The organism is Cohnella pontilimi (assembly GCF_005049045.1).
GTDB lineage: Bacteria > Bacillota > Bacilli > Paenibacillales > Paenibacillaceae > Cohnella > Cohnella pontilimi.
This window is the reverse complement of record NZ_SUPK01000007.1, coordinates 57672-115106: the sequence shown is the minus strand read 5'-3', so window position 1 is coordinate 115106 and position 57435 is coordinate 57672. Positions and strand designations below refer to the sequence as shown.

Below are 57435 nucleotides of genomic sequence, written 5' to 3'. Positions count from 1 at the left end.
GTTGAAATCCTCCAGTCGAATCGTCCGGCTGACGGATTCCTGACCGATCGAGAACGTGTCCTCCGAGATGAATTCGCCTTGAAACGTAATCTTTGCCCGCACCATCATGCTTTGATTGGGTTTGAAGCCTGCCGTGAAAACCTCCAAATCGATATCGTTGCGGTCGATATCCGGAGTGAGCCGAATGCGCCGAATGTGCGCCGGCTCTACCGGTTCCAGCCAGACGCTCTGCCAAATCCCGGTCGTTCTCGTATAGAAAATGCCGGCGGATTGCTCTTTCCAATACTGTTTGCCGCGTGGCAAGGTGACGTCGCGGCTGTAATCCGCCGCTTTGACGACGATGGAATTATCACCGCCAACGATAACCGCATCTGTAATGTCTGCGAGGAACGGAGTGTGTCCGCCTTCGTGAGCGGCCACCAGTCGTCCGTTCACCCATACTTTGGCTTCATAGTCAACCGCTCCGAAATGAAGGAGCAGCCGTTTGCCCCGATATTCGCCGGGAATGGACAACGTTTTGCGGTACCAGACGACGTCATGAAATCCGGGTTCCCCGATCCCGCTCAGCTTGCTCTCATAGCAAAACGGGACCTGGATCTTCCGGGTGAACGCGTGATCGGTGTACCATGCCGCCGATTCCCCCAGGTTGTCGTCGTCAAAATCGAATTCCCATTCCCCGTTCAAATTCATCCAATTCTCTCTTACAAACTGGGGACGCGGATATTCACTGCGCGATGTTTGCTGTGTCATGTTTTTTGCTCCTTTGCGGTTTCGTGATGATCCAAACGGCAAAGCCGGCGACGGTCATGAATACGACTGCCATCCCGAAACTTTTCGTTGTGTCGGCCAAATAGTTTTGCTGGCTATTCTTCAGCGCGAATATAATCACGTTGGTCATGACCAGGAACCAAAGTACGTTCCGGCCCATCGCCTCAATCGGCACGAACGGCGCCTGATACCTCTCCATCAATCGGGACAGCAGGTAATACGCATACAGCGCCAACGCCGGTCCGATGATCCACCAGATCGACGGCGGAAATCTTTCCGGAGCTCCTCCGCCCTCCGCAGACAGCCACTTCCACAAAAAAGCTCCCGTGGCAGCCGCCGCACCGGCCAATACCCGCCAATCCCACACGATGCGGTGCCGGGCGAACAGCATACCGATCAAATAATAAGGAAAATACTGCAATACCGGGAACGAAGCGAAATCCCTCGTGCCGATTAACGGCCCGAGCTGCGTCGTATGAACGGTATTATAGGGAAAGAATGTCGTCAGCAGGAGCAGTCCCGCGACCGCGAAACCTGCCCATTTTCGCTCAGCCAGCCATTTTAAAGGGAAGAAAAGAATCAATCCTAAGATGATCAAATAAGTGAAGGACGCCAGAAACTCCGACCAGCCGGGCATGTCGTCCAGCAGGAGGATGGGCCGGACGTTGCTCCACTGCAGCACCCTGCCGTCTATGAACAGGCGGAAAGCCGTACCGGAAATATAAAAGGCCAGCAGCGTCTTGACCGCCGCCATCGCCATCCGGGGAGCGGCTTTCCGCAAAGGCTTGGCGTAATAGGCCAATTGGGACACGTAGCCGAAGCTGAACACGAATCCGGAAAAGGTGATCAAATTGATGAAATCGATCCACCTTTGGCCGATCGGATAAATCTGTTGGTCGCTAAAAAATTGAAGCGTATGGCAATAGATCATTCCGAGGACCAGCAAGCCCTTAAAAAAATCGATCGCTCTCTCTCGCTGCACCGCGGTAACCCCTTCCTTCATCCTTTGATCCCGGAAAGGCTGATGCCTTTGACAATTTGACGTTCGAAGATCAGGAACAGGATGATGATCGGCAGCGAGGAGATCGTATTGATCACCATCGGTTTCACGTAATCTGTCGAATATTGGTTCATCAATGTCGGAATTCCCATAGGCAGTGTGAACAGCTTGTCATCCGTCACCGACAAGAACGGCCAAAGGAAGTTGTTCCAGGATCCGATAAAAGTCAAGATCAGCATGGAAGCGACGGCCGGCCGGGTCAGTGGAAGCATGATGTTCATGAAAATGCGCCAAGTCCCGCCTCCGTCGATCTGAACGCTTTCAATGAGATCGTTCGGTACGCCGTCAAAGAAGCTTTTGAGGATAATAACGGCAATCGGCGAAGCCAGCATCGGAAAAATCAATCCGCTGTACGTGTTGAGAATATGAAGATCCTTGGCGGTCTGGTAAAGCGGAATAATGACCGCTTCGCCGGGAATGAGCAACCCGGCCAAGATCACGAAGAACATGAACGTCTTGTAACGGAACGGCATTTTGGACATGGCAAAACCGGCCATAGCCGCCATGACAACCGTAAGAATGGTGATGACAACCGCTACGAAAAAGCTGTTCCAAACCCAATTCATCAGCTTGGTTTCGCGGATCACTTGCCCATAAACACCGAAGGAATAAGGAGGGGTGAACCAATCGACCAAGGTGACGATCTTCATGCCCTCCTGCTTGATCGAGACGACGAGCATCCAGACCAGCGGAACGAGAAATACGACAGCAGCGATCAACGAAACGATCCGATACAGCCATTTCATCGCAACTGCGCCTCCTTCCGGTTGTTCATCCAATACTGGAGAGCCGACAGCACGAGCAGAATGAAGAACAGCATGTATGACATCGTTGCTGCATAGCCCAGATTGTTTTTGCGGAAGCCGGTCTGCCAGATGTACTGAATAACCGACCTTGTCTGGTCAAGCGGTCCTCCGCCCGTGATGATGTAGATTTGAAGAAACACCTTGAACGACGCGATGATTTGGAGCATTGTAATGGTCTTGGTAATCGGATTCAGCAAAGGAAGCGTAATCTGCCAAAACGTCTGCGAATCCGTGGCCCCGTCCAGGCGGGCCGCTTCATATATGTCATCCGGGATGTCTTGCATGGCCGACAAATACAAGATGAAGTTAAATCCGACTGTCCACCAGAGTGTGATGGCGCCCACTGCAATCCATGCCAGATTCGTTTCCGTCAGCCAAAAAATTTCCTTGCCCTGCGGCAGTGCCTGAATCAAATGAAGCAGGCTGTTCAAAAATCCGGTATACGGTTGAAAAATGAAAAGTCCTAAAAAAGAAACGACCGCTACCGACAAAATGCTGGGAACGAAGAAAACGCTTCGGTAAAGCTTCTGCAGACGAGAATTTCGGTTGGCAATAAGAGCCAGCGCGATCGCTAAAACGATCATGGTAGGCGTCGTGAGCAGCACGAAAATCGTAGAATGCCAAATCGATGCCCAGAAGTCGTTGTCTTTGAACATGTTCTCGTAGTTCTGCCAGCCCACATATTTGATTTTCTTGATCAGCGTCCATTTGTAGAAGCTCATTTGCACGCCTTTGATCATCGGATAAATCGTAAAAAGCAAATAGACAACCAGGAAAGGAAGCAAAAAAAGAAGTGCCTGAACATCCGCCCGAAGCTTGGTCATTCTCATGAACATCACCTCTTCCCCAAGTACCAGGCAAGCTTGCGGCAGCGCCGCAAGCTTGTCGGGTTTGTGGTTCCGCATCGTTGAGTAGCAACGATTATTGGTCGAGCACTTTTTGGATTTCTGCAGACATCTTGGTCATAGCGTCGGCAGGCGTCATTTTATTTGCCCACACCTCATTCAGGTACTTGAAAAGCGCGAGGTCACGGATTTGCCAGTTCTTCGTAGAAGGCTTGTTGAACTTGACTGTGTCGGCAACAGATACATAGTCGCTGCGGTAAGGCAGGTCTTTAAATTCTTGTTTATCAAATACCGAAGGCTTCGATGGGATATGGCCCGCTTTCGCCCAAATTTGGCCGTTATCGGCAAGCCAGTTGGCGAAGGTGAGTGCGGCGATGCGTTTTTGCGGGTCGTCGTTCTTCGTCGTCGGCAGGATGATGGTGTGAGAGTCTCCCCAGGTTGCCGGTTGATCGTAAATTTGCGGAATCGGCATAGCGCCGAACTCGAGACCTTTCGTCGATTCCCAAATGCCTGTGGCCCATACACCGGTCATCATGACGGCGGCGGTGCCGCTTTGGAAGTTTTTATAAAAGTCCGGATCATTCTTCTTAATAACACCGTATTTGTGGTAGAGATCCTGAATGTATTGAGCCGCTTTCGCTCCTTTATCCGCATCAATCTGTGCTTTTTTCAGATCGTCCGAAATGACGTCGTTTCCGCCTTGTTGAGAGTACAGCGCCCACCACAGACGATAAGGGTCGTCGTTGGAATTGGAAAGCGCGAACGGCGTGACCTTCGGCAGCTTTTCCTTGATCGTCGTTAAGAATTTCACAAAGCCGTCGGCGCCGGGTTCGATGACCGGTTTGCCGTCGTCGCCCAATACGCCTGCGTCTTTCAGAAGCTTTTTGTTATAGTACATGATGAACGGATGGGTATCGATTGGCACCGCGTAATGCTTGCCGTCCACCACGGTTGCGTTCAGAAGGTTCTGGTTGATCGTGGACCAGTCTACGCCTGCCCCTTCGGCCACGTCGTCCAGCTCGGTCGCCACACCTTGCTCGATCAGGTCAGGGAGGCGGGAAGTATGGGAGATGCCAACGTCCGGACCATTTCCGTTACCTACAGCGGTAATGAGCTTGGTGTAGTACTCTCCCCATTCCAATTTCGTGTTTTTCACTTGGATGTTCGGATGAGTCTTGTTGAATTCGTCAATCATGGCCTGCATGTTGTCGCCGTCTCCTCCGGAGAACAGCGTCCAGAACGACAAGCTTACCTTTTCACCGGAACCGGAATCAGAAGCCGGAGCGGAAGCAGATTGCGACGGCGAATCGGACGGCGATGCCGGAGATGAAGAGCCGGCATCATTGTTACTGCCGCCTCCTCCGCATGCAGTGAGCACAAGGGCGAAGGAAAGCATGGTGGCAAGACTCAAGCTCAATAGCTTTTTCATGTTGGACCTCCCATTTTAATTATGGTAACGATTAAGAACGCACAGAAACAAAACACAATATTCAATTTGTTACATATATTTTGTTTCCGCAAGTCCAATATAGCGTGGGAAAAGCCAAAATGTCAACGGTTTCATTTCATAAATTTGTAATAATTAATAAAAGAAAAACCTTCAATTACAAAAATAATGTAATTAAAGGTCGGTTTATTAGTCATTTCCTATCGAATAATGTACTTTCATGACGAGATCTTGTTCATAATCCCCGAATTGCCGGCCGAACAAGTTCACTCCGCCCTTATGCACCGCATCCTCTTTCACGCCGATCCTAAGCCTCACGTTGGGCCGTTCCTTCAGCTTCAAATCCCGGATCGTCGTATTGGAGACCTTATCCATATCCAGCGTTGTACGCTCCCCGTCCACACGCCAAGTTTTGAGCAAACCATACTGCGTCGTCCAGTCCAGCCACCACGGCGGATTCAGTTTGCCCCGTCTGTCGCCGAAATCGCCAGGACTGGTCCACATGCCGATTTCCACTCCGTTCACCCACAAGGTAATGTCTGATGGCCAATTGTTGTCATAATTAGGGGCTTCGGAACACATTTCCATAGAGAATTCGATCGATTCGATTGTGGCATTATGCGGGATTTCAAGCGGAAGCAAATATTCGACGTAGCCTCTGCGGAACCAGATGATCTGCGCGCCGATATGCTTAGGGTGATAGAAGCTGGCCGGCTCGTCCTCGCGGATCAGCATTCCCTCCGCATTCGCCATTCCGCACGTAGGGTAGACCTCACAATCCATGTAATGGCCAATCGGCATTTCCATTTCATATACCCTCGCGGCGTCTTTCGGCATCTGCTTCTCGATGTTCATCGCCACATGGATATCATCGTAATTGCGGGTACATACCTTCATCGCCCCGCGCGTAGCCGGCAGCAGTTCGGTATGGATAAGCTTCGCCGCTTCCAGCACTTTCACGTTGTTCGCCACGGTGGAGACCGGCAGCTTCAAAGCGTCCGCAATCTCGACGACATTCATATTTTTGTTGCTGAGCAGGCGCAGCATATCTACGCGTGCCCGATTGGACAGCGCATGCGCGACAATCACGAGCTGATCCGGTTCGTTCAGACTAAGTTCAAGCATCGTTCCACTCCGTCGTCCGTCTGTCATAATCATTTCTTACGAGCATATTACAGTTAATTCCTGATTAAATCAATATATTTGTAATAAAACAAAATTGTTAATTATAAAAAAACCGCCAAGGGCGTGTGATAACCCTTGACGGCTTATTCGGTTCAAAACTTACGCTTTCTTCCTTACGACAAGAAACAGTGCAATCAACGACACGACAAGCGCGGCGGCCGATAGAACCAGCGTCCACGTTGATTTGGTGTCATCAGCATTTGCGGCCGTCGTCGTGTCGGTTGCAGCCCCATGACCATGATCTTCTGCGCCGGTTGCCACCGTTACCGTGGTGACAGATGCCGGCTTGTCGGCATCCGGAGCGCCGGTCCATTCGACCACACTGCCGTCGGCGTATGTTTGATACGCCTTCCAAGTCAGTTCCTTGGCGTCAGCTGCCACTTTCCCCTGGAACAAAAATTGGCCGAATTCCGTTGCGCTCAAACCTTTTCCCGCCGTTTTCCAAGTGACGGACACGATTTTGCCGTCGGCGTTTTTCTCCAGCTCATACGTCCAATCCGGCTTCGGTTCCAAGCGGGACACGTCGACGCCTGCCGGCACCTCGACTTTCACCTGTGTAGTCGCAACATCCTTCTCTGTCGGCACGCGCAGGGTAAACACCTGATACGAGTTTGCAGGAACCTCTTTCGGCTGCACCGTCACGTGAGCGCTTGCTGCTCCGGCAAATGCAAGAGTAAACAGCAATACGAGCGAAACCATCAAACTTTTTTTCATAGGTACCTTCGACCTTCCTTCCAATCCATCGTATGGTACCTAGTATAATCCCGAACCAAGCTGTCCGCATGACTCGAAAGAGTCAGATCGTAGAAAATGTGTGACCGTTCCATGGCATTACACGCTAAGTAGACGCAATATTCACTCATTCCCCCGGCTCCAGCAGTCCACGTTCATAAGCGTATCGGGTCAATTGGACGCGATTATCCAGATGGAGCTTCTGCAAAATACTTTTAATATGGTTTTTCACCGTATGTTCGGATAATCCGAGAGATGTTGCAACTTCCCGATTCGTCAGGCCTCCGGAAACTTCCCGAAGAATTTCCCGCTCCCGCGGTGTAAGCTGTTCCAGTGGAGTAGCATCGCCTGAAGCCGGCCCCTTCCGGCTCCGTCCGGCGAACTCCCGCAGGATCGACAACGCGAAATCCGGATTGAGAGGCGCTTCGTCAAGCGCTACCTGGCGCAAATAATCCGTCCACGCGGAAGGGTTCAAGTTTTTCAGCAAATAACCCTGCGCACCTTTTTTCAGTGCCTCGAACAAATAGGCGGGGTCGTCCGAGACGGTGACCATGACGATTTTGACCGAGGGGTAAGCGGCCTTGATCGCTTTTACCGCTTCGAAACCGCCCATCCCCGGCATCTGAATATCCATCAAGATCAGTTCAGGATATACGGAATCCGTGAGATTCAGCGCTTCTTCTCCACTGGCAGCCTCTCCCACGATGACAAAATCCGGGTCCGAAGATAAGATTTCCCGCATCCCTTCTCTGGCATGGATATGATCATCCGCGATCAGTACTCGAATCGGCTGCTTCATTCAAGCGACTCCCCCGGCTTCACGATTTCCACCACCGTGCGGTCTCCACGCATCTCTGCAATAAACGTCCAGCCCATCCGATTGGATCGGTCGCGCACCATGCGCAGTCCGAACCTTTCCTTCACAGTCAGCGGATCGCCCAGGAATCCGACTCCGTTATCCTCCACGGCGCACCGAAACCCGCCTTCTCCGTTCGTTTCCCCTACCACTTCAACACGTGTTGCCTTTGCATGTTTTCGCACATTAATCAGCGCTTCACGCAAACAAGCGTACAACTCCACTTTCTCTTTAGGAGAGAGATCATCTTCCGGAATCGCCCAGCGAAACTCCGCCTGTGCCTCTGTGATCCCGGCGGTTTCTTCGAGCAGCTCGCGCAGAGGGATGACCCATGCGGCGTCAGCAGGCGTCGGCCCCTTACGCAAATTGGCGATCGCCTGTCTCAGATCTTCATCGATCACCTTGACTGTCGACCGCAGCTCGGCAGTCAAAGAACGAACTTTTTCTTCGCCCTCCGGCGCCGTACGATCCAAACGGTCCAGCTTCACCGCCAGCAAAAACAAGGACTGCGCGATCCCGTCGTGCAGCTCCTTCGCCAGTTGTTCGCGCTGTTCCAATGCCGCACTCAGTTCGCGTTCGCGGCGCAAAGCCTCTAGTGACGCTTCAAGCCGTGAAAATAAACCCCTGACTAACGTCAGTGTGACGGTGAGCACGATAAACGGAGCGAGCAAGTTGCCAAGCTCCATCGACAAGTACGGCAGTAAAAACGCATGCCGAATATATTCCCACAGGCCGATCGTCATCGTCGGAATGAGCAGAATGAGCCATTTGATCCGCTGGTCCGTCACATTCGGCTTCATCTCGTCTCCCTGCTTTCCCTAACCCGCTTAATAGATACGGAACTGCATTTCCTTCACCGTTTCGTTATCGTGTGCATCCGTGACACGAACTTGGGCTTTCCACTTTCCCGCGAACGGAAGAAACGGACCTTGCGCCTGATAAGTAAATTTGCCGTAACCCGGAAACGCGTCGATTTCTTGATCCTGATAAGGCTTTAACGGTACCTCGATATATCCCACATCATCCCGTTTCAGCGGCAGGAGCCGCAGAGCCACCCGCTTCGGCTGGCCGGCCGATTCCGGCAGCCACACCTTTACCGTGAACGAATTGTCGCCAGGCGCGTTCGGTGAGATCCGCAGCGTATAATGCAGGTCTGTGCCCATTTCATGATAGTGAAGCGGTTCATTGGCCGGCAGAGGAGTCTGATACGTAAAGATGCCGACAATGAAAACGATAACCGTCATAAAACCTGCATCAACTTTGAGCAGCGCACCTTGCGGCAGTGAGCCCTTACGGAGCCTTCCGCGGATGATCAGGGCCGCAACGGCAACCAGAATCGAAACGCCGATTTTGATTAACAACCATGTCCCCCAGGACGTATAAAGCAAATAATCTAAGGACGGTAAAAACGCCAATACCGACAGCGCCCCCGTCACCCACAACACCAAAAACGAATACAAAGCCCATCGCGAGAAAACGAGCGCAAATCGTCCAGCCTCCGGCCGTTCCTTCCGCCACACGGCCAGCAGCAGCACCAGACCTCCGACCCAAAGCGATGCGGCGGCCAGATGAACGAAGTCCAGCCCGATCGTGTAAGCCTTCGGCGTATAAACCGCCGCATGGCCTGACCAAGCTTCAATGAACAAAAACATGGCTGCCCAAAAAAGGCGAGCTGCATCGCCCAAGCTGACCAGCAATGTGGCCGCGATCGCCAGCAGCACCTCCGCGACGTAAAGCCGGCCTATTGTCGTGTCCATCAAAATGCGAAGCCCATCCCTGTACAAATCTTCCTGAAGGAGATCCGTCATGCTCAGCACCACATAGGCCAATGTCGCGAGAAGCGTGCATTTTCCGGCGATGCCGAGCCAGTATTCGCGTACTTCACGGACTAGCGGAGAAGCGTTCCGGTTCAGCACGCTCCACATGACGAGGCCCGAAGTGATCAGCAGAGCCATATAGTACAGGATGCGGGCACCGTAGGCGCGATAGGCCGTCTGTGTAACGGATGAGCCATGGTTCGCAGAGTGTCCCACCTGCTCGTGCGGATCCAATTTACTTGCTCCGGGAAGCGGCGCCGGATTGCCTACCGTAAATACATAAGCGCCGAAAACCGGGTGTCCGTCCGCCGAAATGACACTGTAAGAAACCGTGTAATGCCCTTCGCCCAGCTTGGGCAGCGGAAGCCGCATGCCTTTGCCTTGCTCGATTCGCTCGGGTTTGTCTTCCGTTACCGCACGCAGCTTCTCATCCAGTACGGAGAGCTTCATTCCCCCCGGGTCCAGTCGCTCGTTAAAGACAAGCTCGACCGAAGCCGGACTTTCGGCCGATTGATCACCGGCCTCCGGGGCCGCTCTCACCAGCTCCGCATGCGCATCCGCCGCCGGCACGAAACCGCCGAACGTCAGCCATAGGGTCAAGACGGCGAATCCGAGCAGCCGTCCCAATCGCTTAAAGTATATAGAGTAAATTTGAAAAATCGTAATCATAGACAAGCATTCGGCCTCCCAGTCCTTGAGATGGGCAACTCCATCGTAGCCCAACGGGACGACCTATTCAACTGCACGGCTTGTCACCCACCTGTGGCGCTCGAATCATAATGCCGGCAGAGCGCAGTGCCGACGCCAATTGCTTGGCGCGGCCGGCGGCCTTCGAGCTGTCGCCGTGAACGCAAATCGTGCGGACGCGCAGCTCGCAGAACTCGCCGGAAACCGTGCGGACGCGGCCTTCTTTGACGATCGAGAGCGCTTGCGCCGCGGCTTGCTCCGACGCTTCGATCATCGCGTTCGGCGTGCCGCGGGAAGCCAGCCGTCCGTCCGGCATATACGCGCGGTCTGCGAAGCCTTCCGCCGCAAACGGCGCGCCCTGCCGCTCGGCCTCCCGGTGCAGGCGGCTGCCCGGCGGTCCGAACAGGATGAGACGCTTGTCGACGGTGGTGACCGCTCGAACGATCGCCGATGCCAGCTCCGCATCGCCTGCCGCCATATGATACAGCGCGCCGTGGGGCTTCACATGCTGCAGTCTGCCGCCCTCGGAATGTACGAATGCTTGCAGCGCACCCACCTGGTAAGTGATCCAATCGGCGGCCTCTTCCGGTGTGACGGCCATTTCTCTTCTGCCGAAGCCCATGCGGTCCGGCAGCCCCGGATGAGCGCCCACCGCGACGCCCAGCGCAACGCAGCGTTCCACCGTTCGCCGCATGATGTGAGGATCGCCGGCATGAAATCCGCAGGCGATATTGGCGGAAGATACGATCTCCAGCAGAGAATCGTCTTCTCCAAAAGAGTAAGCGCCGTATCCCTCTCCCAAATCGGCGTTCAAATCGATCTCCAAAGGTGGCTGGATCATGCCTCATCCGCTCCTATCTGCTTTTTCAAGGCCAAGGCGATACCGGCCTGCAGCACGCTGAAGTGCCGAGCCAGCCGGTCCTTGATGCGCCAGGCTTCCTGCAGGTCGACCAACCGGAATCTCAGGTCGTCGCCCGGCCGGCATTGGGCGAGCAGCGGCAAATCCGCGCCGATGATATGCGCGATTTTCGGATACCCGCCGGTCGGCTGGCATCCGGCCGCAAGCACGATCGGCTGTCCGTTCGGCGGTACCTGGACGGTGCCGGGAACGACGCCGTGGGACGACAGCTCCCCATCGCGGACTCGAACAAGCGCCGGACCGGACAAACGGAGACCCATCCGGTCGGAGGAAGCATCGACGCGATAAGTCTGTGCGAGCAATTCGTCCCGAGTCTCCGGGTCGAACTCCTCCCATTCGGCGCCTGGTATGATCCGCAGTGTCACTTCACCGAAGTCGGATGCCGTGGCGAACGTTTCTGCGCTCCAAGAGACGGAAGCCCACGACTGGCTTTGTACCCGGGCCGCATGCTCCAGCGCGTGCGCCAGCCTGGCCGCGTCCGCGGACGGACTTCCGGCGGCCAAACGGTCTCCCGCCGCCAATGCCCGCCCGTTCAAGCCGCCTATACCCGCCCTTGCGTCGGTGCTTCGGCTTCCGAGCACGACCGGTGCCTCAAAGCCGCCCGACACGGCCAAATAGCATCGGCAGCCTCTGTGCGAACGCCCGAACGAAATCGTCGAACCCGCACGCAGCCAGACCGGCCGGTCCATCGGAACCGGCTCGCCGTCCACGTGCGCTTCCAGATCGGCTCCGCAGATGGCGGCGAGCGTATCCCGCCGTACCTTCATCACCGCGCCGATCATCGTCATTTCCAGCACCGCCGCGCGTTCGTCGTTGCCGACCAGCCAATTAGCCGTGCGGACCGAAATCCGGTCCATCGCACCGCCAGCCGAGACGCCGTACATCCGCCAGCCAGGTCTGCCCAAATCCTGCAGCGTGGTCAGTAGGCCTGACTTCAGCAACTCCAAGCAAACAGACTTCTCCGCATCGGCGTATTCAATCCCTCCAAGAGCATCTTGACTAACGCTCTCTCTTTCTCCGTCAGCCGGGAAGAATGACACGCGATCGCCCGGCGCGAGCAGGAAAGGCTCTTCCCGCTCCGGCCGGAACAGCGGAGTGAACGTTCTGCCGATGAGCTGCCAGCCTCCGGGCGATTCCACCGAATAGACGCCGGTCTGATTCCCCGCAATTCCGACCGAGCCGGCAGGCACTTTGAGCCGCGGCGCGGGATGTCTCGGCTGGACCAGCCTCTCCGGCAACCCGGCTAAATAGGGAAAACCCGGCGCAAACCCGATCATCGCCACATCATACTTAGACGAGCAGTAAGCCCGAACAAATTCGTCCGGCGAGACGCCGCCTCTTTGCGCACAAGCCGCCAGATCCGGTCCCTCTTCGCCTCCGAACACAACAGGCAGACGAATGTGGCGGGGGACGCGCACTTTCGCGTGATCCCCCGCATTTTCGATCTCTTGCCGCAACCGCGCTTCTACAAGCCGAAACCCTTCCGCCATACCGCCGGAGCCGCCTTCTTGCTTCACTTTGCGGGTATCCAAATGGATGGCCAGCGTCCGAAAGGCAGGGACGAGCTCCTTCACCCAAGGCAGCGACAGGCCGTGAATATGCGCCGCCATTGCGGCAATTTCCCGGTGACCCGTCTCTCCCGTTTCCGGCCATGCCAACAGCAGCGCGCTGTCGCCAAGAGGATCCATGACGGCCATTCGCGTTTCCCCTTTCTCATCAGCCGTTGCAACGCCGTTTTGTGTACCTTTACAATGATACTATCGCCGATCCGGCCAAAACGAAAGAGGGAATCCACCGTGGAACAATACGAACTCGCAACGCTCTCCGTCATCGAAGGAATCGAAAATCGGACGATCGCCTTCGAAAAGGCGAAATTAACTGTCGTGTCCGATTATGGCACACGGCTTTGGTACATTGACGTAGACGGCATTGACGATGAGCCCCTGCTGGAGCGTTTTGCGGAGAGCGACGAAATCGGCGTCCGGCTGGAGGCCGTCTCTATCGGAGGAAAGCGGTTTGGGGGCCGCGGTTTTTTCCATCCCAACCCTAGACGCCGGAGCGCCGCGATTCGCGGAGACGGCGAGTTGGAAGGCTATCAGCCGCAAACAAAAAGAGGAGAATGATGTTCGTCATTCCCCTCCTGGTTGTGCTTACCGACAGCGCTATCGACTGATCCCTTGAATAAACACCTCGAACGTGAGTGCGATCTGGTCCGCAAACTCCGGTTCTCCTTGATCGATCGCCCAGCTCATCAACGTTCCGAAATAAGTTTGAACCGCCAGCTGCGCGATCGTTCCGGCGGGGATGTCCGAGCGGATTTCTCCTTTTTGCTGCGCAAATTCGAATAGTGGAGTCAAGCTGCTCCGCAGCTCTTCGCATCGGTCGCACTGCACTTCCCGCAGCTTCGCGCTTCCGAAAACACCTTGCAGCACGGCTCGCGTTATTGACTGGCTCATCGTAAAACGGCGGGCATATTCGAACAAAATGGCCTGAAGCCGGGGGATGACCGGACCCGGTTTGCCGTGAACGTGCTCGATTTCCCGCATCATGATCGCGCCGTGCAGCTCAAGGATCAAATCTTCTTTCGAATCGTAATAATTGAAGAACGTTCCTTTGGCTACTTCCGCACGGTCCGCAATCTGCTGAACGGTTGTCGTTTCGAATCCATGCAGTTCGAACAGCTCGATGGCCGCCTCGGTTATTTTTTGTCGGGTCAGGGCTTTCTTTTCCTCCCGTTTCATACGCCACCTCCTTGCTCTCCTATTTTAACACACCTCGTCCAGATGGCAATATAACTTGACCAACGGTCCAATTTGTATAACAGCTATTGAAGCAATAATGCCGGTATTTTCGTACAAAGTATTGTCGCATCAACAATTTGAAGTCCATCCTTCCCTTCAAAATATTTATGACCAACAGTCCAAAATTGTGTTGATTTCGTCTGATCGATCGGTTATAAATGACATGAAGGTTATGGCAGACGGAAGGGGTAACGAAATGGAAAAATGGGTCGCATGGACGTCCCGGCTTCGTTGGGTGATGCTCGGGGTGTGGATGCTGACGGCCGCCGCTTCCGTTGTGGCGCTGCCGAATTTACAGGATATCGTACGGAAAACCGAGCAGAAGTTTCTTCCGGCCGATTCGGAGTCCTTGCAGGCCGGGAATCTGCTGGAACAGATCAATCCTTCTTCCGGCTCCGCTTCCAATGCGGTCATCGTGCTGAGCCGGAACGGCGGACTTCAGCAAGCCGACCGGCAGTGGCTCGAGACGACGCTGAAGCAAATGGAACGGGATAAAGCCGAGCTCGGCATAACGGACGTGCTGTCCGCGGATACCCAGCCGAACATGAAAGGCCGTTTCCTCAGCAAAGACGGCAGCACGATGATCGCTCTCGTGAATTTGCCGAAAGCGGACTTCGAGGAGGCCACGAAAGAAACGCTGGAGAAGCTGAAGCTGCGATTGGAGCATGCTCCCGCGGGGGCGAAGGCCGAGATGACGGGAGGCGCTCCGATCTCGCAGGAGTTTCAACAATCCTCGCAAGACGGCCTGAAAAAAACGGAGCTGCTGACAGTCGGCCTGGTTCTGGTCATTTTATTGTTTGTGTTCCGTTCTCCTGTAGCCCCGCTCATTCCGCTCGTCACGATCGGCATCAGTCTCGTGATTTCGCGGGGATTGATCGCGTTGGCCGCGGATTACGGACTGCCGGTGTCGAATTTCACGGAATCGTTCCTTATCGCCGTTCTGTTCGGCGCGGGAACGGATTATTGCATCCTCCTCATTCAGCGGTTCCGGGAGGAGCTGGTGAAAGACGGCGACAAGCGCGAGGCGCTCACACGCACGATGAAGGGCGTCGGCCAAACGATCGTATTCTCCGCCAGCACCGTTTTCGCCGCGTTTTTCCTGATCGGCTTCGCGCGCTTCGGCCTCTATCAATCAGCGGCGGGTGTCGCGATCGGCGTCGTGGTCACTTTGATCGCGGGCATGACGCTGGCCCCGGCGCTCCTGCTTCTTCTCGGCCGCGCGGCCTACTGGCCGATGCGGCTCGATGCCGGCCAAGGGCATGGAGAATCCCGGCTTTGGAACGCGGCCGCACGTCTTGCTTCCAAACGGGCCGCGCTCGTGCTAATCGCCGTTGCCGTTCTGCTCGGCCCGCTCACGCTGTTGTTCCAAGGCAAGCGGTCATTTGACGACATTGCCGAAATCAACCCGAATCTGGACTCCGTTGCCGGTTTCCGGCAAGTCGAGAAAGCGTTCGGCGCCGGAGAAGTGTTCCCTGTCTCGATCGCCGTCACGTCTCCTCAATCCATGCGGTCTCCTGAAGCGCTGGCCGCCATGGAGCAGGCGAGCGCCGACGTGATGAAGGTGCCCGGCGTCCAGGAAGTCCGCAGCGCGGTTCGCCCGCTCGGACGGCAGCTCACGGAGCTGACCGTGCCGGATCAGCTCGGGAAAACGAGCGACGCGATCGGTCAATTGAAAGACGGCGTCGCCCAAGTCGGAACCGGTCTCGAGGATGCCGGACGCCAATTGGACAGCGGCCGATCCGACGTCGACCGGCTGACCGGCGCGTTGCGGCAGATGGCCTCGAGCACCCAGGATGCCGCGAAGGGCGCAGGCAAGCTTCGCGACGGAGCGGCTCAAAGCGCCGACGGAGCTTCCCGGATCGCGGACGGGCTGAAGGAGTCCAGCCAAGCGGCGGCTTCGATGAAGAGCGATTTGGAGAAGCTGCTCGCCGCACATCCGGAGCTGCGGAAAGACCCGAGCGTGCTTGCCCTTGCGGCGAAGCAGCAACAGCTGTCGGACGGCCTGCAAAAGTTGGCCGCCGGGGCGGCTCCGCTAAGCCAAGGACTGATCGGCATGGTGCCGGCGCTCCGCCAGCTGAGCGAAGGGCTTGACCGGCTGACGAACGGCCAGCTGGAAGCGGTGCAGGGCGTGTTCTCGCTGAATGACGGCCTGTCCAAATTGACGGATGGCCTGAAGCAAGGCGCAAGCGGCTTGCGCCAAGTGGACGACGGGCTGGGCAAGGTACAGGCGGCACAGCAAACGATCGCCGATGACGGCAAACGTCAAATCGGCGGCTGGGTCGTACCGGCCGAAGCGCTGAACAGCAACGAGCTGAAACAGGCGCTCGATTACTACATCTCTTCGGACGGAACCATCGCCAAATTCGACGTCATCCTGAAATCGAACCCGTATTCCGATGAAGCCATGGACACGGTGAAGCAAGTGACGGCGGCGATGCGGCAAAGCTTAGGCGCTTCGGCCATCGCGGATATCGAGGTATATGCGGCCGGAACCTCCGCAAAATACAACGAACTGCGCAGCATTTCCTTTGACGATTTCGTCCATACGGGTCTTCTCGTTTTGGCGGGCATAGCCGTCGTGCTGATGCTGCTTCTGCGGTCCGTGCTTGCGCCTTTGTATGTGCTGTTGTCGCTAGGATTCAATTATTTCATCACAATGGGCATTATGGAATTCCTGTTCGTCAAGCTGCTCGGCTTCCCCGGTTTGTCCTGGACGGTGTCGTTCTTCATCTTCCTGATCCTTGTCGCGCTGGGCGTCGATTACAGCATCTTCCTGATGGCGCGGTTCAGGGAGGAGTACCGTCCCGGCGGTGTGCGGGCGGCGATGACCAAAGCGATGAGGACAACCGGCAGCGTCATTATTTCCGCGGCCGTGATAATGGGCGGCACCTTCGGCGCCCTCGGCTTCTCGGGCGTGGGTACGCTCGTGCAAATCGGCGTCGGCACATTGATCGGCCTGCTGCTTTACGCGGTCATCTTCATGGCGCTGGTCGTTCCGTCGTTCAGCTTCCTGTTCGGCGAGGCCAATTGGTGGCCGTTCCGACGGAAGCAAACCCACGACGCGGTCCTGCGCTCAGCCGCTCCCGATTCCGGCGAGCCGGCTTGAGGAATAAACATATGAAAAGCCGCCGTATTCGCACGATAATGCGAATACGGCGGCCTTTGCGTTCACCGGCACCGAGTCTATGCCAGACGTGACTCTAAGTATCGCAAAACGGCTTCCAGCTCCAAATGCTGAATGTGCTCCAACACCGTTCTGGCTTGGTCGTCTCCGATCCGGTTCTCCACAATATGAACCGCGTCGGTAAACAAGTAGGGATTCCAGACTGTTTGGCCGGCTACGGCGCCAATGGCTTCCCTAACCGGACCCGCAGGCAGTCCGTCCGCCTCTCGCATTCGTTCCATACGCTCGGAGACCCGCCCTTGGAGGAGATGATAAACCGGGTGATCGCCGGCCCGCCGAAACCAATACTTCGCGTTGGAGTAATCACGCTCGCGCCGGTGCATGATGCCGTGCAGCAAAGCACCGGTCGGCGTTTCCAAATCCTGCACCAAATCATGCGCGGAATCCAAGCCGTCGTTCCACAGATGAACCGCCGCTTTCCATGCCTGTGCCGAAGGCAGTCCGTCCGGCCGCCCGTCCGCGAGCTCAAGAACGGATATCGCACGGATTTGTGTGTCCAAACCGGGGTGCCACACCCTCTCCGGCGTGAGCGGCGGCAAACTTTTGCGGCCTCTCAGCACAGCGGCAATTGCGCCAAAGCGGGACTCCAGCAGCAAAGTCGGTTTCCTCCTCGGAAACGGCCGTTATTTAAGAAACACTTCCGGCGTCGTCAGTTTATCGTAAAATTCCGCGAATTTGTCCCGGTTCTCGGAAGCGCGCCACGCCATCGCGGAACGCGGGTGTTCGTCCAGCATGCCGGTAACCATGTCGGGAATGAGGTAGCCCCATTCTTCTTTCTCGCGAAGCTTCAGCATATGCTTCTCGATCATGCCGAGCACGGGACGGACGTTGTAATCCGGCTTGCTGAGCCGGGCCAGCAAAAGCTCGGTCGGCGTGTTGCCCGCCGCGCGGCCCATGCCGTACACGGAGGCGTCGAGCAGCTCCACGCCCATTTGGGCGGCGGCCAGCGTATTCGCGAACGCCAGCTGCATGTTGTTGTGCGTATGCACGCCGAGGCGCTTGTCTTTCAGGTTGCGGCGGAATTTCTCCACCAGGTAACGAATATCGTCCGGATCGAGACTGCCGTAAGAATCGACCACATACACGAAATCCACCGGGCTGTCGCTGATCAAAGCCAGCGATTCGTTCAGCTCGTTATCCATCACGTTGGACAGCGCCATAATGTTGATGGTCGTCTCGTAGCCGCGCTTATGGAACAGCTTGACCAGCTCCACGGCCTTCTCCGTATCTCTGGCGTAGCAAGCGACGCGGATCAGGTCGAGCATCGATTCGCTGCGGGGCAGCACATCCGCTTCATCCACACGCCCGATATCGACGAGCGCCGACAGCTTCGTGCGTTTCTTCTCCGGAATGACGTTCCGCAGAAACTCGTCGTTCAAAAAACGCCACGGCCCTTCGGTACCGTCACTTTTCAGCAGCTTGGGGGAATTTTTGTAGCCGATCTCCATGTACTCCACACCGGAGTCGTTCAGCGATTCATACAAATCCTGTACGAACTCGATGCTGAAATCCCAATTATTGACGAGCCCGCCGTCGCGCACGGTACAATCGATGATTTGGCAATGGCTGCCGTGTTTGTATGGTGTCATATTCTGAGACTCCTTCGGGCCGCACTCGCAGCGCCGGATTAATATTTCCATAGTGTACAACAAACCGGGCGCGTTTTCTACCGTTATTCGCCTTGTTACAACAGCTGGAACACAATATCTTCTCCCAAGCAATCGATCGTCAGGCGGTTGCCTTGCAAAAACCAAACATCCTTCCGTTCCATGAAAAAAGTGAGCGAACCCGCTACAGTCGTCAATGCCGCGTCCGACGGCGTGTCTCGTGTAATCCCGAACGCAAACGGCGGATCTCCTTCCGTGATGTAACGGACGAACACCCGAATGTGTTCCCCATCCCCAAACGCCCATTCCTGACGAAAGCAATCCAACGCTGCCGGCGTAACCGTTAATTCCACCATCGTCACCTCTCCGACAAAAGTTTTTCAATCCACTGCGCGGATACTTGCCAAACTTCCTTCGGACCGCCGTCTACCGGATAAATCTTGCCGCTGACACGGCTGCCGGGTGAGCGCATATCATTCAGCTCGAACTTGTGAACCCGCTTGCTTACATGGATGCTGATCCGATAAAGGGTTCCGCTCGGTTCCGGGTCGCCAAAATAGGTGCGCGGAGCATTCCGCAACTCCGTCATGATGTTCGCGATCGCCGCTTGATCTTGAATGGCGGGCCGCACGATCATTCCTTCCGTACTGGACACTTCGATCGATGTGACTGGATCCAAGTTCGGGAACCCATGTGCCGCTTTGAATGCCAGCTCCCCACGATGCTCATTCAACCAGAGCTGGTAAAAAACAAGAGTCACGACGGCCCCCAATCCCATTACCAGCAACATCCACACTCCCGCGCGACGCATTCCCGCACACCACCTCAGTCCGCCAACCTCGCACTCGTGAAGTGCTAAAGTACACTTCTTTTTCTATTTTTTAGCCGAGAATCCTCTATCTCTTAAAAAATAAAGGTATGAGCGAAGGGGATATCGATAAAAGAGAAAACCGGGAGAAAGATTCTCCCGGTTCCCGGTTCGCATACTTAGTTGACTTTGGTGATGCGGCCCTCGGTTTTCGCCGTAATCGCATTGCTGCCGAATTTGGCCTTGACATAGTCGATCGTGGCATCCAGGTCGACAGGACCGCCAATGCGGTTCGTACCGATCTTGAGAACCGTGTATCCGTCGCCGCCGTTCGCCATAAAGTCGTTCACGACGATCGTGTAGGTATCCGTGTCTACCAGTTTGGTGCCGTCGGCCTTCTTGATTTCAATCACCCGTTGGCCGACCGTCTTGCTGTCGTCATAACTGTAGGTGAACCCGGATACTTGGCCGATTTTCGAGCCGCCGGAAGCCGGCCATTGCTGCTCGAGCAGTTCTTTCATTTGCGCGCCGGTGAGCGTCATCTTCGTAAGCACGTTGCCGAACGGTTGAATGCTGAACAGGTCGCCCCAAGTGACTTCTCCCGCCAGCAGATCGTTGCGGATGCCGCCGGAGTTCATGAAGGCGAAGTCCGTCTTCATCGTTTCGCGCATGCCGTCGGCAATCAGGTTGCCCAGTGCGCTCTCGCCCGCAGCGGTCGTCTTTCTAGTAATATCAGCGTCCGCTTTGCCTACCTGAACGTTCATGATCGGAGCGACTTTATCCACATACTGCTTCACCATAGCGGTGATGGCAGCGTCCGGAGTCACCCCCTCTTGCTTGACGTCCACGACTTCGCCTTTCTTCGCTACGATGTCATGGGTGGCGCGGTCGATGACCAAATCCACATCGGAAAATGCCGTACCATAGGAATAAGCTTCGATGACCAGTTTGCCGTTAATATCTTTGTTGACCATACCATGGTTGTGGCCGGCGAAAATAACATCCACTTCCGGATCCACTTGATTCGCCAAATCCACAACCTCGCCCGTCGGGTTATCACTGCTTCCCTCGAACGGATCATGGGCAAGAATGACGATGGAACGGATGCCTTTCTTTTTCAGTTCGGCAACCGCTTTGTTGACGGCATCCGCTTGATCCACGAATGTCAACCCTTGAATACCTGCGGCACTTACGATCTGTGGAGTGATGTTCGTGATCACGCCGATAAAGCCGATTTTCACGCCGCCCACTTCTTTGACCACATACGGATCCAGCAGCGTTTTGCCTTTTTCGTCTACCACGTTGGCAACCGTATAAGGGAATTTCGCCCCTTCAAAGTGAACGCCGGTTTTCGGATTTTTGCCGCCGTGAATGAGTCTCAGCGCTTCAGCGGCACCTTTGTCGAATTCGTGGTTGCCCACCGTTCCGACGTCAAATCCGAGACGGTTCAAAAATTCGATCGTCGGCTCTTCTTGCAGCAAGGCGGAAACCGGTCTGCTCGCGCCAACCGCGTCACCTGCGTGAATCAGCAGAGTGTTCGGGTTGGCGGCTTCGCGCTGCTTCAGATACGTTGCCAAATAATCGGCGCCGCCGAGCGTTGCGGTCACTTTACCCGAAGCATCTTTCACTTCTTTTTTATAATCCAGTTGTCCATGGAAATCGTTTATGCCGAGCAGTTGTACGAAAATATCGGTAATAAGCTTGTCGACAACCGTCGCCGCTTCCGCACGGGTCGCGGTGCCTTTCGGCAAGAACGAGCCGCCGTTTCCGGCCATGACTCCGCGGTCTACGACGACATTCACGCTTGCCGCCGCAAAGCCGCTGATTTTGCCGCTGTCGTTGAATTTCGCTTGCGTATCTACCGTGATGGCCGCGCCTGCTTTGATATCCAGCGCTTTCTTGGCCATGACGGCCATTTCCTCACGGGAAATGAACTTGTTCGGAGCAAACTCGGTGCTGCTTACCCCTTTGATGATGCCGTTCTCGTAAGCGGCCGCAATATAAGAAGCATAAGGGCTGGATGCCGGCACGTCTTTGAAGGTTACGGCGTTCTTGGCGGTCAATTGCAAGGCTTTCACGAGCATGGTGGCGAACTGCGCGCGCGTCACTTTGCCGTTCGGGTTGAAGGTGGTGTCCGTCGTGCCGCTCACCACCTGCTTTGCCGCGAGATCGTTCACGAAGTTGAACGCCCAATGGCTTGCAGGCACGTCATTGAACGATTTGGACAGATCGATGGAATAAATGCCGAAGCCTTTATCGTCCGTTTTGTTCAAGTAGCGGATATTCTTCGTTGTCTTCGCATACTCTTCCGCTTTCGGCGAGGAGGTGAAGGTCACGTTCACTTTACCGAAAATCGGCGCGATTGACCAGTTGTTATCGATCGACGGATTAATTTCCTTGTTCTCGGAAATGTAATCCATTAATACCTGACGGTTTTCGTCCGGAGAGTCGATCACATACTTGCTTCCTTTGACACCCGGGAAGTTGCCGCCGCCGCTTGCACGGTAGTTGTTCGTTACGACGATGAACTCCTGGTTCGGATCAACCGGCTTGCCGTTGTACTTCAAGTTGATGATGCGGCTGGACTTCGCATCGTTAACTGTGCCGTCCGGCTTGTACTTTGCCGGTTTCGTGACGTCCACTTGGTACGTGACGCCGTCGATGACGTCAAAGTTGTACACCTGGAACGATGCATTGAGCAGCGGCTGCTCTTCCGTCTTCGTCGGATCGATCTGATTGAATTTGCCGGCGCTCATTTCGAGCCATTCCTTCACGACGGAGCCTTTCACCAAAATAGCCTTCAGCGTATTGTCGTAAAGATAAAGGTCGCCCGCACTCTTGATGGCCAGCGGTCCTTTCTTAATTTCGGTAAATTCCTCCGGCCCGTTGCGGCCGGCTTTGAACGGAGCGCCAACCGACAAGATCGGCGTGTTTTTATATTGCGGCAGGTTTTTGTTGATGTAGTTTTGAACGTACCATTTTTGCGCGTTCGTCACGATTTGCACGGACGGATCATCCTGCACGAGCGCGAAATAGCTGTGGATCGGGGCGGTAGTCGTACCGATCGGGCTGTTCGCATATTGGATCGTGGCGTCGCGGTCGGCTTTGACGGCGTCTACGATGGCCGTATCTTCCGCGGCCAGAGGCTTTTTCGCTGCCTTGTCGTAGATTTCTTTGGTGGAAGATTGGGAAGCTGCGACTTTCCACTTGCCGTCAACCTTCTCAAGTGTCAGATCGATGATGCCGAGATTGCTGCCGCCATAACCGGCTTGCACCGCGGCCACACCGTTGATCGTGCCTTTCACGTTGTCGACGCCGGCGACCACTTTCCCGGCTGCATCTTTAAACAATGGATCCAGCGATTTCTCATCCGCGGTCGGGAACACTTTGTGCGTATGGGAGAACGTAATCGCATCGATGCCCGGCACCTTGCTGAGTGGAAGCACCGCATCTTCGTCCATCGTGCCGGTCGCACTGGCGTTAAATCCGGTGTGCGCAGCCGCGATGACGATATCCGCGCCTTCGTCACGCATCTTCGGCACGAATTTTTGGGCTGTCGCCGCGATGTCTTTGGCAATGGCCTTGCCTTCCAGCCAAGACTTGTCCCACATCGTAATTTGCGGGGTCACCAAACCGATGACGCCAATCTTCACCGTCTGCTCTTGACCGGCTTCATCCTTGAACTTTTTCTCGAAAATTTTATAAGGAGTAAACATGTTGACGTCATTGTCGGGATTATTATCATGATCGTCGACATAGACGTTGGCGTTCACATAAGGGAAGTTGGCGCCTTTGAGAGATTGGTTGAGGAAATCGAGGCCGTAGTTAAACTCATGGTTGCCCAGGGTGGCCACGTCATAGCCCATCAAATTCATCGCTTTATAAACGGGGTGAATCTCGTCGCCTTTCATCGGAGCGATTTTCGCTTTATACGTTCCAAGCGGAGTTCCTTGAATCAAATCTCCGTTGTCGATGAAAAACGTGTTTTTGGCTTCTTCGCGGGCTTGCTTCACCAGCGTGGCCGTTCTGGAAAGACCTACGGTGTCGGAAGGTGCGTCTTTATAATAATCGTAAGAGACGAGGTTGGTATGAATATCTGTTGTCTCCAAAACTCTCAGCTTGAGCGGCGACGTACCGCTGTCCGCCGCGGACGCGAAACCGCCGCTGAACGGCAAAGCCAGTAAACTCAGCGACAACGCGCTGATGATCAACTTGCTGAACCGATTTTTAACCCCTAGATTCCTCAATCGTTTCATCCTCCCCAAGATTGTCGCAATTCTTGCCGCGCTAGAACATCATAACGACGATATGTAATCCGAAAGCTTCTTTTCAATCAAAACGATGTAAAAAGCACCCGGACCCTGCCTAACCCCCCTCTGCTTTTTATAGAAAGTGTTATGGTATAAAAATATGACATATAACCAATTAACCAAGTTAGCAAATAAAAAAACAACCTTTCGTAGAAGGTTGTTTTTTGTTCAACAATATGGAAAGTTTTTTTGCTCCCCGTGTTTACTCGAAACGATACGTCCAGAATCGTTCCGTCCCGAACCGCTCGCGCAATTCTTTCTCTTTCGGTTTGTTCGTTCCCAGCCATTCGGCAACCTGGAACTGGGATTTGTGAGCCCCAATGGAAGCCATCTTCTGACGGAGGAAATCGCCGACGTCGTTCACAATATCCGCGTGACCGAGCGCCTGAACGGTATCTTTAGCGAATGCAACGCAGTGGACGACCGGACGATCTTCGGGCGGCAATCTCCGGATCGTGCGGACCACCGCCGCCCCCGTCGCGTCGTGGTCGGGGTGAACGGCGTATCCGGGATAAAAAGTGATGACAAGGTCGGGATGAAGCTCTTTCAGCAAACCGTCTATGCGTGCATCCAACGCATCCTGGTCTTCAAATTCGATCGTCTTGTCATGAAAGCCGAGCATTCTCAAATCTTGGATCCCGATCGCCCGGCAAGATTCCTCCAGCTCCAGCTTGCGAATCGCCGGAAGCGTGATCCGGTTGGCGAACGGGGGGAATCCCATGTTGCGGCCCATTTCTCCCAGCGTCAGGCAGGCGTAAGTCACTTTGGCCCCCTCGCGGATGGCTTTGGCCAATGTGCCGGCGATGCCGAACGCCTCGTCATCCGGGTGCGGCAGGATCACCAATATCCGTTTATTCATCGAAGTTCCCTCATCTCTCATTAGAAAGGCCTCCTGCTAAGGTGCAAGGCGACGACCAGCTTCCCTTGGCTGTCGTGACCCGCCATAATGAGGCGTTCGGAGTCGGTCTCTTCCCAATGGGTCAAACCTTCCGAGTATAACCAGCCGTTCAGCATTTTCAAACCGACACGGTAAGGTCCGTTGCCCGCGATCGAACCGTGCAAATAACGGATCGTCGCATTGGTTACGAACGTGGCGGCCGGATGTTTGGTATTGTCATGATGGGCGGCGTAAGCGCCGGTCGTCATTTCGAGATGAATATACAAATCCTGGCCCTTTAGGGCGTCGATTCTTTGCTGTACCTGTTCCGGATGGATGGGCTGCATATTTTCCTCCACGCGTCTTTTATGAACTCATTTTATCACAAAAATAAAAAAGCAGCCCGTGACCCGGGCCGAAGTTGCTGGTTAAAACATGCTCCAATCGAACTCGCGGGACAGCGATTCCAACAGATGAACGCCGGCCACGCTGTTTCCTTTCGGGTTCAACGAAGGTCCGACGACCCCGATTCCGAATCGGCCGGGCACCATCGTCAGGATGCCGCCGGAAACCCCGCTTTTCGCCGGCAGTCCCACCTGAATGGCAAACTCGCCGGAAGCGTTATACATGCCGCACGTGACCATGAATGTTTTGGCAATCTGCACGTATCGTCTAGGAATAATCTGCCTGCCGGTTGCCGGATCCGTTCCGCCGCATGCGAGAACGAGCGCCATCCGGGCCAAGTCCCGGCAGCTTATTTCCACGGCGCAATGGCGGAAGTATACTTCCAGTACTTCCTCCACGTCATCGGTGAGCACGCCGTTATCTTTGAGAAAATACGCCAGCGACCGGTTTCGGTGAGCGGTGGCGGATTCGGACCGGTAAACCTCCGTGTTGCCATCCAGCTTGTCGTTGCCCGAGAGATCGCGGAAAAAGCTTAAAATACGCTGATATTTCTCCTCCGAATCAGCGCCCCGAATTAAAGATGAGATGACGATTGCGCCCGCATTGATCAAAGGGTTAAACGGAATGCCCGGCTCCACAAGCTCGAGCTTCAGCATGGAATTAAAATTATCGCCGGACGGCTCCTTGCCGACTTTGGAAAATACGTCGTCCTCCCCGCGGTCCATCAGCGCCAAGATCAAGGTGAATACTTTAGAGATGCTTTGCATCGTAAAAAGAAAACTGCAGTCGCCGGCGGTAACCGAATGTCCGTGCTTATCTAAAATGGAGATTCCCAGCGCCTCTCTCGGGGCTGCGCCCAATTCCGGGATATAGGAAGCGACTTTTCCATGTGCGGCCAGCTTTCGGCTCTCTTCCAGATGCTCGTTAACGCAAGCCCGAATCGCATTCATTTCTTCCGTGAATGGCATCTGCCGCGCCTCCATGTGCCATGGCCCGTTCGTCAATTCCTTAGTTATTTGCGTATTGATTTTGATTGGGATTAGACACGTAATCGATCGTCCAATCGATCATACCGTCCATCATGTTCAGAATCAGCGTTACGACAGCCTCTTGCGACATCGTACCGGAAGACTGACCCGACTGTCCGGACTGTCCCGACTGTCCGGATTGGCAAGACGTTCCCGATTGACCGGATTGGCCCGAGTTCCCCGACTGGCCTGATTGACTTGAAATATACTGTTTCATTTTCTTTTCTAAATGGTTGGCCATCCCTTTTAACTTCAACAACTCATTGGCTATTTCAGCGGTGTGCGGGCTGCCGCTATATCCGCCTTGCGCAGCATTTCCTTGTGATGGCTGCGATTGGCTGCTGTTCATCTGGTTCATTAGGTTCATTAGGGTCATCAGGTTCTGCTGGTTCTGCTGGTTCTGCTGGTTCTGCTGGTTTAGTTGGTTCTGCTGGTTCTGCTGATTTTGTTGATACTGTTGGTTTTGTTGGTATTGTTGGTTCTGTTGGTTTTGTTGGTTCTCTTTATCCACAATCAGCTGTCGGATTTGCTGAAGCTGCAGCGTCACCAATTGTTGCTGTTGCGCCAGCTCCTCGATCTGTCCCTTCAATTCACGGTTGCCGTTACCAAGCATGCAAGACTGCGCTCCTCTAAATAAACTGTTATGCCTTACTTTAGCCTCGATGATGTCAACATATCCCTCCCGATAACGAAAAGACTCCACAGATTCAGGATCCGCGGAGTCTTGTCAGGTACACGATCGAATTCATTTAAAAAAATGCGATTCTCGAGGATTTCACGACGTTTGCGAAAGACCTGAATTGCTCGTTATATTGCAAAATGATTTGCTCCGCGCTCTGATCACCTTGGCTGAAGGTACTGTGGGCGTCTTCCGCCACGGTTACTTCATAGCCTAAGCGGTGGGCACGCTGGCTCGTAGCATCCACACAAAAATCCGTTTGCATTCCCGTCAACACAAGTTTCTTTATTCCGAGCGATTCTAATTCGTGTTGAAGATTCGTCTCGTTGAATGAATCAGGCGTTCGTTTTTGAATGATGAGGTCTCCCGGGGCAGGAGCGATTGCGGGGTGTATTTGCCAATCCGGAGTGTTCGTTTCCAACTGTTCACCGGCCTCTTCGTTGTGCTGGACATAGATAACGGGGACTTGGGAAGTTCTCGCTTGCACGATAAGGCGGTTCACGCGGTCAAGCAAGCCATCGCCATCGTAAATAGGGTATGCTTCCGAGAACATACCGACTTGAACGTCAATGACCAGCAAAGCGGTATCCGCTTTCATACTAGCCTTCACCCCTACATTGGAATTTACTGGCTTGTCCAGTGTATAGGAACATTTGTTCTGTGTCAATCACCATTAAAGGTGACGATTTCTTAACAGTGAAAAGTCATTATCTCCATTGTCAATCTTTTCGACGGGCGACATGGAGAACAGCGCCCCAGTGGCGGCGAACCGACTTTTCTGCACGGCTATTGAGACGAACTCGAATTTCGTTGAAGAGTTTGCCGCGTTTCCATTCCTCCATAAGGATGTGCCCGGAGAAGGTTTCGAGGAGTTTAATATACTCATCAACATGATAAATGCGCTCCCAATCGAAGTGCCGGATGTGTACAACCTCAAACAGGCTGCTTTTCTCAATCTCGTCACTTTGGTCGTGAAGTTCCCCTAGTCTCGGCCAATCGTTGTTTTCTACCGATTTACCTTCACCGATCTCATAGTAAACGGTTTGAATATCACGGAAGAATGGGTCTGCACCGTCTGGAAAAACGTGATCTGCGTTCCAAAATGCCAGGTGTCCTCCGGGACGAAGGACCTGCCATGCCTTGATATACCGAACTTCGGGATCAACCCATTTCCAAGCAGTCGCAGCGAATACCAGATCAAACCTAGTCTCCGCCTCCGGTTGCCAGTCTTCGAAGCTCCCGTTGATGATGTCAACGTCCCATCCGACAAGGTTCTGACGGGCAATTGCGGCAAGCTCAGCGCCAAGTTCTACGCACGTGATCTTAAATCCGAGTTTGGCTAACGGGAGAGTAGCCTTTCCTGTAGCACAACCCACTTCCAACAAACGATCACCTGGATTCAAATTAGTCACATGGATTAAATCATCGAACAATTCTGCCGGGTAATCCGGACGTGCCTGCTGATAAATATTCGCAGCATGTTCAAATGACTCACGCAATTTTGTATTATCATTCATCAAGTTCATGATCCCTCCTTAGTGCGATCAACTCCGTTTTGGATAAATTTGAGCTACCTGTAATAAAGTGATTCTACGTTGTTATTAGGGTATCCTACCAATCATCTCCAAGTGAATTGGCCAAACAAAAAAAGGGGTCTCCCCCCTTTAATCGAAGTCATATCTCTGCTCTTTCCACGGGTCGCCGTACATGTGATAGCCGTTCCGTTCCCAAAAGCCGGGCTTGTCGGCCGCGAGAAATTCGATTCCCCGGAGCCATTTAGCGCTTTTCCAGAAATACAGATGGGGAACGACCATCCGAACGGGGTATCCGTGCTCGGGGGACAGCAGTTCGCCGTTATGTTTAAGAGCCAAGAACGACGTGTCCCGTACGAAATCCTCAAGCGGAAGGTTCGTCGTCCAACCTTCCTCGGCGTGGAGCATGACGTAATTGGCTTCTGGTTTCAGCTTCACCCGCTCCATCAACGTCGAAACCGGCACACCTTCCCACACGTTGTCCAGCTTGGACCAGCTGGTCACGCAGTGGATATCATTGCGGAATTCGCGTCGCGGAAGCTTCATGAATTCTTCAAACGACAAAAGCACCTGCTCTTCTACCAAGCCGAATACCCGCAAATCCCATCTCGTCGTATCCCGGTAATAAGGCACGTCACCGTAATGAAGCACCGGAAACCCCGGGGTCACTTGCTGTCCGGGCGGTATGCGCTGCTGCTCGCCGGCTGTGCTCATCGAATCTTCACGCTCCTTGCTGGATGGCGGATTGTCGGCGGTGTTTACGACGGCTCTTGCCGAAGATGAGCGGCGCGACGCCGAGCGCGAGCGCGAGCAATACAAGTCCGGCAATTCCGGTCATGCCGTACGATTGGATCCATTCCGGGCCGCCCGCCGCCTGCTTATAGAGCCAGCCGCCCGCAATCGGTCCGAAGAAGCCGGCTAGACCGGTGCACGCCGAGAAAACCGCCACATACATCGGACGCTCCGACTTCGGAGAGTCCCCGATCAGGAAATTAAACACGAGCAGATTGTATCCGCCGAGTCCGACGCCCAGCAACACATGCGTCAGAATCAGGATCAACAGCGCGGGCAGCACCGCCATTCCCAGCCATACCGCACACGACGCCGCGATGAGCGGGAACGTCCATAGCAGTAACGTTCTGGCCGGATAACGGCCGTTCAGCACTCCCCAATAATAGTAGCTGATCATCATAACCAGATTCATCATCATCGTAATCAGCGTGACTTCGCTGTAACTCATCCCCAAAATGTTCAGCATCGCATACGAGAAAAGCGGCACCACGATGTTCTGTACCAACAGGAACAAGGAGATGAACAGGGTGGCGGACAGAAACGCTTTATCAGCGAACGGACGAAAGAGCATTTTGTGCGAAGAGCCGCTTTGCGAGCGCTCGAACGGCGGATTGGAATACCGGGTCAACGCCCAACCGTTCCAAATGACGCACAGTCCACTGATCACGAACAAAATCGTAAAACCCGTCGCGCCCGGCAGCCATTCCATAATTTGGCCTCCGGCGAACAACGTTATACATACGACCGCCCAGTGAACCGTGTTCCGGATCCCGAAGTATTTCCCTCTAACCGCGGCGGGCACGGCGTCTGCCATGACCGAAGTCCAGATCACACCGCATGCCTGCCCTGAAGCGAAAGACAACAAAAAGAAAGCAAGATACAATGGAACCCATAATGCATCCGAAAAAAACACCGGAATGAGTCCGGTTGCCACCCATAACGCTCTGTGCAGCACGCCGAACAACATCATATAGAGACGGCGGTTATGCCATTTTTGCATGGCAAACGCGATAAAAATTTGGATCAGCAGGGTAAACGACGGGATGGCCAGCACGAGGCCGACCTCATCTGCCGTAAAACCGAGATACAGCATAAATGCCATCTGAAGCGGTCCGCCCAGCAAGTTCCCGACAATGTTCGCCGGAATTCCTTCAAGAAGCGCGATCCGGAGTCCGCGGCGATATTCGGATTCGAATCTGCGGACTTCCAACGTCCGGCGAAAATTTTGCAACCAGGCCCTCATCCCGCATCCCCCATGAAATGGTCGTAGTTGTTATTGTGCGGTTGACGATTCGTTTTCCAGCCATTCCAGCAGTGTACGAACCATAACGCCGGTTCCGCCCTTTGGTTCCAGATCCCGGTCAGACCACATCCAGGCCGTACCGCCGATATCGATATGCACCCAAGGACGATCTTCGGCGAAGGCGCCGATGAACAGTCCGCCGGCAATCGCACCGCCCCACGTGCCGCCGTGGTTTTTCAAATCGGCGACCTCGCTGCGGAGCATACGCTTGTATTCCGGATGAGCCGGCAGCGGCCACAAATATTCGCCTGCCCGCTGCGATGCCTGTAAAATTTGCTGCAGCAGCGGCTCATCGTTGGTGATGACGCCCGACGTGACGTCACCCAGTGCGTGCATCACCGCGCCGGTCAAGGTCGCAACGTCGACAAGCCGGGTGGCCCCTTCGCGAATCGCGGTCGTCAGCCCGTCCGCCAGAATGATGCGGCCCTCCGCGTCGGTGTTCAGCACCTCCACCGTCCGGCCGCTGTACGTAGTAATCACATCGCCCGGTTTATAAGCGCTCCCCGACGGCATATTCTCGGCTGCGGGCACGACGGCCACCACATTCACGCGCAGCTTCCGCGAGGCAAGTCCCCTCATCGTGCCGAATACCGCGGCGGCTCCGCCCATGTCGGAGATGAACTCCTCCATGCCTTGCCAAGGCTTGACGTTAATGCCCCCCGTATCGAAGGTAACTCCTTTGCCGATCAGGCCGAGCCAATCATTCGATTCCGGGCGTCCGCGATATCGCAGCACAATCATGCGCGGAGGTTTGGCGCTTCCCATACCTACCGCAAGCAGTCCGCCCATGCCGGCTTCCGCCGCTTGTTTCTCATCGTAAATGCGGCATTCCAGACCGGTTGCGCGCGCCAACGCTTCCCCTTCGTCCGCGAAAGCTTCCGGCGTCAGCCGGTTGGCCGGCAGATTGGTCAATTCCCGCGCGTAACAGACGGCGTCCGCTGTACGGATGCCTTGAAGGAATCCTTCCTCCCATTCTTCCGAATAACCTTCCGATTCAAATTCGAAACGCACCGACGGTTTCGGCAGCCGGCGTCCTTCGGACGCGCTCGTGTTTCTTGTGTACATGCCGAGCAGCAGCCCTTCCGCGGCCGCCGCTCCGGCGTTCCGCGGACCACCCTGTTGCTCCGTCGACCCCATCGTTGCAGGGATACGGAAAGTGAACGATTCCGCCTTTAAGTGAAGCAGCGCTTTTCCCGCCGCCCCCGCCGCGATGCGAAACTCTTTGATGCTCCATGGCGACGCATGATAGCCCGTAAATACGACGTAGCGTGCAGGAAGCACGCCCATTGCAGGGAGTACGGCCGTTTCACCCGGTTTCGCGTCAAAAGCCCCGCGACGAGACCAGTCGCGGAGCGTTTCGTCCAAAGCCGAATGGAGCAGCGGTTTCCCTTCATGAAATGCCGAATGATCGATGAACACAACGAGCGCTTCAGCGGTAAAATCCGACCGTTCTCCGGCACTGGATTCCGCCTCCGCCGATGAAAACTGAATCTGCCATCCCGACCACAGCATGAATGATCTCCACCTCAAAGCGACAGTTTTATCCCGATTCTACCCTTTCACGTCGGTGTAAGGCAAATAAATCAGGAACTCCGTCCCTTCGTTCAAATGGCTGTCCACATGAATGATGCCGCCGTGATTTCTGATAATGCGGTAGCTGACGGATAACCCAAGCCCGGTGCCCGCTTCCTTCGTCGTAAAGAACGGATCGAACAGCCGGCCTAACGTGGTACGGTCCATACCTTTGCCGTTGTCCCGAATTGTGATCAGCGCATATTTTCCTTCCCGCCGGGCCGACACATCGATCCGCCCCCGGCGCCCGTCGCCGACTTCATAGATGGCATCCATCGCATTTTTGATGATGTTCAGCAGCACTTGCTTGATTTGCTTCACGTCGATGGCCACCGTCAGGCCGGGGTCGAAAATCTCGCAATGCAGCTCGCACCCCTTCATGTGCGCTTCGCTTTCGGACAACAGAATCATTTCCTTCAGCAGATGCGCCACAGGCACATTTTGTTTCATCGGTGCGGACGGTTTGGACGAATTCAGAAACTCGAATATGATATCGTTCGCACGGTCGATTTCGGATAAGATGATGTTCGCGTATTCCTGCTTCCCGATTTCCTTCAAATAAGGATGGAGCAGCTGGATAAACCCGCGAATCGAGGTCAGGGGGTTCCGAATTTCATGCGCGATAGCCGCGGCAATCTGACCCAGCATCGCCAGCTTGTCGTTCTGAAAAGCCGTCTGTTCGATTTGCTTATATTCGGAAATGTCCTTCACGCTGACCAGATAATCGCCGTCCAGCTCTTCGATTTGGGAAATGCCCACGAGCAAAAACCGGCCCTGCGCGTCTTGATATTCGCCGTGAAACCGGCGATACAGCTTCATCTCTTTGTACATTTGCAAAATAAATTTGCGGGTGCGCCGGTCCAGGTGCGGATGGAAAAACAACCGGCGCAGCGTGCAGCCGATCAGCGAATGCCTTGGCGCTTGAAGAAACCTCGACATTTGTACATTCAGAAACCTCAAATTCCCGGCCGTGTCGAACAACCCGATGCCGCTGTCCATAAGTTGGATCACGGTTTCGAACTTGCCCGGCGGCGCTTCTTCCCCGATCGGGACAGCATGGAACGACGATGACCGGAACGGCTCATCGGACGGTTGCTCTCTCGACGCAGCTCCTTCCTGCATGCGGAGCGAAAGCAGCAATTCGGTTAAAAACAAAAGAGACCGATGCACCAATGTCATCCGGTCGTCGGGATCGGCATAGGAGAGCAAGAAACCGACGCTCTCTTCATGATGCTTCAGGATATCGTCGGTGCTGGCGCCGAGGAGTTCATTCCGGAGCTCCTCCGTGTCAGCGCGAGTGTCCGAACCGTATTGGCGGACGAATTCGGCCAATGCCGGGAAATATAGCGTTCTCCAACTTTCCATGAAGCCAAATCCTCCTGTGGCAATCTTTACATCCGGTAGAGAATCATGTCCATCATTTCAATTCTTTGGATAATTGTCAACCGAAGATGTTGTCGACTTCATGTCGTTAAATGGCGAAAAAAAAGGCGGCGACTGCGGTTGACAGTCGTCGCCGGTTTCCCCGTTAATCATCACTTTCTTGCTCATCACCGCTTTTCGGTTTGCGGTTTTTCTCGCCTTTACCGTCGCCGCGGTCGTCGTTGTTTTTCCCGTTCTCGACTTTGCGGTCATCGGATTTTTGCCGTTTCTGCTCTTTCTCCCGCTCTTTGGCCTCTTTCTGTCGTTCCCGCTCGTCTTCCTTGGCTTTCTTCTCCTCGTCCTGCTTGTTGTGCTTTTCCTCATTTTGTTTCTTCTTTTCGTCCTGCTTATCTTGATGCGGCTTGCCATCTTTCTGTTCATTCTCATTCCGGGCCTCACCGGAAGGAGCCGAAGAAGCCGGAGACGGAGAGGCGGAACCGGATGGGGAGACGTTGACGCCGCCTTTATTTTTATCCTTCTGGTTCTCTTTTTGTTTTTGCTTCTGATGCTGAAGCAGCTTTTTCCAGTCTTGCTCGTTCTTTTCTTGATCGCCGTCATCGCTCAAAACCTGTTGCAATCCGCCCCAATCGGCGGCGATTTTCTTCAGCGGCTGCTGCTTCAGGGAGGAGAGAGGAACCGTATGCCCTTTCTTTTCCGCCGCGAGCCAGAACGCCATTTTGCCTGACGAAATCCCGTTCGCCTTCGCCTCTTCCCGAATCTCGACCGGCAAATACAGCTTCTCAATCTCGAGCGTCCGTTTTGTTTGGGCTGCGTCTTTCGTCCCTTCGGTCACTTGAATGAGCACACGCTCCATCTTTGCCGTAACCTGTTGTTCCCATTGCACATCTACCGACTTGAGCCGTACGCTCGCGATAACGATTTCGCTGTCGGCGGCGTTCAGCACATGGGATTCCGATAACCGGCGGGCTAAAATTTCCGTGACCGCTTCAATCGGTTTTCCTTTATATTCAACGCCTTCTATATAGGGCAGCGCATCGTCGTTCACCGCCCGCAATTCCCGCACCCGCTCCCGCGAATCCAATCCGAGCTCCACGCTCGGATTGATATCCATAGAGACGTAGGCAACGACCGTAGGCGCGCGGAACGACCATAACCCGAACATCAAAAGGAGAACGGCTGCGGCGGCTGCGACTGAAGACATCCAATAGGTTCTGCGGATGGGGAAGCTTCGTTTATCATCCCCGGTCTGTGAATCCGTCCAAGTGATTTCATCGCCGATCTCAGCATCCCGGCGAATCCGGACCCGCACGAACTGTCCGTCCGGCGTCAGCACGACCGCTTTTCCGCCGCTGCATTCCATTACGGTACCCCGGTTCACGACGGCGTCCCCTCCTGTTTATCGTATTCGAGGCTTATGTATTGCCGCAAACACGGATAAGGTCCGGCTGCGATCAGAGATACGGCAATCAAGTATTTGCGATGACGCTCCACGGTTTTCCGCGACACTCCTTCAATGATGCATAACTCTTTTACTGGCAGCTGCCTTTTCTCTGTCAGCATCTGCCACAGTTCCGGGGTTTGACCGAGCCTTGTTCCGATCCGGAGAAGGACCAGCCGGGAATCCCGGTGCCGGGGCGAATGGTCGACCAAGTCCGTAAATCGTATGCCAAAATCAGCAAGCCGCTCCGAGAGCGCCGCGATTTCCGCCCTTCGATCTTCCGCCTCCCGGCTTTGCTCGTAAACTTCAACCGCGGCGGCATTCTCCATGCGATTGAGGTACCCTTGCCCGTTATCCTCATCGTCCGTAAACGAGCTGTACGGAATAGATTGGGCATGCCGCATCTCTTGCCGCCTATAATCAATGAGCCGTCTGGAGATGACCGTGTCCGCGAAGCCGATAAAACTGCTTCCCGCGTTCGGTGTGAAACGGTTGATCGCCTCGTTGAACGCGGCCAGCGCCACACTGAACTCGTCATCCCGCTCGGGATCGATAAACCGGCGGCACACCCTGGAAGCCGTCTTGGTGATGAAAGGCCGATATTGTACGATGAAGGCTTCTCTTTGCGCTTCATCTCCTGCTTGTATAGCCTCCACCCGCTGCTCCGGCGTCCCCCCTTGCATCTGAGGGGAATCCGGATCCGATGGGGGGGAGAACCATCTCTTCCACAGTAAAAGAAGCACTTGCTCACCCCATGCTCATAATATTCGCGGCCGTGTCCCCGCTTAAGGGGGTAGCCGCCAAAAAAGGCCGCCGAGAAACGGAAACTTCCGCTTCGGGGCAGCCTCGGGTTTTCGAATGGACAAAATGAGATGCTGGAAGCAGGCCGCTTACGCCGCTTAAATCGTACCGCCGGAAGTCCGCTTTTGACGCAATTTATGCCGACGATGACTGAGCACCCCGAGCCTCCGTTTCAGCTGCTGCTCCCACTCGGCGTCGTCGATTTGTTTGGCGAAGGAAAGCAAGTCCAGCGCCATGTCGATCTGATTTTGCACGACGTGCATCGGATCTTCGTTCTCATGATTCACGCAATTCTCGGCCAGCGCCTTGTCCGCTTCATCCACATAATCGTGGAAGTCCACTTCCGACGCCCCGTCTCCATGCGCATATTCCGCCAGGATATCGTATTCGTTCTCTACCAAATAATGCACCTCCACCCGGTGACAGACAGGGCAGAACAAGATCGGCACATTATGGATACGCGTATGATAATGCTTGAGCGTTCCTTTTGTTCCGATCATACTGGCTCCGCAGCAAAAGCTCATCGGCTCCCCCTCCTTGCGCCCGCCGTCAAGGAGCTCGCTTGAATGCCGGCAGGTGAGTGCTATTCAATATATTCTCTACCCGGCCCCCGAATTCCTGCCCCAATCGGGGAAGGAAAAAGTTGGGTCGCGGTGTATACGACTTCATACAGAGAGAAAATAACTCCCCGGAAAAGCTTCCGGGGAGTCTCGAACTTGCAAATATCCGTTTCTTGATTACTTCGCAACCAGGGTTGCTTGGCCCGGTTTCCAGTTCATCGGGCACAGGCCGCCGGATTGCAGAGCCTGCAGTACGCGAAGGGTTTCTTCCACGCTGCGGCCTACATCGTTATGGTTGACGACTTGGTATTTCAATTCGCCTTCCGGATCAATGATGAACAATCCGCGAAGCGCAACGCCTTCTTCTTCGATGAGGACACCGTAGTCGCGGGCGACTTGTTTGGTGATGTCGGATCCGAGCGGGAAGTTCAACTGTCCGAGACCATTATCATTTCTCGGGGTGTTGATCCATGCGCGGTGGCTGTGCTTGCTATCTACGCTGACGCCGAGAATCTCGGTGTTCAGCTTCTTGAACTCATCGGCAGCTTCGGACAGCGCCGTGATTTCCGTCGGACATACGAACGTGAAGTCCAGCGGATAGAAGAAGAACACGAGCCATTTGCCGCGATAATCGGACAGCTTCGCCGCACCGAAATCCGTTCCGTTTCCGAGCGCCGTTTCCAAGTTGAAGTCCGGTGCCGGACGACCTACCAAACGTTCTGCCATGATGCATTCCTCCTGAAAATCCGGTCTTGATGCCGGGTCATTTGTCCACGTAGAAAATCGTACCATTCCGAATGGACAAGGTCAAGATGAAAGTCATTCCTTTTTTGTAATGATTATAATCAAGGAATTATTTGGTCATGGCAGCGACAATTAGATCTCCCATCGCCTGCGTTCCGATGGCCTTGCTCTTGTCCACCGCGATGTCGCCCGTGCGGTGGCCGGCATCCAGCACGTTCTTGACGGCACGCTCAATGACGTCCGCCGCCTCGGCGTAGCCGAAAGTCAGCCGGAACATCAGCGCGACCGACAAAATGGTCGCAATCGGGTTCGCGATGCCTTGACCGGCGATATCCGGCGCGGAGCCGTGAACCGGCTCGTACAAGCCGAAGCTGCCTTCGCCGAGCGAAGCGGACGACAGCATGCCGATAGAGCCGGTGAGCATCGCCGCTTCATCGCTGAGAATATCCCCGAACATGTTCTCGGTGACGATGACGTCGAAGCTGGAAGGACGGCGCAGCAGCTGCATCGCGCAATTATCCACCAGCACGTGTTCCAATTCCACATCCGGATATTCCGGCGCGATCCGGTTCACCGTTTCCCGCCACAGACGGGAAGTTTCCAGAACGTTCGCCTTGTCCACGGAAGCCAGTTTCTTGCGGCGCGTGCGCGCCACTTCAAAGCCTTGGCGGACGATCCGCTCCACTTCTTTCACGTTATATACGCAGGTGTCCACCGCTTCTTGTCCGTTTTCCGAATCCCTGCGAAATTTTTCACCGAAATAGATGCCGCCCGTCAACTCGCGGATGACGATCAGATCGGTACCTTCGAGCACTTCCGGCTTCAGCGTGGAAGCATCCTTCAGGCAGTCGAACACGACCGCGGGACGAATGTTCGAGAACAGGCCGAGCGCTTTCCGGATGCCGAGCAGACCGGTCTCGGGACGCAGCTCCTTCGGATTGTTGTCCCATTTCGGTCCGCCAACCGCACCCAGCAGCACGGCATCCGCGTTTTGGCACAGCTCCAACGTCTCCTGAGGCAGCGGGGTACCTTTCTCGTCGATCGCGATTCCGCCGAACAGGCCGTGAGACAGCTCAAACCGGTAACCGAACAATTCCTCCGTACGTTTCAACACTTTTTCCGCTTCCGCCACGACTTCCGGGCCGATTCCGTCGCCGGCGACTACGGCAATCTTTTTCACTTCCGCCATATGACCGATACACTCCCCTATTGCGTTTGTCCGCATGGACGATTATTTCAGTTGTAGCATACGAACCGGTCAGAGGCAAAATAGATAAAATCTATGGCTTTAATAGGCATCGCCTTTTAACGTCCCGGTTTCGGTGGTGATATAAAGTCGGTATAAATGCCGAATACGCCTATTTTGCGGTAGCGGTCATATACGGCAGGGTCATTGATCGTGTGCACGTAAAGCGCCGGTGAACGTCTTGGACGCTCTTCCGCCATCCATTGTAACCGCCTTCACTTTCGGCGTGCTTCGAACGAAATTCAAGACCTGCTTGTCCGTATCTTTGGATTGATAGAGCGTGTAAATGTAGGAATCGAACGGATAAATTTCCTCAAGAAGGTCGTACATCTTGCGGTTGTAGAGCTGAGGAACAATTCTCCGCCCGATTGACCGATCGTCGTATTGAATCAGTTTATCGGCGATCAACCGGAATTGCTTTTGAATGGTTGCGGTCTGCAAATTTTTCGTATCCGTAACCAGATACACATCCGGGAATAGTCCCATGAGCTGTAAAATATCGTCGATATCGAGAGGTTGGAATTGCTTGTGGATCGGAAGCTCTTTGAATGTCATCCAGGACAAGGGTTGGTGGTTCTCCACCGCGGGACGTTCTTGACCGAGATGCTTATACATGCCGGGCGACCAGTCATGCCGGGCGACCAGCTGACCGTCCGCCGTGAACTGCAGATCGACCTCGAATACGCGGAAGCCTTTGCCATAGTTCGACGTGAAAGCTTCGTAGCAGTTCGTATACGTTTTCCCGTCAATGCCCCCCATCGCGTGCGCAATCAACCGTTGGTCCGTCCAATCTTTGGGGGTATCGGCCATAACGCGCCAGGGCACAGACAGCGTGAGCAGCGCAATCAGCAAAACCAAGCTGGAACTCTTTCGCATATGTATCCCTCCGTAGACCGGCGTTTTCGAACTATTACCCGTCAGTCCCGGCACAGACACAAAAACCGCCCTCCGAAGAGAGCGGTTTTCCGTGAGGCATTTACGATTCGGAATCGGGGGGAAGAGGCGGCGCGGCCGTCCAGCTGCCCTTTAAGCCTTTCAATACTTGCGCATAGCTCAGAAAATCGGTATAGACGCCGGACACACCCGTTTGCCGAAGCTTGAGATAAGTGCTGTAATCGTTGATGGTGTGTACGTACGTTCGGACGCCGAGCTTCTTCAAGGAATCGATGAAGTCTTTCTTAGCCCGGCTCGGCGGCATCGCTGCGGCTTTCACCCTGGGATTGCGGCGCAGGAATTCGACCACTTGTCCGTTCGTATCCTTGGATTGATACAAGGTATAAATGTAGGAGGAAAACCGATGGATCGAGTCGACCGTGCCGAGCATTTGCTGATGGTAGAGCTGCGGAACGATGCGGTTCAGTAAGGCGGGATCGATCCGCTCGGCTTCTTCCGTCAGCAGTTTGAACTGTCTCTTGATCGTGCGCTCGTCCGTAAACTTGGTATCCAGCACGTAGTATACATCGGGGTGCTGGACCATGAACTCGAGCAAGTCTTTCCATTCCAGGCCTTCATAACGGTTCAAAATCGGAAGCCGCTTGAAGTCCTCGAGAGACAGAGGATTCCAATCCTTCAAAGCCCCCGTAAACCCAACTTGTCCGAACTCGACAAACAGCTTCTTCTCCCAATCGTGCCGGGCCACCAAATGCTCGTCCGTGGTGAGCATCAAATCCGTCTCGAATACCCGAAACCCTAGCGCGTAATTGGTCTCCAGAGCTTCGCGGGAATTCGTCCGGTCCGCTCCTTCCACCCCTCCGAGAGCATGGGCGATCAGCGGATGCTCGGTCCAATCCAGAGTCTGGCCCGGCGGAGCGCCCGAAGGCGACAGAAGACTCAGGAGCAGCAACAGAGATGGAAACATGTGTCCTCCCGGGTCTTATTTAGTTGTCGGAATGATCCTGCCTCCTAGACTTTAACCGCGGAAACCGGTCAGCGAACCAGCACGCTTTCCATCGCTTGCGACAGGCGTTTCATGCCGATAATCGTATTTTCGGCATCATTGTGGGTGAAGTTTAGACGCAACGTGTTCGCTTTCGGATTTTCGGCGAAGAAAGTCCCTCCCGGAACGAATGCGACGCCCAAGCTGACGGCGGTCTTGAGCAGCTCAGCGGAATCTACCGCTTCGGGCAGCTCCAGCCAGAAGAACATGCCGCCTTTCGGCTCCCGCCAAGAGACGCCCGGCCAATCTTGCTCACGAAGCAAGCCGGCCATCTGACGCATCCGGGCTTCGTATTCCTTGCGGACGAACGAGATGTGACCGTCGAGATCGAAATGCTCCATCAGCTGATACAGCGTCTGCTGATCCAGCGAGCTGGAATGTAAATCCGCCGCCTGCTTGGCGCGCGCCATGTTGCGGATCAGATCGGGATCGCCCATCACCCAGCCGGTCCGTAGAGCGGGAGCGACGGTTTTGGAAAAGGTGCTGGTATAGACGACGCACGAGCCCTGCGGATGTTGATCCAGCGAGAAAAGCGACGGGTACGTAACCGATTCGTCTCCGAACTTGAGTTCTCCGTAGGGATCGTCTTCGAGAATCAGCGTATTCGCCGAGCGGCAAAGCCCGAGTGCGCCCTTGCGTCGCTCCAGGCTCCACGCCTGGCCCGACGGGTTCGAGAAGGTCGGAATGACGTAAAGCATTTTCGGCTTATACTGCTGCAGCTTGGCAGCCAGGTCATCCAGGTCGATGCCGTCCTCGTCCCCCTTCACAGACACAAGCTTGGCGCCGTAGGAGCCGAACACCTGAAGTGCGGACAAATACGTGGGACTTTCCACCAAAATCACATCGCCCGGATCGATATAGATCCGAGTGAGCAGATCGATGGCTTGCTGGGAGCCGGTCGTAAGCAGCATATCGTCGGGCGTCACGCTGACGCCCTTCTTCGCCATCCGCCGGCAAATGCTTTCGCGGAGCGGCAAATAACCTTCCGTCAGCCCATATTGAAGCGCCCGGTTGCCATGCTCGAGCACCCGGCGGAACGCTTCTCCCACCGCCTGAACGGGAAAATGCTCCTCTGCCGGCAGCCCGCCGGCAAAGGAAATGATGTCATTCCCTTGCGTAAGTTTCAAAATATCGCGGACCGCAGACGAGGAAAACGTCCCCAGACGCGCGGAGTATCGGTAGTTCATCCGTATTCCTCTTTTCGTTTGGCTATCAAATCAGATCAGCGTGACGTTGTCGCGGCGGCCGCGTGCGGGTCCTTGACGTTTGTCGACGAGCCGGTTGAGCGCATCCACGTAAGCCCGGGCGCTCGCCTCGAGAATATCCGTGCTGACGCCGCGTCCGTGCGCGGAGATTTCGCCCTGCTTCAGCAGTACGTGCACCTCACCTAAAGCGTCGGTACCGTCGGTGACGGATTTGATCGTGTAATCGTCGAGCTCCACCGCTTCGCCGGTCAACGCATCGATCGCTTGGTAAATCGCGTCGACGGTACCGTTCCCTTCGCACTCGCGTTCGACGATTCCTTGAGTGGTTTTCAGGCGTACCTTCGCCGAAGGCACGGCATGGGTATCGAACGAGACGACAAGCCGCTCGAGCGCAAACACTTCCGGCGTCTCGACGATCTTTTCCTCCAGCAGCGCGCGGATATCCTCATCGGTGACCGATTTTTTGCGGTCGGCCAAATCTTTGAATTTGCCGAACGCCGCATTCACCTGATCTTCCGTCAAATCCTCATATCCAAGATCGATCAGCTTCTCGCGGAAGGCGTGGCGGCCGGAGTGCTTGCCCATGACGAGCTTGCTGTCCTTGAGGCCGATCGTTTCCGGCGAAATGATTTCGTAGGTCGTTTTCTCCTTGAGCATGCCGTCCTGGTGAATGCCCGACTCGTGCGCGAAGGCGTTGGCTCCCACGATCGCCTTGTTGCCCGGCACGACCATGCCCGTCAGCTTGCTGACGAGACGGCTCGTTTTGGCGATTTCCTTCAGGTTCAGCGAAGTTTTCGCTTCGAAATAAGCCGCACGGGTTTCGAGCGCAAGCGCGACTTCTTCCAGCGCGGTATTGCCGGCACGTTCGCCGATGCCGTTGATCGTGCCTTCGATCTGGTCGGCGCCGTTCTGCACCGCGGCCAGCGCGTTGGCCGTCGCCAGTCCGAGATCGTCGTGGCAGTGTGCCGACAGCTGGATTTTTTCAATGCCCGGCACTTTCTCTTTCAGCGTCTTGAAAATATTCCCGAATTCATAAGGCGTCATATAGCCGACCGTATCCGGGATATTCACGACAGTGGCGCCCGCGCGGATGGCCATCTCCGTCACCTGGCACAAAAAGTCCAGCTCGGTGCGGCCCGCGTCCTCCGGAGAAAACTCGATTTTATCAAAATATTGCTTGGCGTAGCGGATCGCTTTCTCCGCCGCTTCAAGCACCTGCTCCTTCTCCATCTTCAGCTTATGCTTGCGGTGGATCGGCGAGGTTGCCAGAAATACGTGGATGCCGGGGTCCTGCGCGCCCTTGAGCGCTTCCCTCACCGCGTCGATATCCGGCTCGCGAGAACGCGCGAGGCCGATGACGGTGGCGTTCTTCACCGCGCGCGCCACGGCGTTCACCGCGGCCAGGTCGCCGGGGGACGCTGCTGGAAAGCCGGCCTCGATCCGGTCTACGCCGAGCTTCTCGAGCTGCAGCGCAATTTCTACTTTCTCCTGGGTGTTGAGATTGACGCCGGGCGATTGCTCGCCGTCGCGCAAAGTTGTATCGAAAATATAAATTTTTCGCATGGCAGGGAATCCCGCACCTCCTTATAGAAAACCCCGGCTGCAGCCGGGGCCTCGTATATTCAGCTTATTTCTTGATCCAGTGCATCATGCCGCGCAGCTGGGCGCCGACCGTCTCGATCGGATGCTCCGCTTCGTTGCGGCGGGTAGCCGTCAGGAAGGCACGGCCGGATTGGTTTTCCAGGATGAAGTCGCGCGCGAAACGTCCGGATTGGATGTCGGTCAGGACGGCTTTCATCGCTTTCTTCGTTTCGTCGGTCACGATCCGGGGACCGGTAACGTAGTCGCCGTATTCCGCCGTGTTGGAAATGGAATCGCGCATCGACGCAAGGCCGCCTTCATACATGAGGTCGACGATCAGCTTCAGCTCGTGCAGGCACTCGAAGTAAGCCATTTCCGGAGCGTAGCCGGCTTCGACCAGCGTTTCAAAACCGGCTTTGACGAGGGCGCTTGCGCCGCCGCAAAGAACGGCTTGCTCGCCGAACAGGTCGGTCTCGGTTTCTTCCTTGAACGTCGTTTCAATAACGCCCGCGCGGGTGCAGCCAATGCCTTTGGCATAAGCCATTCCGATGTCAAACGCTTTGCCCGTTCCGTTCTGGTGAACGGCGATGAGGCCCGGAACGCCGAAGCCTTCCACGTAAGTGCGGCGAACCATGTGACCCGGGGATTTCGGCGCGACGAGCAATACGTCGGCGTCTGCAGGTGCGACGATTTGGCCAAAATGAACATTAAAGCCGTGGGAGAACATGAGTGCCGCGCCTTTTTTGAGGTTCGGTTCGATCTCGTTTTTGTACACGGAAGCTTGTGTCTCGTCCGGCATCAAAATTTGAACGACGTCCGCTTTGCGCGTCGCATCGGCGACAGACAGCACTTCGAAGCCGTCGTTGCGGGCCTTGTCGGCGGATTTGCCGGCACGCAGGCCGATGATGACGGACAAGCCGCTGTCGCGAAGGTTTTGGGCTTGAGCGTGGCCTTGGCTGCCGTAACCGATAACGGCGATCGTTTTGCCTTTCAGTACACTGAGGTCGGCGTCTTTCTCATGGAACAAATTCACTGGCATGGGATGGAGTCCTCCTTCAATTGGTGTTGCAAAATGTATGGCGACCCTCGAAGCGGGCGTTCCAAGAGAGCTTTCGCGCATCCGCGCGCCTAGTTCTCCTCGAACCCCCGCTCCGACAGGAAGCTGAAGCGGGAATGCGTTAAAGCACGTTCGTATGAAAATCAGCGGCTGCCTCTGGCCAAAGCCGTTACGCCTGTGCGTGACAGCTCACGAATACCGTAGGGCTTAAGCAATTCGACCATGGCGTCGATCTTGTCGGTGTCGCCCACGACTTGAACAATCAAGGTGTTCGGTCCGATGTCGACGACGGCAGCGCGGAAAGTTTCCACGATGCCCAGCACCTCCGGGCGGGCGGCGGGCTCGGCGTTGATTTTGATCAAACCGAGCTCCCGCGCCACCATCGGATTGGAACTGATGTCGATGACCTTGATCACGTCGATTAATTTGTAGAGCTGCTTCTGTACCTGTTCGATCGTGCGGTCGTCGCCAGTGGTCACAATCACCATACGGGAGAGCCCGGATTCTTCAGACGCGCCTACGGTAATGCTCTCGATGTTGAAGCCTCGGCGGCCGAACAGGCCGGACACCCGCTGCAGAACGCCCGGCTGGTCGTTGACGAGAATGGAGATCGTATGTTTGCTCATTCCGCATCCCCCATAATCATTTGGTCGATCGTGCTTCCTTGGGTGACCATCGGATACACGTTCTCGTGCTTGCGGACGACGAATTCCACGACGGCTGGACCGGGATGACTAAGCGCCTGTTCCCAAGCCTTGCGCGCTTCTTCTTTGTTCGAAGCGCGGAACGCTTTCACGCCGTACGCTTCGGACAGCTTCACGAAATCCGGGCTGCCGGCCAAATCGATATGGCTGTACCGGTTGTCGTAGATCAGTTCCTGCCACTGGCGGACCATACCGAGCACCTGGTTGTTAATGATCGCAACCTTGACCGGGATGTTGTTGATCGCACACACGGCCAGCTCTTGGGAACACATTTGCATGCCGCCGTCTCCGTTGATGGATACGACGACGCGATCCGGATTTCCCATTTGGGCGCCGATCGCCGACGGGAACCCGAAGCCCATCGTGCCCAATCCGCCGGATGTGACCCAGGAGCGCGGTTTGTTGAACGGATAATATTGGGCCGCCCACATCTGATGCTGACCGACGTCGGTCGTGACGATCGCGTCCCCGCGCGTCGTTTCGTGAATCATGGAAATGACCCATTGCGGCTTCAGCTCGGTGTCCGAATCGATATACTTGAACGGTTTGGCCGCTTTCCACACGCGGATCTGCGCCCGCCAGGCGTCAGCTTTGTCCGCGCGTTTGGCGGCGGCGTTGGCGATCTGGAGCACTGACTTAACGTCGCCGACGATCGGGATGTCCGTCGGCACGTTTTTGCCGATTTCGGCCGGGTCGATGTCGATGTGTACAATTTTCGCATTCGGAGCGAAGCCGTCCAGCTTGCCCGTCACGCGATCGTCGAAACGCGCCCCGATGTTGATCAGCAAATCCGCGTTTTGAATGGCGGTGTTCGCGGTCCATGTGCCATGCATGCCCGGCAAGCCCATATGCAGGTCCTGCCCGCTTGGGAATGCACCGAGACCGAGAAGCGTCGTCGTAATCGGGATTTCCGTCTTCGTTATGAACTCGAACAGCTCCTCGTGCGCGCCGGAGTAGATCACTCCTCCGCCCGCAAGCACGACCGGCCGTTCCGCCGTTTCGATTGCGCGGATCATTTTATCGACTTGACTGCGGTTCGGCTGCACCGTCGGGTTGTACCCGCGAAGCTTCACTTCAGCCGCCGGCTGGAACAACGTTTTCTGCGCGGACACGTCCTTCGGAATGTCGATGAGCACCGGTCCTTTGCGGCCTGTGTTCGCGATATGGAACGCCTCGTGAATGATCCGGGGAAGATCCGCCGCGTCGCGAACCAGGTAGCTGTGTTTGGTGATCGGCATCGTGATGCCGACGATATCAGCTTCCTGGAAAGCGTCTGTACCGATCAGGCTCGTCGCAACGTTCCCGGTAATGACGACCAGCGGCACCGAATCCATGTAAGCCGTCGCGATGCCGGTGACGAGATTCGTGGCCCCCGGCCCGGAAGTCGCGATGCAGACTCCGACTTTACCGGTGGACCGTGCATAGCCGTCGGCCGCATGAATCGCGCCTTGTTCGTGACGGGTCAACAGGTGGTTGAAGTCGGAGAAGCCGTACATCGCATCGTAAATGTAGAGAACCGCGCCGCCCGGATAACCGAAGACGCAATCGACACCCTCCAACAACAGACTGCGGAGCAGCATTTCCGAGCCGGAAATGACTTCGGGCTTGCTCCATTTTTCGATTAACTCTTCCTTGGATTTCAACGTGGCACTTTGAGCGCTCATCCGTCATCCTCCTTTCAATTGTCCATGGCAAACAAAAAGCCTTCCGTCCCCGAACGCCGCAAATCGACGTTCTGGGACGAAAGGCTGTTCCTTCCGCGGTACCACCCGAATTTGCCGCACACCTTACAATGGCGGCCTCTGAAGGTCCGGTCTTCGCCGCTCGGGCGTGACTCACGAACCTCGGCGCTTTAACGTGCGCCACTCCGATTCCCCCTACTGGGCCGCTTGGCGGCGGTTCGGGCGAACAGCTCCGAGGAGACAGTGCTGCAGGGATTTTGGCATCGGTCTCAGCATTCCCGACGCTCTCTGAACAAAAGAGCCCTCTCGCTTATTCCTCATCATGGCTGTTGTGATGTTCGTTCGATTAGGTATCATTATATGCTTCGAAAAACCATTCGTCAATACGCCAAAGCGATGAAGTTTTCGCGGCTGGAACCGCCTGAACGGGCGTAAGTCATACCGTGTCAAATGCTTGGACCCCGCCGGACCGGTCATTCATACGATAATAGAAGGAACTGTGCTTGTGCCGATTCGGAGCAGGGGAGGGCCTTCAATGATTCGTTGGATGCAGCCGGGGGATGTCCCCGGCATTGTGGATTTGGTCCGCACCGAGCTGGTGCCTCTTTCCACCCGCAGCCATCCGCGTGACAGCCGGCTGTACACCGATGTCCGGACGCGTCTCCGCCGCGGTGAGACGCTGGTCGCGTCGGATGGAAGGAAAAGCGGTCCGTTCGCCTTTATTCACATGGAATTCCGCGGATCGACGATGTACATCGATATGCTTGCAGTCCATTCCGGCTCCCAACACCGCAGTTGGGGAACGGAACTGATGAACCGGGCGGAGAAATACGGACTGTCCAAAGGCTGCATCGAATCCAGGCTGTTCGTCGATGACACCAATTACCGCGGGATGCGGTTTTACGAGAAGCTGGGCTACTCTGTCGTTCGTGATATCAAGGAATTGAAGTGTTATGAGATGTATAAATCGCTTCTATCCTCCTACGGCGACTCCAATCCCTGGAATCTTATGAACGCTCAGTGGTGAAAAAAAACCGGCCGAATCGGCCGGTTTTTTTTGTGTGGGGAGATTACCAAAAGAAGCCGGGAAAGCCAAATCCAAACCCGCCAAAACCGGCGAAAGGCAGTGTGCTGATGGCTAAAATGTCGAACAAAGCGAGAGGCAAAATGGCTTTGGTCTGCGCTTTGCTCCCGTCCAACGGCTTAATCTCGAGCTCCTCTCCGTTCACGCGGACCAACTTCCCCTGTACGACAGTACCGTCTTTGCGGAGCGCAATAATGTTTTGGCCGACCATTTTCTCTACTTCCGCGCGAGAAACGTAGGACATGCCGAATCCTCCTTTCCAACGATGCGAGCGCAATGCCGACAACTGTCCGCCATGTTGTTGCGAACAGCTCTTGGCTGCGATCCGCATGTTCGGTTTTGGTCAACGGCACGACCTCACTGACGCCGCATGGTGCGGGTAAGGGTTGTCGAACCATTGTCCTATACCTTATGAGACGGAGGCGTTCTCGGTATGTACCGCTGTCTATCGCTGGCAAAAGCGGGCGGTACGATTCCGAAATGCAGCGCGAATAAATAAAAAAGCTCCGGTCGCCCGGAGCTTGTCTGTGTTACGCGTTGATTTTTTCTTTAGCTGCGCCAGCCAGCGAGTTGAACGCTTTAATATCGTTCACAGCCAGATCGGCGAGCATTTTGCGGTTCACATCGATGCCGGCCAGCTTCAGGCCGTGCATCAGCTTGCTGTAGGACAGGCCGTTTTGGCGGGCTGCCGCGTTAATACGCACGATCCACAGCTTGCGGAAATTGCGCTTCGTTTGGCGACGGTCGCGGTATGCGTACCAGAGGGACTTCATGACCTGTTCTTTAGCTTTCTTGAACAGGCGGTGTTTCGCGCCCCAGTAACCTTTCGCCAGTTTCAACATTCTATTGCGACGGCGGCGTGTGACGAATCCGCCCTTAACTCTTGCCATAATTCATTACCTCCCGGAAAATGGTTAGCGATTACTTCAAGTTAGCGAGTTGCTGCTGCAAACGACGTACGTCTCCTTGCGCCATCAACGGCTGATTCGACAGCACACGCTTCTGGCGTCCCGACTTGTGGGACAGCAGGTGGTTTTTATATGCTTTGTGACGCTTCACTTTGCCGGTACCGGTAATTTTGAAGCGGTCTTTCAAGCTGCTGTGCGTTTTCATTTTAGGCATTGAAATGCTTCCTCCTGTCAGTGGCTCTGCTTTGGAGCCAGAATCATGATCATCGCGCGGCCTTCCAATTTCGGCACGCGCTCTACCACGCAAATATCGGCAACTTCCTTCGCGACGCGCTCCAAAATCTTCTGTCCGATGTTGGCATGCGCGATCTCACGGCCGCGGAACCGCACGGAACACTTGACCTTGTCGCCTTCATTCAGAAACTTCACCACGTTGCGAAATTTCGTCTGATAGTCGTGTTCCTCAATGTTCGAACGGAACCAAACTTCCTTCAGGTCGACGATTTTTTGATTCTTCCGGGCTTCTTTCTCTTTCTTCTGCTGCTCATAACGGAACTTGCCGTAGTCCATGATGCGGCACACCGGCGGTTTCGCCTGCGGGGCCACGTTGACCAGATCCATGTTCGCGTCAACAGCCATCTGCATCGCTTCCCGGAACGGCTTGATGCCCAGCTGTTCGCCTTCGGCACCTACGAGACGCACTTCCTTCGCCCGGATTTCCTCGTTGATTTGATGTTCCTTGCTAATAATGTTCCACCTCCGTATCGGATTGGGAGTCTCCGATAAATAAAAAAAAGCGGGTCGCATTGGACCCGCATCCTGCTCACACTCGGTTCGGCGCTGCGGGGCTGTTCCCCGATATCGCCTTCATAGTGGGCTACGCGTACCAGTCAGCGAAAGCCGAGCAGGTGAGAAGCGGGCGCTTCTGCTTTTGCGTGCTGAATCATCCATATCCCATCAGTCACCTGAATAATATATCACGCCGGGCAACCCTTGTCAACGTTTAGGCCGAAGCCGCACAAAACCCCGGGACAAGCCCGGGGCCGCTCGTTACATTTGTTTTCCCTGCACTTCTTCCAGCCGCAGAACGCGGGTGTGCTGCGTATGGCTCCACGTCTTGTTGTTTTGTGTGAAAAACGCGTAGATCGTAATCGGCCACCAGGACAGCAGGAACACCGGGAACATCAGCAGATAGGCGTACACTTTCCACGACTTCACTTTTTCCAGCATCATCGCGAACGGGAACTGGGCGCAGCTGACGAAAAGCGAAGCCGCGGTTACCCAAACCGGTAAATAATAATAGATCGAAGTGAACATCGGCGCGCCCGGCGCCGCTTGGTCGAACCAAAGCACCAACGTCAAAATCGAACCGATCAGCACGTTGTAGACCGTAATCGTGTAAAGCGCCGTATCGAACTTGGCCAGATTGCGTTCCTTAAGGCTCTGCCATAACAGCGGGAAGAAATAACGTCTGGCTACGCTGAAATGACCCTGCATCCAGCGAAGCCGCTGCCGTGCAGACGCCCGGAACGTGAGCGGCTTCTCGTCGTACACCTTCGCGTCGTAGTTCATGACGGGATAAATTCCGCGCTGTACGCAGCGCACCGTAAATTCCAAATCCTCGACAAGGCTCGTGGCTCCCCAGCCCATTTCCTTGAGCAGCGCCGTGTCAAAGCACATGCCTGTGCCGCCGAGGAAGTTGGCCATCTTGAGCCGTGTCCGGGGCAGCTGCCAGAGCCGGTTGCAGAACCAGTAAGTAATGCCGTAAGCGGCGGTAATCCAGGAATCTTCGGGATTTTTGGTGTCCAGATAGCCCTGTACCACTTTATGGCCTTCACAAAGGCTGTTGTTCATGTGATGGAGGAAATCCGGATCCACCAGGTTATCCGCATCCAGCATGACGATGCCGTCATATTGCCGTTTGCGGCTCCACAGCTCCTTCAGCATCCATTCGATGGCGAAGCCTTTCCCTCGTTGATGTTTATTGAATCGTTCGCAAGCGAACACGCCGTCATAGCGCCGAACAACCGATGCAGTTCCGTCGGTGCAATTGTCGCAAATGACAAATATGTCAAACAGCTCGCGGGGATAATTCATTTTCAGTAAGTTCTCGATCAGAGCTCCGACGACTTTCTCCTCGTTGTGCGCGGCAATCAGTACGGCGAATGTTTTTTCCGGATCGCGAAACCCGGCGGTTTTTTTGGCCTTCCATCCGAAAATGGACAGTACGAATTGATACACCCCGATTGCGCCGACAATGATCTGAACGACAAACAGAATTTTGTTCAACATATGCGGTTGTCCCCCTAGACCCCTTTTTTCGTCTTTATCTATCTCTCTGTTTGTGTGCTTCATGGCGAGTTCCCAGTTTTTATCCATTGGCTGCCAAGTCACATTTTACATTCTCTTCGGTTTCGGCTGCTTTGTCAAAAAAGGAAATCTCCGTTATCCGGGATTAACGAGAGCATACCGCACTTGAGGAAGTGTCAGCCCCCGCATCACCTGTATTTCTCACGAGAAAGCCGTATTTCACCGTTTTCCAACCGAACCGGGGCAGCCATTCCCTGCGCACCAGTCCAATTTTTAGTAAACCGCACGCTTGCAATACTCTCCATCAAAGTTTACCCAGACCCCGTACAATGTAAAACGCCGAAATGCCTTAAAATGACAGGAAAGTCGATGAAACTTAACGGAACGGTGATAAAAAGTTAATATCGTGTTAATACCGGTGTCATAAAGTGGACTTATATCATCGATCCGGCGCCCGTGAGCGGGACGGCGGAACAGAGGAGGACACCCATGAGCCGTTTTTACCGCCTTCTGCTGGTCGTAGACCGTCCCCTGTTTTTGCACGTGAACCTCCGTTGGCATCATACTGCGATGAATTGGCTATTCCAAATGTTGTCCTTACTCGGCGGCGCCACGTTTACTCTCTGCTTCTCGCTGGCTGCCGGAATGTTCGCGCCTGAACCGTGGAGTTCTGCCGGCTGGCAGGCGCTCGCCGCCGTCGCGATCAGCCACTTGCCCGTCGCACTCGCCAAGCGCAGCGCGCCCCGGCTGCGTCCGCATCTCGAGTTTCCGGAAATCCACACGAACCGCCGTCCGCTTCGGGATCCTTCGTTCCCGTCGGGCCACACGACCGCCGCATTCGCGATGCTTACACCTTGGATGCACGCCGATCCGACGCTCCTTCCGATGCTGCTGCCTGTGGCAATAGGCGTGGCGCTCTCGCGCATTTATTTCGGGCTTCACTACCCGAGCGACACCGCCGCCGGCGCCCTGCTCGGCAGTTCCACCGCGCTGCTCATGTCTCTTTGCATTTGATGTACAAAACCCCGGTTTTCACTGCATTCGCAGTGAACCCGGGGTTTTTCGCGTTGCCTCTGCCGCCCACCGATAATCTCACCTGTAAAGCAACTTTATTGCCTTGCACGATGCCGAGCACCGATACTTGCATCTGTAAAGCAACTTTATTGCCTTACACGATGCCGACCACCGATAATCTCACCTGTAAAGCAACTTTATTGCCTTGCACGATGCCGAGCACCGATACTTGCATCTGTAAAGCAACTTTATTGCCTTACATGATGCCGACCACCGATAATTGCACCTTTAAAGCAACTTTATTGCCTTGCACGATGCCGAGCACCGAAACTTGCAACTTTATTGCCGCTTTTTCAGTCAACGTGCGCGTTTCGTCCAAATAGCGGCACGGTGTGCCGTTATTTAACCCGCCGCCACCGCTCACTCCGGGGCCGGTTCCTTGGCACCGCCGCGGCGGGCTTGATCCTCAAGCTCGCGCGCAACTTCGGCGCGGTATTCCGCCAATGCTTTGTCCCCGATCACAGCTTCCAGACGATAAATCGGCATCCCTTGGCCGACGAATTTCGTCTCGTATTCGGTCATGACGAGGTCATCGCGGATCCCTTCGCGGTGCAGATGGAGCGAAATATTGCGCATTTGCAGCCCTGTTTGGGCGAGACTATTTAAGGAAAACTCGAACAGCGTAAGCGAGTCCGTTTTGAAGTGAATTTCCCCATACGCATCCAGAGCTTCCTTATACTTCATCAAGAAGCGCGGATGGGTCAATCTCCGGCGCGCATGCTTGGATTTCGGCCAAGGATCGCTGAAATTCAAATAAATGCGGGAAAGCTCGCCCGGCTCGAACATGGACTCCAAGTACTCCACGTTGCCCCGGACCAGCGCCAGATTCGGCACCCGGTCTTGTCCATTCTCGCGCCAGACCGCTCTCGCCTTTTCGCTGCCCCGCCGGAGAAGCTCGTCATAGATATCCATTCCTATGTAATTGATCTGCGGATTGTTACCGCTCATGCGGCTGATGAATTGGCCCTTGCCCATCCCGAGCTCAATATGAATCGGATGGTCGTTGCCGAAAAATTCGTGCCACCGGCCCTTCCACTGCTGCGGTTCCAGCACCACCAGATCCGGCTGCTGTTCCAAACTCTCGCGTATGTTTTTTCTGCCTCTCAGGCGCATGCATGTTCCTCCCGAAAATCGCTGCTTAAGCCTCTATTCTGCCCAAACCGGGTGATCCTGTAAAGAGACGACTGTTTTCACGCCTTTACCGGTTTTCCGACCCACCGTTCATAGAGCCAGATCACAAGGCCCAGCCAAACCCAGCTTGCCAAATACCCGCCCAGTACATCGCTGGGGTAATGGACGCCCAGATAGATACGGCTTAGTCCGATCATGATAATCATGAACGAGCACACGGCGATGAGCAATATTCGGCCTGCCAGGCTCGGAACGTGTCGCCAGAGCAAGTATCCGATCGCGCCGTACATGGCGAACGAAGCCATCGCATGCCCGCTTGGAAACGAATATCCGACCTCTTCGACGATTCGGTGGATGTTCGGCCTTTCCCGTTGGAAGGCGGCTTTTAACACCCTGTTCAGCAAAGGAGCGCCCCCGGCCGCGGCGGTCAGCAGAATCAATTCTTTGCGGTGTCGAAGCACAAAAAACAGCACAAAGGCGAGAATGACAAACACCAACGTCGCCGGTCCCGTCTTGCCGATCCAGCTGAAGAACATCATAATCCGGGTCAGGCCCGGATTCTCCCAGCCTTGCACGATTGCGATGATCCGGGAGTCGAACGCGGAGATCGTTCCGCGGCCGACCTGGAGTGCCAGCCATCCGAAAGCGGCGGCCGCGAGCAAAGCGAACCCGTAGGCGCTGAGCAGCCGAAACGGAAATTTCATCATGTTCCTCCTCCAAAGTCCGTACAAATATCATTTTGTAGCTTACCACAAAAATACAAAAGCCGGGCCCCCTTGCGCAGGGATTCCGGCTTGCTCGACAGCGACCGTTAATTAAGCGTTCGTTTATCCTCGATTTGATATTGACCTTCGAGTGCGTGATTCAGTTTTTTCCGGGCCGACACTTCAAGAAGGTGATTGTTGTGAAACTTGTAGCCTGCGAGCGCCATAATTTCTTTGACCGTCAATTCGACCTTCACCGTGTCGTCCCCTTGGGGGATGCGTACGACGGAATTCATGCGCCTCACCTCTCCGGTATTGGATGTTTTGCGAAAACGCTTACCAATGAGTCGATCAACTCAGACAACCATGGAGATAAACGGGTGATGTCACATTTTTATTTGGATTTGACGCCTTTACAATTTAACATACCATGTAAGGTTTTTCAAGCGGATGAAGTGCGGATTTCGAGCAGCGGACTGCGGCAACGGAGTGGAACTCCTCGCAATTTTTCGGGGTTTTCGCTACAATGAATACCAATGAAAGAAAGGAACGAATGCGCATGAAAACCATCTTGGAGCCCGCCGCGGAGTCTCCGTTTCTTTGGGGGGACAAGCGGTTTCATACATGGAATTATGAAATGAGACAAACGTTCGGCACGAAGGTTTTCAAGGTGATGCTGGATGCCGGCTTCACGTGTCCGAACCGGGACGGAACGATCGCCGCCGGCGGCTGCACCTTCTGCAGCGCCAGAGGCTCGGGTGATTTCGCCGGCAGCCGGAGAGACGACTTGGTCACGCAATTCCAAACCGTCCGGGACCGGCAGCACCTCAAGTGGCCCGAAGCCCAATACATCGGCTATTTTCAGGCTTATACCAACACTTATGCTCCTGTGGAAACCTTGCGGGAATATTACGAAGCGATTTTACAGCAGCCCGGCGTGGTCGGGTTATCGATCGCGACCCGGCCGGACTGTCTGCCGGACGACGTGGTCGATTATTTGGCCGAACTCAACGAGCGGACGTACTTGTGGGTGGAAATGGGCTTGCAGACGGTCCACGAGTCGACGTCCGAGCTCATCAACCGCGCCCACGACACGGCATGTTTCCGGGATGCGGTGGACCGGCTGCGGGCTCGAGGGATCCGTGTTTGCGCGCACATCATTTACGGCCTGCCGGGCGAAACGCCGGAAATGATGCTGGAGACGGGCCGCCAGACGGCGGCGATGGACGTGCAGGGCATCAAAATCCATCTCCTCCACCTGATGCGGAAAACCCCGATGGTCCGGCAATGGCGGGAAGGCTTGCTGCAGTTCCTCGAAAAGGATGAATATGTGAGCCTCGTGGTCGATACGCTGGAGATGCTCCCCCCTGAAATGATCGTTCACCGGCTTACGGGTGACGCGCCGAGAGATTTGCTGATCGGCCCCATGTGGAGTTTGCGCAAATGGGAAGTTTTGAACGCGATCGATGCAGAGTTGGTTCGGCGACATAGCTGGCAGGGTAAGTCGTGGAAAGGAAGCTGATCGAATGGGCTTTCTGTCCGTTTTGAGCATGGCGCACCGGTGGGTAACGGAACGCGCGGGATCCGGGGACACGGTGATCGACGCGACGGCCGGCAACGGCGTAGATACGCTTTTTCTCGCACAGACGGTCGGCCGCGGCGGAGCCGTCTTTGCTTTTGATGTGCAGGAGGCGGCTTTGGAACGCACCAAGCGACGGCTGGCCGATTCCGCGGCCGCGGAATCTTTGGCTCCCGTGACCCTGCTCCGTGCCGGGCACGAGAGGATGAGCGAGCTCATCCCGGCTTCTTTACATGGATATGTACGAGCCGTTATGTTTAATCTCGGGTATTTGCCGGGTACGGACGAAACGCTGATCACCGTTCCGGAAACGACGCTACCGGCCTTGGAGGCCGCGTTAGGGCTCCTCGCCCCCGGCGGCGTGTTGACGGCGGTTTTGTATCCCGGGCATGCCGGCGGTGATACGGAAGCCGCGGCTGTGGAGAGATGGGCTTCAGCCCTGCCCGGATCGCGCGCTCAAACAGTGGTGTACCGCTTCTCTCAGAAGCGATCGGCGCCTTTTGTAATCGCAGTGGAAAAACGATAGGGGGCTTTGTCGGATGGCAGTTCGCAAAATCGAGCATGTCGGCGTCATGGTAAGTTCATTGGAAAGATCGATTCCTTTTTACGAAAACGTAATCGGATTGAAGCATCTGGAGACGACGACCCACACGAACGGCGTGATCCGTCTCGCGTTTCTCGCATTTCCGGGCAGCCCGGATACCGAGGTCGAGCTGATCGAAGGATATACAGGCAGCTTGTCCGACGAAGGCCGCGTGCATCACATCGCGTTTAACGTAGACGATATTGAAGCCGAACTGGCCCGCATCCGCTCCTTGGACGTGTCCGGCCTGGACGAGGAGATCACCACGCTTCCGAACGGCAGCCGCTACTTTTTCTTCCGCGGTCCGGACGGCGAGTCCGTGGAATTTTTCCAATCGACCCGGGGAGGCGGCTTAGAATGACGAATTTGAAACCTTATCCCTTGCATTTTCAGCCCGATTTTAAAGAGAGAGTGTGGGGCGGACGCGCCCTGGAACGATTCGGCTTCGACGTGCCCGCGGGTGCGATCGGCGAAGGCTGGATGATTGCGGACCATCCGAACGGCGTCTCGCACGTGACGAACGGCCCGTTGGCCGGTAAAGGCCTGGATGAAGTCCGGCAGGCATACGGCGAGGCATGGTTTGGCACTAGCGGCGGCGCGTCGGGCAACGGGCGGTTCCCGCTGCTCGTCAAGCTGCTGGATTGTAACGACGATCTGTCGGTTCAAGTCCATCCGAACGATCACTATGAAAGGCTGCCGAAGGGCGAGTTGGGCAAAACCGAAATGTGGTACGTGCTCGACGCCGAGCCGGGTGCCAAAATCATCTATGGGCTGAAGCCGGGCGTTACACGCGAGGATATGGCCAAGGCCATCGCCGAAGACCGGATTATGGACACGCTTCAGGAAGTGTCTGTGCAGGCGGGCGACACCTTCTATATTCCAACGGGAACGGTTCACGCCTTGTGCGCCGGCGTCCTGGTTGCAGAAATTCAGCAAAATTCCGACACCACCTACCGACTCTACGACTATAATCGTCCCGGATTGGACGGCAAACCGCGCGAGCTGCACATCGAAGATTCCTTGAAAGTGATCGCTTATGAAGGCGCCGGCGCGAGCCGGATGAAGACCGACGGCGTGAAGCCGGGCGAGTGGCTCACGCTGGCCTCTTCTCCTTATTTCGAAACGGAAAAAGGGGTCGTAGACGGGGAATGGCAGTTGTCCACCTCTTCGGAAAGCTTCGTTATCTTGATCGTCTGCGAAGGGGAAGGCACCGTCGCCTGGGCGGACGGCGTACTGCATGCAAAACCGGGCGACTGCTTCCTGCTGCCGGCCAACCTGGGCGGCTACACGCTGGAAGGCGGCATGACCGTACTGCGCAGCCGGGTTCCGTGAATCCGCTGTGGAGGATACGGAGCAGTGGGCGTCGAAGTCATAAACGGTTGATGATACCGCGCGGCATGTTCCGCGCGAAAGGGTGAGGTCGATGCGCCAAGGTTTGATTTTGACGGGTCTCGGCATTGCCGTCTGGGGTGCCGCCACCCTCTTTTTCCGGTTGTTCGGCGATTGGGTGCTGGTGGAGCAAGGAGACGCACACTTCGGCTCCTCGTTGTTCCTGCTCGAAATGCTCACGCTTCTCGTCTTGATCGGACTGGCTCTCGTGGTCCGGCTTCGCTGGTTCCGGGAGCGCGGCTCCGCGACGCGTTTTGGGTATATCGCGACGGCCGTCGGCTTGCTGCTGTACACCTACACGATGTTGAACCGCGAA

General features: G+C 55.2%; 58 protein-coding genes (2 of these 58 running past the window's edge). 9 read left to right on the top strand and 49 right to left on the bottom strand.

Annotated elements, in window-relative coordinates; translation table 11 throughout:
* From E5161_RS14940 to pxpB, 12 genes are all read right to left on the bottom strand, one after another.
* On the bottom strand, positions 1–750 hold the beginning of the coding sequence (locus E5161_RS14940; RefSeq protein WP_136778634.1) for a glycoside hydrolase family 2 protein. The gene continues 1011 nt to the left of window position 1, outside the view; only the first 750 of its 1761 coding nucleotides appear in the window; its start codon is at positions 748–750; the stop codon falls past the left edge of the window.
* Positions 725–1750 carry an acyltransferase gene (locus E5161_RS14935; protein ID WP_136778633.1) on the bottom strand — a complete coding sequence of 342 codons (1026 nt, stop codon included), beginning with the start codon at positions 1748–1750 and terminating at the stop codon, positions 725–727. The genes E5161_RS14940 and E5161_RS14935 overlap by 26 nt, the downstream gene beginning before the upstream one ends.
* Positions 1751–1767: 17 nt before the next feature.
* Entirely contained in the window at positions 1768–2574 is an 807-nt protein-coding gene (locus E5161_RS14930; protein ID WP_136778632.1) for a carbohydrate ABC transporter permease, read from the bottom strand.
* A complete protein-coding gene (locus E5161_RS14925; RefSeq protein WP_136778631.1) occupies positions 2571–3464 on the bottom strand; it encodes a carbohydrate ABC transporter permease in 894 nt (297 codons plus the stop codon). The genes E5161_RS14930 and E5161_RS14925 overlap by 4 nt, the downstream gene beginning before the upstream one ends.
* Before the next feature lie 91 nt (positions 3465–3555).
* Positions 3556–4908, bottom strand: a complete 1353-nt coding sequence (locus tag E5161_RS14920) for an ABC transporter substrate-binding protein (RefSeq protein ID WP_246042282.1) — start codon at positions 4906–4908, stop codon at positions 3556–3558.
* A 207-nt stretch (positions 4909–5115) separates the two neighbouring features.
* Positions 5116–6051, bottom strand: a complete 936-nt coding sequence (locus E5161_RS14915) for an ArsR/SmtB family transcription factor (RefSeq protein ID WP_136778630.1) — start codon at positions 6049–6051, stop codon at positions 5116–5118.
* A 159-nt stretch (positions 6052–6210) separates the two neighbouring features.
* Positions 6211–6825: a YcnI family copper-binding membrane protein gene (locus E5161_RS14910; RefSeq protein WP_136778629.1), complete on the bottom strand. Its 615-nt coding sequence runs from the start codon at positions 6823–6825 to the stop codon at positions 6211–6213.
* Positions 6826–6970: 145 nt separating this feature from the next.
* Complete coding sequence (locus E5161_RS14905) at positions 6971–7642, bottom strand: response regulator (RefSeq protein ID WP_136778628.1); 672 nt, start codon at positions 7640–7642, stop codon at positions 6971–6973.
* Positions 7639–8499: a sensor histidine kinase gene (locus tag E5161_RS14900; RefSeq protein ID WP_246042280.1), complete on the bottom strand. Its 861-nt coding sequence runs from the start codon at positions 8497–8499 to the stop codon at positions 7639–7641. The genes E5161_RS14905 and E5161_RS14900 overlap by 4 nt, the downstream gene beginning before the upstream one ends.
* A 27-nt stretch (positions 8500–8526) precedes the next feature.
* Positions 8527–10185: a copper resistance CopC/CopD family protein gene (locus E5161_RS14895; protein ID WP_246042315.1), complete on the bottom strand. Its 1659-nt coding sequence runs from the start codon at positions 10183–10185 to the stop codon at positions 8527–8529.
* 67 nt (positions 10186–10252) lie between these two features.
* A complete protein-coding gene (locus E5161_RS14890; RefSeq protein WP_136778626.1) occupies positions 10253–11044 on the bottom strand; it encodes a LamB/YcsF family protein in 792 nt (263 codons plus the stop codon).
* Entirely contained in the window at positions 11041–12819 is a 1779-nt protein-coding gene (gene pxpB, locus E5161_RS14885) for a 5-oxoprolinase subunit PxpB (RefSeq protein ID WP_136778625.1), read from the bottom strand. The genes E5161_RS14890 and pxpB overlap by 4 nt, the downstream gene beginning before the upstream one ends.
* Positions 12820–12918: 99 nt before the next feature.
* Here pxpB and E5161_RS14880 point away from each other — a divergent pair, with 99 nt between their 5' ends.
* Entirely contained in the window at positions 12919–13245 is a 327-nt protein-coding gene (locus E5161_RS14880; protein WP_136778624.1) for a hypothetical protein, read from the top strand.
* Between the two features lie 39 nt (positions 13246–13284).
* Here E5161_RS14880 and E5161_RS14875 read toward each other — a convergent pair whose 3' ends face one another.
* The gene (locus E5161_RS14875; protein ID WP_136778623.1) at positions 13285–13863 is read right to left on the bottom strand and encodes a TetR/AcrR family transcriptional regulator; all 579 of its coding nucleotides are present in this window, start codon (positions 13861–13863) and stop codon (positions 13285–13287) included.
* 256 nt (positions 13864–14119) lie between these two features.
* On the opposite strand from E5161_RS14875, the gene E5161_RS14870 reads away from it, so the two are divergent.
* Entirely contained in the window at positions 14120–17029 is a 2910-nt protein-coding gene (locus tag E5161_RS14870) for an efflux RND transporter permease subunit (protein ID WP_169306707.1), read from the top strand.
* Positions 17030–17106: 77 nt separating this feature from the next.
* On the opposite strand, the gene E5161_RS14865 is transcribed toward E5161_RS14870, so the two are convergent.
* From E5161_RS14865 to ilvB, 27 genes are all read right to left on the bottom strand, one after another.
* Complete coding sequence (locus tag E5161_RS14865) at positions 17107–17703, bottom strand: hypothetical protein (RefSeq protein ID WP_136778621.1); 597 nt, start codon at positions 17701–17703, stop codon at positions 17107–17109.
* 27 nt (positions 17704–17730) lie between these two features.
* A complete protein-coding gene (locus E5161_RS14860; protein ID WP_136778620.1) occupies positions 17731–18696 on the bottom strand; it encodes an aldolase catalytic domain-containing protein in 966 nt (321 codons plus the stop codon).
* Positions 18697–18791: 95 nt separating this feature from the next.
* The gene (locus E5161_RS14855) at positions 18792–19070 is read right to left on the bottom strand and encodes a HesB/YadR/YfhF family protein (protein ID WP_246042278.1); all 279 of its coding nucleotides are present in this window, start codon (positions 19068–19070) and stop codon (positions 18792–18794) included.
* 2 nt (positions 19071–19072) lie between these two features.
* Positions 19073–19525, bottom strand: coding sequence for a hypothetical protein (locus tag E5161_RS14850; protein ID WP_136778619.1), 453 nt, complete (start codon positions 19523–19525; stop codon positions 19073–19075).
* Between the two features lie 176 nt (positions 19526–19701).
* Entirely contained in the window at positions 19702–23778 is a 4077-nt protein-coding gene (locus E5161_RS20975; protein WP_136778618.1) for a bifunctional 2',3'-cyclic-nucleotide 2'-phosphodiesterase/3'-nucleotidase, read from the bottom strand.
* Between the two features lie 256 nt (positions 23779–24034).
* Positions 24035–24691: a bacillithiol biosynthesis deacetylase BshB2 gene (gene bshB2, locus E5161_RS14840; protein WP_136778791.1), complete on the bottom strand. Its 657-nt coding sequence runs from the start codon at positions 24689–24691 to the stop codon at positions 24035–24037.
* Between the two features lie 20 nt (positions 24692–24711).
* Complete coding sequence (locus E5161_RS14835; RefSeq protein WP_136778617.1) at positions 24712–25056, bottom strand: YojF family protein; 345 nt, start codon at positions 25054–25056, stop codon at positions 24712–24714.
* A gap of 81 nt (positions 25057–25137) precedes the next feature.
* The gene (gene glsA / locus E5161_RS14830) at positions 25138–26082 is read right to left on the bottom strand and encodes a glutaminase A (protein WP_136778616.1); all 945 of its coding nucleotides are present in this window, start codon (positions 26080–26082) and stop codon (positions 25138–25140) included.
* 40 nt (positions 26083–26122) lie between these two features.
* The gene (locus E5161_RS20840) at positions 26123–26755 is read right to left on the bottom strand and encodes a hypothetical protein (RefSeq protein ID WP_169306706.1); all 633 of its coding nucleotides are present in this window, start codon (positions 26753–26755) and stop codon (positions 26123–26125) included.
* 136 nt (positions 26756–26891) lie between these two features.
* Positions 26892–27419: a cysteine hydrolase family protein gene (locus E5161_RS14820; RefSeq protein ID WP_136778615.1), complete on the bottom strand. Its 528-nt coding sequence runs from the start codon at positions 27417–27419 to the stop codon at positions 26892–26894.
* Between the two features lie 121 nt (positions 27420–27540).
* Positions 27541–28347, bottom strand: coding sequence for a class I SAM-dependent methyltransferase (locus E5161_RS14815; protein ID WP_136778614.1), 807 nt, complete (start codon positions 28345–28347; stop codon positions 27541–27543).
* Positions 28348–28485: 138 nt separating this feature from the next.
* Positions 28486–29067 carry a sulfite oxidase-like oxidoreductase gene (locus tag E5161_RS14810; protein WP_136778613.1) on the bottom strand — a complete coding sequence of 194 codons (582 nt, stop codon included), beginning with the start codon at positions 29065–29067 and terminating at the stop codon, positions 28486–28488.
* A gap of 7 nt (positions 29068–29074) precedes the next feature.
* Positions 29075–30388: an MFS transporter gene (locus E5161_RS14805; protein WP_136778612.1), complete on the bottom strand. Its 1314-nt coding sequence runs from the start codon at positions 30386–30388 to the stop codon at positions 29075–29077.
* 30 nt (positions 30389–30418) lie between these two features.
* Positions 30419–31960 carry a leucyl aminopeptidase gene (locus tag E5161_RS14800; RefSeq protein WP_136778611.1) on the bottom strand — a complete coding sequence of 514 codons (1542 nt, stop codon included), beginning with the start codon at positions 31958–31960 and terminating at the stop codon, positions 30419–30421.
* A gap of 39 nt (positions 31961–31999) precedes the next feature.
* Positions 32000–33385, bottom strand: coding sequence for an ATP-binding protein (locus tag E5161_RS14795; RefSeq protein ID WP_136778610.1), 1386 nt, complete (start codon positions 33383–33385; stop codon positions 32000–32002).
* A 163-nt stretch (positions 33386–33548) separates the two neighbouring features.
* Positions 33549–34781 carry an anti-sigma factor domain-containing protein gene (locus tag E5161_RS14790; protein WP_136778609.1) on the bottom strand — a complete coding sequence of 411 codons (1233 nt, stop codon included), beginning with the start codon at positions 34779–34781 and terminating at the stop codon, positions 33549–33551.
* Complete coding sequence (sigI, locus tag E5161_RS14785; RefSeq protein WP_246042276.1) at positions 34778–35524, bottom strand: RNA polymerase sigma-I factor; 747 nt, start codon at positions 35522–35524, stop codon at positions 34778–34780. The genes E5161_RS14790 and sigI overlap by 4 nt, the downstream gene beginning before the upstream one ends.
* Positions 35525–35740: 216 nt before the next feature.
* Positions 35741–36166, bottom strand: a complete 426-nt coding sequence (locus tag E5161_RS14780; protein ID WP_136778607.1) for a hypothetical protein — start codon at positions 36164–36166, stop codon at positions 35741–35743.
* 213 nt (positions 36167–36379) lie between these two features.
* Positions 36380–36928, bottom strand: a complete 549-nt coding sequence (locus tag E5161_RS14775) for a peroxiredoxin (protein ID WP_136778606.1) — start codon at positions 36926–36928, stop codon at positions 36380–36382.
* A 127-nt stretch (positions 36929–37055) separates the two neighbouring features.
* On the bottom strand, positions 37056–38135 hold the full coding sequence (leuB, locus tag E5161_RS14770; protein WP_136778605.1) for a 3-isopropylmalate dehydrogenase: 1080 nt from the start codon (positions 38133–38135) through the stop codon (positions 37056–37058).
* Positions 38136–38336: 201 nt separating this feature from the next.
* Positions 38337–39068 carry a glycerophosphodiester phosphodiesterase family protein gene (locus tag E5161_RS14765; RefSeq protein ID WP_136778604.1) on the bottom strand — a complete coding sequence of 244 codons (732 nt, stop codon included), beginning with the start codon at positions 39066–39068 and terminating at the stop codon, positions 38337–38339.
* Positions 39069–39168: 100 nt separating this feature from the next.
* Positions 39169–40050 (bottom strand): phosphatidylinositol-specific phospholipase C/glycerophosphodiester phosphodiesterase family protein, encoded by an 882-nt coding sequence (locus E5161_RS14760; RefSeq protein ID WP_136778603.1) that lies wholly within the window; start codon positions 40048–40050, stop codon positions 39169–39171.
* Positions 40051–40118: 68 nt separating this feature from the next.
* On the bottom strand, positions 40119–41315 hold the full coding sequence (locus E5161_RS14755) for an aminotransferase-like domain-containing protein (RefSeq protein ID WP_136778602.1): 1197 nt from the start codon (positions 41313–41315) through the stop codon (positions 40119–40121).
* A 30-nt stretch (positions 41316–41345) separates the two neighbouring features.
* Entirely contained in the window at positions 41346–42896 is a 1551-nt protein-coding gene (locus tag E5161_RS14750) for a 2-isopropylmalate synthase (RefSeq protein ID WP_136778601.1), read from the bottom strand.
* Positions 42897–42960: 64 nt separating this feature from the next.
* A complete protein-coding gene (ilvC, locus tag E5161_RS14745; protein ID WP_136778600.1) occupies positions 42961–43953 on the bottom strand; it encodes a ketol-acid reductoisomerase in 993 nt (330 codons plus the stop codon).
* Between the two features lie 161 nt (positions 43954–44114).
* Positions 44115–44597 (bottom strand): acetolactate synthase small subunit, encoded by a 483-nt coding sequence (ilvN, locus tag E5161_RS14740; protein ID WP_136778599.1) that lies wholly within the window; start codon positions 44595–44597, stop codon positions 44115–44117.
* Positions 44594–46339: a biosynthetic-type acetolactate synthase large subunit gene (ilvB, locus tag E5161_RS14735; protein WP_136778598.1), complete on the bottom strand. Its 1746-nt coding sequence runs from the start codon at positions 46337–46339 to the stop codon at positions 44594–44596. Before ilvB ends, ilvN begins: the two co-directional genes overlap by 4 nt.
* A gap of 553 nt (positions 46340–46892) precedes the next feature.
* Here ilvB and E5161_RS14730 point away from each other — a divergent pair.
* Positions 46893–47384: a GNAT family N-acetyltransferase gene (locus E5161_RS14730; protein ID WP_136778597.1), complete on the top strand. Its 492-nt coding sequence runs from the start codon at positions 46893–46895 to the stop codon at positions 47382–47384.
* Positions 47385–47427: 43 nt separating this feature from the next.
* On the opposite strand, the gene E5161_RS14725 is transcribed toward E5161_RS14730, so the two are convergent.
* From E5161_RS14725 to E5161_RS14705, 5 genes are all read right to left on the bottom strand, one after another.
* Entirely contained in the window at positions 47428–47685 is a 258-nt protein-coding gene (locus E5161_RS14725) for a hypothetical protein (protein ID WP_136778596.1), read from the bottom strand.
* Positions 47686–47971: 286 nt separating this feature from the next.
* Positions 47972–48331, bottom strand: coding sequence for a 50S ribosomal protein L20 (gene rplT, locus E5161_RS14720; protein ID WP_136778595.1), 360 nt, complete (start codon positions 48329–48331; stop codon positions 47972–47974).
* 31 nt (positions 48332–48362) lie between these two features.
* Positions 48363–48563, bottom strand: a complete 201-nt coding sequence (gene rpmI / locus E5161_RS14715) for a 50S ribosomal protein L35 (RefSeq protein WP_027087749.1) — start codon at positions 48561–48563, stop codon at positions 48363–48365.
* A 17-nt stretch (positions 48564–48580) separates the two neighbouring features.
* Positions 48581–49156 carry a translation initiation factor IF-3 gene (gene infC, locus E5161_RS14710; protein WP_136778594.1) on the bottom strand — a complete coding sequence of 192 codons (576 nt, stop codon included), beginning with the start codon at positions 49154–49156 and terminating at the stop codon, positions 48581–48583.
* A gap of 243 nt (positions 49157–49399) precedes the next feature.
* The gene (locus E5161_RS14705) at positions 49400–50641 is read right to left on the bottom strand and encodes a glycosyltransferase family 2 protein (protein WP_136778593.1); all 1242 of its coding nucleotides are present in this window, start codon (positions 50639–50641) and stop codon (positions 49400–49402) included.
* A gap of 507 nt (positions 50642–51148) precedes the next feature.
* On the opposite strand from E5161_RS14705, the gene E5161_RS14700 reads away from it, so the two are divergent.
* The gene (locus tag E5161_RS14700) at positions 51149–51673 is read left to right on the top strand and encodes a phosphatase PAP2 family protein (protein ID WP_136778592.1); all 525 of its coding nucleotides are present in this window, start codon (positions 51149–51151) and stop codon (positions 51671–51673) included.
* Positions 51674–51929: 256 nt separating this feature from the next.
* Here the strand turns inward: E5161_RS14700 and E5161_RS20835 are convergent, their stop codons facing one another.
* The 4 genes from E5161_RS20835 to E5161_RS14685 all read right to left on the bottom strand — a co-directional run bounded on the left by E5161_RS20835 (position 51930) and on the right by E5161_RS14685 (position 53864).
* A complete protein-coding gene (locus E5161_RS20835) occupies positions 51930–52097 on the bottom strand; it encodes a hypothetical protein (protein ID WP_169306705.1) in 168 nt (55 codons plus the stop codon).
* Positions 52094–52846 (bottom strand): tRNA (guanosine(46)-N7)-methyltransferase TrmB, encoded by a 753-nt coding sequence (gene trmB / locus E5161_RS14695; protein ID WP_136778591.1) that lies wholly within the window; start codon positions 52844–52846, stop codon positions 52094–52096. The genes E5161_RS20835 and trmB overlap by 4 nt, the downstream gene beginning before the upstream one ends.
* A 77-nt stretch (positions 52847–52923) precedes the next feature.
* Complete coding sequence (locus E5161_RS14690) at positions 52924–53571, bottom strand: phosphatase PAP2 family protein (protein WP_136778590.1); 648 nt, start codon at positions 53569–53571, stop codon at positions 52924–52926.
* A 104-nt stretch (positions 53572–53675) separates the two neighbouring features.
* Complete coding sequence (locus E5161_RS14685; RefSeq protein ID WP_136778589.1) at positions 53676–53864, bottom strand: hypothetical protein; 189 nt, start codon at positions 53862–53864, stop codon at positions 53676–53678.
* A gap of 263 nt (positions 53865–54127) precedes the next feature.
* Between E5161_RS14685 and mnmL the strand changes: the two genes are divergently transcribed.
* From mnmL to E5161_RS14660, 5 genes are all read left to right on the top strand, one after another.
* On the top strand, positions 54128–55090 hold the full coding sequence (gene mnmL / locus E5161_RS14680) for a tRNA modification radical SAM protein MnmL/YtqA (protein WP_136778588.1): 963 nt from the start codon (positions 54128–54130) through the stop codon (positions 55088–55090).
* Positions 55091–55094: 4 nt separating this feature from the next.
* Positions 55095–55673, top strand: coding sequence for a tRNA 5-(aminomethyl)-2-thiouridylate-methyltransferase MnmM (gene mnmM, locus E5161_RS14675; RefSeq protein WP_136778587.1), 579 nt, complete (start codon positions 55095–55097; stop codon positions 55671–55673).
* A 13-nt stretch (positions 55674–55686) separates the two neighbouring features.
* Entirely contained in the window at positions 55687–56091 is a 405-nt protein-coding gene (locus tag E5161_RS14670) for a VOC family protein (RefSeq protein WP_136778586.1), read from the top strand.
* Positions 56088–57062: a type I phosphomannose isomerase catalytic subunit gene (locus E5161_RS14665; protein ID WP_136778585.1), complete on the top strand. Its 975-nt coding sequence runs from the start codon at positions 56088–56090 to the stop codon at positions 57060–57062. The genes E5161_RS14670 and E5161_RS14665 overlap by 4 nt, the downstream gene beginning before the upstream one ends.
* A 91-nt stretch (positions 57063–57153) precedes the next feature.
* Positions 57154–57435 carry the 5' portion of a hypothetical protein gene (locus E5161_RS14660; protein ID WP_136778584.1) on the top strand. 225 nt of this gene lie beyond the right edge of the window, so the window shows 282 of its 507 coding nt (coding positions 1–282); its start codon is at positions 57154–57156; the stop codon falls past the right edge of the window.

What these genes read in the sequence shown, in the direction of transcription:
- E5161_RS14690 (WP_136778590.1), bottom strand. Translation starts at nt 53,571, where the DNA reads ATGATGAAATTTCCGTTTCGGCTGCTCAGCGCCTACGGGTTCGCTTTG.
- E5161_RS14780 (WP_136778607.1), bottom strand. Translation starts at nt 36,166, where the DNA reads ATGAGCTTTTGCTGCGGAGCCAGTATGATCGGAACAAAAGGAACGCTC.
- E5161_RS14795 (WP_136778610.1), bottom strand. Translation starts at nt 33,385, where the DNA reads ATGGAAAGTTGGAGAACGCTATATTTCCCGGCATTGGCCGAATTCGTC.
- E5161_RS14870 (WP_169306707.1), top strand. Translation starts at nt 14,120, where the DNA reads ATGGAAAAATGGGTCGCATGGACGTCCCGGCTTCGTTGGGTGATGCTC.
- pxpB (WP_136778625.1), bottom strand. Translation starts at nt 12,819, where the DNA reads ATGGCCGTCATGGATCCTCTTGGCGACAGCGCGCTGCTGTTGGCATGG.
- bshB2 (WP_136778791.1), bottom strand. Translation starts at nt 24,691, where the DNA reads ATGAATAAACGGATATTGGTGATCCTGCCGCACCCGGATGACGAGGCG.
- E5161_RS14760 (WP_136778603.1), bottom strand. Translation starts at nt 40,050, where the DNA reads ATGTTTCCATCTCTGTTGCTGCTCCTGAGTCTTCTGTCGCCTTCGGGC.
- trmB (WP_136778591.1), bottom strand. Translation starts at nt 52,846, where the DNA reads ATGCGCCTGAGAGGCAGAAAAAACATACGCGAGAGTTTGGAACAGCAG.
- E5161_RS14915 (WP_136778630.1), bottom strand. Translation starts at nt 6,051, where the DNA reads ATGCTTGAACTTAGTCTGAACGAACCGGATCAGCTCGTGATTGTCGCG.
- E5161_RS14910 (WP_136778629.1), bottom strand. Translation starts at nt 6,825, where the DNA reads ATGAAAAAAAGTTTGATGGTTTCGCTCGTATTGCTGTTTACTCTTGCA.
- ilvB (WP_136778598.1), bottom strand. Translation starts at nt 46,339, where the DNA reads ATGAGCGCTCAAAGTGCCACGTTGAAATCCAAGGAAGAGTTAATCGAA.
- E5161_RS14755 (WP_136778602.1), bottom strand. Translation starts at nt 41,315, where the DNA reads ATGAACTACCGATACTCCGCGCGTCTGGGGACGTTTTCCTCGTCTGCG.
- E5161_RS14700 (WP_136778592.1), top strand. Translation starts at nt 51,149, where the DNA reads ATGAGCCGTTTTTACCGCCTTCTGCTGGTCGTAGACCGTCCCCTGTTT.
- E5161_RS14800 (WP_136778611.1), bottom strand. Translation starts at nt 31,960, where the DNA reads ATGCTGTGGTCGGGATGGCAGATTCAGTTTTCATCGGCGGAGGCGGAA.
- rpmI (WP_027087749.1), bottom strand. Translation starts at nt 48,563, where the DNA reads ATGCCTAAAATGAAAACGCACAGCAGCTTGAAAGACCGCTTCAAAATT.
- E5161_RS14765 (WP_136778604.1), bottom strand. Translation starts at nt 39,068, where the DNA reads ATGCGAAAGAGTTCCAGCTTGGTTTTGCTGATTGCGCTGCTCACGCTG.
- infC (WP_136778594.1), bottom strand. Translation starts at nt 49,156, where the DNA reads ATGCGACCCGCTTTTTTTTATTTATCGGAGACTCCCAATCCGATACGG.
- rplT (WP_136778595.1), bottom strand. Translation starts at nt 48,331, where the DNA reads ATGGCAAGAGTTAAGGGCGGATTCGTCACACGCCGCCGTCGCAATAGA.
- E5161_RS14920 (WP_246042282.1), bottom strand. Translation starts at nt 4,908, where the DNA reads ATGAAAAAGCTATTGAGCTTGAGTCTTGCCACCATGCTTTCCTTCGCC.
- E5161_RS20975 (WP_136778618.1), bottom strand. Translation starts at nt 23,778, where the DNA reads ATGAAACGATTGAGGAATCTAGGGGTTAAAAATCGGTTCAGCAAGTTG.
- E5161_RS14905 (WP_136778628.1), bottom strand. Translation starts at nt 7,642, where the DNA reads ATGAAGCAGCCGATTCGAGTACTGATCGCGGATGATCATATCCATGCC.
- ilvC (WP_136778600.1), bottom strand. Translation starts at nt 43,953, where the DNA reads ATGCCAGTGAATTTGTTCCATGAGAAAGACGCCGACCTCAGTGTACTG.
- E5161_RS20840 (WP_169306706.1), bottom strand. Translation starts at nt 26,755, where the DNA reads ATGCTTGGTAACGGCAACCGTGAATTGAAGGGACAGATCGAGGAGCTG.
- E5161_RS14930 (WP_136778632.1), bottom strand. Translation starts at nt 2,574, where the DNA reads ATGAAATGGCTGTATCGGATCGTTTCGTTGATCGCTGCTGTCGTATTT.
- E5161_RS14850 (WP_136778619.1), bottom strand. Translation starts at nt 19,525, where the DNA reads ATGCGTCGCGCGGGAGTGTGGATGTTGCTGGTAATGGGATTGGGGGCC.
- E5161_RS14775 (WP_136778606.1), bottom strand. Translation starts at nt 36,928, where the DNA reads ATGGCAGAACGTTTGGTAGGTCGTCCGGCACCGGACTTCAACTTGGAA.
- E5161_RS14665 (WP_136778585.1), top strand. Translation starts at nt 56,088, where the DNA reads ATGACGAATTTGAAACCTTATCCCTTGCATTTTCAGCCCGATTTTAAA.
- E5161_RS14820 (WP_136778615.1), bottom strand. Translation starts at nt 27,419, where the DNA reads ATGAAAGCGGATACCGCTTTGCTGGTCATTGACGTTCAAGTCGGTATG.
- E5161_RS14925 (WP_136778631.1), bottom strand. Translation starts at nt 3,464, where the DNA reads ATGAGAATGACCAAGCTTCGGGCGGATGTTCAGGCACTTCTTTTTTTG.
- E5161_RS14895 (WP_246042315.1), bottom strand. Translation starts at nt 10,185, where the DNA reads ATGATTACGATTTTTCAAATTTACTCTATATACTTTAAGCGATTGGGA.
- glsA (WP_136778616.1), bottom strand. Translation starts at nt 26,082, where the DNA reads ATGCCATTCACGGAAGAAATGAATGCGATTCGGGCTTGCGTTAACGAG.
- E5161_RS14750 (WP_136778601.1), bottom strand. Translation starts at nt 42,896, where the DNA reads ATGCGAAAAATTTATATTTTCGATACAACTTTGCGCGACGGCGAGCAA.
- E5161_RS14860 (WP_136778620.1), bottom strand. Translation starts at nt 18,696, where the DNA reads ATGACACCATACAAACACGGCAGCCATTGCCAAATCATCGATTGTACC.
- E5161_RS14900 (WP_246042280.1), bottom strand. Translation starts at nt 8,499, where the DNA reads ATGAAGCCGAATGTGACGGACCAGCGGATCAAATGGCTCATTCTGCTC.
- E5161_RS14670 (WP_136778586.1), top strand. Translation starts at nt 55,687, where the DNA reads ATGGCAGTTCGCAAAATCGAGCATGTCGGCGTCATGGTAAGTTCATTG.
- E5161_RS14810 (WP_136778613.1), bottom strand. Translation starts at nt 29,067, where the DNA reads ATGAGCACAGCCGGCGAGCAGCAGCGCATACCGCCCGGACAGCAAGTG.
- ilvN (WP_136778599.1), bottom strand. Translation starts at nt 44,597, where the DNA reads ATGAGCAAACATACGATCTCCATTCTCGTCAACGACCAGCCGGGCGTT.
- mnmL (WP_136778588.1), top strand. Translation starts at nt 54,128, where the DNA reads ATGAAAACCATCTTGGAGCCCGCCGCGGAGTCTCCGTTTCTTTGGGGG.
- E5161_RS14705 (WP_136778593.1), bottom strand. Translation starts at nt 50,641, where the DNA reads ATGTTGAACAAAATTCTGTTTGTCGTTCAGATCATTGTCGGCGCAATC.
- E5161_RS14815 (WP_136778614.1), bottom strand. Translation starts at nt 28,347, where the DNA reads ATGAACTTGATGAATGATAATACAAAATTGCGTGAGTCATTTGAACAT.
- E5161_RS14875 (WP_136778623.1), bottom strand. Translation starts at nt 13,863, where the DNA reads ATGAAACGGGAGGAAAAGAAAGCCCTGACCCGACAAAAAATAACCGAG.
- E5161_RS14835 (WP_136778617.1), bottom strand. Translation starts at nt 25,056, where the DNA reads ATGCAGCCCATCCATCCGGAACAGGTACAGCAAAGAATCGACGCCCTA.
- E5161_RS14805 (WP_136778612.1), bottom strand. Translation starts at nt 30,388, where the DNA reads ATGAGGGCCTGGTTGCAAAATTTTCGCCGGACGTTGGAAGTCCGCAGA.
- leuB (WP_136778605.1), bottom strand. Translation starts at nt 38,135, where the DNA reads ATGGCGGAAGTGAAAAAGATTGCCGTAGTCGCCGGCGACGGAATCGGC.
- E5161_RS14730 (WP_136778597.1), top strand. Translation starts at nt 46,893, where the DNA reads ATGATTCGTTGGATGCAGCCGGGGGATGTCCCCGGCATTGTGGATTTG.
- E5161_RS14685 (WP_136778589.1), bottom strand. Translation starts at nt 53,864, where the DNA reads ATGAATTCCGTCGTACGCATCCCCCAAGGGGACGACACGGTGAAGGTC.
- E5161_RS14725 (WP_136778596.1), bottom strand. Translation starts at nt 47,685, where the DNA reads ATGTCCTACGTTTCTCGCGCGGAAGTAGAGAAAATGGTCGGCCAAAAC.
- E5161_RS14890 (WP_136778626.1), bottom strand. Translation starts at nt 11,044, where the DNA reads ATGATCCAGCCACCTTTGGAGATCGATTTGAACGCCGATTTGGGAGAG.
- sigI (WP_246042276.1), bottom strand. Translation starts at nt 35,524, where the DNA reads ATGCAAGGGGGGACGCCGGAGCAGCGGGTGGAGGCTATACAAGCAGGA.
- E5161_RS14855 (WP_246042278.1), bottom strand. Translation starts at nt 19,070, where the DNA reads ATGGTGGAATTAACGGTTACGCCGGCAGCGTTGGATTGCTTTCGTCAG.
- mnmM (WP_136778587.1), top strand. Translation starts at nt 55,095, where the DNA reads ATGGGCTTTCTGTCCGTTTTGAGCATGGCGCACCGGTGGGTAACGGAA.